The organism is Candidatus Sarcina troglodytae (genome assembly GCF_015708635.1).
In the GTDB taxonomy this organism is placed as follows: Bacteria; Bacillota; Clostridia; order Clostridiales; family Clostridiaceae; genus Sarcina; species Sarcina ventriculi.
In genome coordinates this window covers 1,557,131-1,614,801 of sequence record NZ_CP051754.1, presented here as the reverse complement: position 1 = coordinate 1,614,801, position 57,671 = coordinate 1,557,131, and the positions used below count along the sequence as shown (strand labels likewise).

Annotated in this window: 59 protein-coding genes and 1 other annotated feature (2 of these 60 running past the window's edge); of the genes, 57 read left to right on the top strand and 2 right to left on the bottom strand. The window is 28.2% G+C overall.

Annotation, left to right across the window (positions count from 1 at the left end; translation table 11 throughout):
• From recN to scpB, 8 genes are all read left to right on the top strand, one after another.
• Positions 1-144, top strand: the end of a protein-coding gene (recN, locus tag HH195_RS07280; protein WP_196370485.1) for a DNA repair protein RecN. It extends 1,560 nt beyond the left edge of the window; the window shows 144 of its 1,704 coding nt (coding positions 1,561-1,704); its start codon lies off the left edge, out of view; its stop codon occupies positions 142-144.
• A 189-nt stretch (positions 145-333) separates the two neighbouring features.
• The gene (gene spoIVB, locus HH195_RS07275) at positions 334-1,455 is read left to right on the top strand and encodes a SpoIVB peptidase (RefSeq protein ID WP_196370483.1); all 1,122 of its coding nucleotides are present in this window, start codon (positions 334-336) and stop codon (positions 1,453-1,455) included.
• A gap of 153 nt (positions 1,456-1,608) precedes the next feature.
• Positions 1,609-2,427, top strand: a complete 819-nt coding sequence (gene spo0A / locus HH195_RS07270) for a sporulation transcription factor Spo0A (protein WP_058992036.1) — start codon at positions 1,609-1,611, stop codon at positions 2,425-2,427.
• A 196-nt stretch (positions 2,428-2,623) separates the two neighbouring features.
• Positions 2,624-3,247 carry a stage II sporulation protein M gene (spoIIM, locus tag HH195_RS07265; protein ID WP_196370481.1) on the top strand — a complete coding sequence of 208 codons (624 nt, stop codon included), beginning with the start codon at positions 2,624-2,626 and terminating at the stop codon, positions 3,245-3,247.
• A gap of 49 nt (positions 3,248-3,296) precedes the next feature.
• Positions 3,297-4,169: a tyrosine-type recombinase/integrase gene (locus HH195_RS07260; RefSeq protein ID WP_055257255.1), complete on the top strand. Its 873-nt coding sequence runs from the start codon at positions 3,297-3,299 to the stop codon at positions 4,167-4,169.
• Between the two features lie 185 nt (positions 4,170-4,354).
• Positions 4,355-5,503, top strand: coding sequence for a D-alanyl-D-alanine carboxypeptidase family protein (locus HH195_RS07255; RefSeq protein ID WP_055257254.1), 1,149 nt, complete (start codon positions 4,355-4,357; stop codon positions 5,501-5,503).
• 99 nt (positions 5,504-5,602) lie between these two features.
• Positions 5,603-6,340, top strand: coding sequence for a segregation/condensation protein A (locus HH195_RS07250; protein WP_055257253.1), 738 nt, complete (start codon positions 5,603-5,605; stop codon positions 6,338-6,340).
• 9 nt (positions 6,341-6,349) lie between these two features.
• Positions 6,350-6,919, top strand: a complete 570-nt coding sequence (gene scpB, locus HH195_RS07245) for an SMC-Scp complex subunit ScpB (protein WP_196370479.1) — start codon at positions 6,350-6,352, stop codon at positions 6,917-6,919.
• On the opposite strand, the gene ytfJ is transcribed toward scpB, so the two are convergent.
• Together ytfJ and HH195_RS07235 are read right to left on the bottom strand one after the other, a co-directional pair.
• A complete protein-coding gene (ytfJ, locus tag HH195_RS07240) occupies positions 6,916-7,308 on the bottom strand; it encodes a GerW family sporulation protein (RefSeq protein WP_055257251.1) in 393 nt (130 codons plus the stop codon). The genes scpB and ytfJ overlap by 4 nt on opposite strands.
• A gap of 28 nt (positions 7,309-7,336) precedes the next feature.
• Positions 7,337-7,834 carry a DUF2953 domain-containing protein gene (locus tag HH195_RS07235; protein ID WP_195925281.1) on the bottom strand — a complete coding sequence of 166 codons (498 nt, stop codon included), beginning with the start codon at positions 7,832-7,834 and terminating at the stop codon, positions 7,337-7,339.
• A 185-nt stretch (positions 7,835-8,019) separates the two neighbouring features.
• Between HH195_RS07235 and HH195_RS07230 the strand changes: the two genes are divergently transcribed.
• The 49 genes from HH195_RS07230 to rlmN form a co-directional block, all read left to right on the top strand.
• Entirely contained in the window at positions 8,020-8,790 is a 771-nt protein-coding gene (locus HH195_RS07230; protein WP_371811689.1) for a D-alanyl-D-alanine carboxypeptidase family protein, read from the top strand.
• Positions 8,791-8,903: 113 nt separating this feature from the next.
• The gene (locus HH195_RS07225) at positions 8,904-9,893 is read left to right on the top strand and encodes a sulfide/dihydroorotate dehydrogenase-like FAD/NAD-binding protein (protein ID WP_196370474.1); all 990 of its coding nucleotides are present in this window, start codon (positions 8,904-8,906) and stop codon (positions 9,891-9,893) included.
• The gene (locus tag HH195_RS07220; RefSeq protein ID WP_055257247.1) at positions 9,890-11,167 is read left to right on the top strand and encodes an FAD-dependent oxidoreductase; all 1,278 of its coding nucleotides are present in this window, start codon (positions 9,890-9,892) and stop codon (positions 11,165-11,167) included. Before HH195_RS07225 ends, HH195_RS07220 begins: the two co-directional genes overlap by 4 nt.
• A gap of 155 nt (positions 11,168-11,322) precedes the next feature.
• Positions 11,323-11,742: an RrF2 family transcriptional regulator gene (locus HH195_RS07215; RefSeq protein ID WP_055257246.1), complete on the top strand. Its 420-nt coding sequence runs from the start codon at positions 11,323-11,325 to the stop codon at positions 11,740-11,742.
• Positions 11,743-11,766: 24 nt separating this feature from the next.
• Positions 11,767-12,951: a cysteine desulfurase NifS gene (nifS, locus tag HH195_RS07210; RefSeq protein ID WP_196370472.1), complete on the top strand. Its 1,185-nt coding sequence runs from the start codon at positions 11,767-11,769 to the stop codon at positions 12,949-12,951.
• A gap of 2 nt (positions 12,952-12,953) precedes the next feature.
• Positions 12,954-13,385 carry a Fe-S cluster assembly scaffold protein NifU gene (gene nifU, locus HH195_RS07205; RefSeq protein ID WP_055257244.1) on the top strand — a complete coding sequence of 144 codons (432 nt, stop codon included), beginning with the start codon at positions 12,954-12,956 and terminating at the stop codon, positions 13,383-13,385.
• A gap of 22 nt (positions 13,386-13,407) precedes the next feature.
• The gene (mnmA, locus tag HH195_RS07200; RefSeq protein ID WP_055257243.1) at positions 13,408-14,484 is read left to right on the top strand and encodes a tRNA 2-thiouridine(34) synthase MnmA; all 1,077 of its coding nucleotides are present in this window, start codon (positions 13,408-13,410) and stop codon (positions 14,482-14,484) included.
• Positions 14,485-14,592: 108 nt separating this feature from the next.
• Positions 14,593-15,081, top strand: a complete 489-nt coding sequence (locus tag HH195_RS07195; protein ID WP_196370470.1) for a PRC-barrel domain-containing protein — start codon at positions 14,593-14,595, stop codon at positions 15,079-15,081.
• Entirely contained in the window at positions 15,081-16,091 is a 1,011-nt protein-coding gene (locus tag HH195_RS07190; protein WP_196370468.1) for an AI-2E family transporter, read from the top strand. Before HH195_RS07195 ends, HH195_RS07190 begins: the two co-directional genes overlap by 1 nt.
• Positions 16,092-16,144: 53 nt before the next feature.
• Positions 16,145-16,322: a binding site (T-box leader), on the top strand.
• Between the two features lie 61 nt (positions 16,323-16,383).
• A complete protein-coding gene (alaS, locus tag HH195_RS07185; protein ID WP_196370466.1) occupies positions 16,384-19,023 on the top strand; it encodes an alanine--tRNA ligase in 2,640 nt (879 codons plus the stop codon).
• 132 nt (positions 19,024-19,155) lie between these two features.
• On the top strand, positions 19,156-19,413 hold the full coding sequence (locus HH195_RS07180) for an IreB family regulatory phosphoprotein (protein WP_055257239.1): 258 nt from the start codon (positions 19,156-19,158) through the stop codon (positions 19,411-19,413).
• A 44-nt stretch (positions 19,414-19,457) separates the two neighbouring features.
• Complete coding sequence (ruvX, locus tag HH195_RS07175) at positions 19,458-19,871, top strand: Holliday junction resolvase RuvX (RefSeq protein ID WP_055257238.1); 414 nt, start codon at positions 19,458-19,460, stop codon at positions 19,869-19,871.
• A gap of 26 nt (positions 19,872-19,897) precedes the next feature.
• Positions 19,898-20,158: a DUF1292 domain-containing protein gene (locus HH195_RS07170; RefSeq protein ID WP_055257237.1), complete on the top strand. Its 261-nt coding sequence runs from the start codon at positions 19,898-19,900 to the stop codon at positions 20,156-20,158.
• A gap of 17 nt (positions 20,159-20,175) precedes the next feature.
• On the top strand, positions 20,176-20,631 hold the full coding sequence (locus HH195_RS07165; protein ID WP_371811639.1) for a Fur family transcriptional regulator: 456 nt from the start codon (positions 20,176-20,178) through the stop codon (positions 20,629-20,631).
• A gap of 59 nt (positions 20,632-20,690) precedes the next feature.
• Entirely contained in the window at positions 20,691-22,358 is a 1,668-nt protein-coding gene (locus tag HH195_RS07160) for a ribonuclease J (protein ID WP_055257236.1), read from the top strand.
• A gap of 152 nt (positions 22,359-22,510) precedes the next feature.
• Complete coding sequence (typA, locus tag HH195_RS07155; RefSeq protein ID WP_055257235.1) at positions 22,511-24,331, top strand: translational GTPase TypA; 1,821 nt, start codon at positions 22,511-22,513, stop codon at positions 24,329-24,331.
• 65 nt (positions 24,332-24,396) lie between these two features.
• Entirely contained in the window at positions 24,397-25,434 is a 1,038-nt protein-coding gene (mltG, locus tag HH195_RS07150; protein WP_196370464.1) for an endolytic transglycosylase MltG, read from the top strand.
• 13 nt (positions 25,435-25,447) lie between these two features.
• Positions 25,448-26,092 (top strand): O-methyltransferase, encoded by a 645-nt coding sequence (locus tag HH195_RS07145; RefSeq protein ID WP_196370462.1) that lies wholly within the window; start codon positions 25,448-25,450, stop codon positions 26,090-26,092.
• A 6-nt stretch (positions 26,093-26,098) separates the two neighbouring features.
• Positions 26,099-27,325, top strand: a complete 1,227-nt coding sequence (locus tag HH195_RS07140; protein ID WP_196370460.1) for a peptidase U32 family protein — start codon at positions 26,099-26,101, stop codon at positions 27,323-27,325.
• Between the two features lie 2 nt (positions 27,326-27,327).
• The gene (gene udk, locus HH195_RS07135; RefSeq protein ID WP_196370458.1) at positions 27,328-27,969 is read left to right on the top strand and encodes a uridine kinase; all 642 of its coding nucleotides are present in this window, start codon (positions 27,328-27,330) and stop codon (positions 27,967-27,969) included.
• A 55-nt stretch (positions 27,970-28,024) separates the two neighbouring features.
• Complete coding sequence (locus HH195_RS07130) at positions 28,025-29,638, top strand: penicillin-binding transpeptidase domain-containing protein (RefSeq protein ID WP_196370456.1); 1,614 nt, start codon at positions 28,025-28,027, stop codon at positions 29,636-29,638.
• A 69-nt stretch (positions 29,639-29,707) separates the two neighbouring features.
• On the top strand, positions 29,708-30,415 hold the full coding sequence (gene sigK, locus HH195_RS07125) for an RNA polymerase sporulation sigma factor SigK (protein WP_196370454.1): 708 nt from the start codon (positions 29,708-29,710) through the stop codon (positions 30,413-30,415).
• 168 nt (positions 30,416-30,583) lie between these two features.
• Entirely contained in the window at positions 30,584-31,636 is a 1,053-nt protein-coding gene (locus tag HH195_RS07120) for a type IV pilus twitching motility protein PilT (protein WP_112365634.1), read from the top strand.
• A gap of 58 nt (positions 31,637-31,694) precedes the next feature.
• Positions 31,695-32,957 (top strand): cell division protein FtsA, encoded by a 1,263-nt coding sequence (gene ftsA / locus HH195_RS07115; protein WP_196370452.1) that lies wholly within the window; start codon positions 31,695-31,697, stop codon positions 32,955-32,957.
• Between the two features lie 13 nt (positions 32,958-32,970).
• Positions 32,971-34,110 (top strand): cell division protein FtsZ, encoded by a 1,140-nt coding sequence (gene ftsZ / locus HH195_RS07110; RefSeq protein ID WP_058992018.1) that lies wholly within the window; start codon positions 32,971-32,973, stop codon positions 34,108-34,110.
• Between the two features lie 170 nt (positions 34,111-34,280).
• Complete coding sequence (gene spoIIGA, locus HH195_RS07105) at positions 34,281-35,087, top strand: sigma-E processing peptidase SpoIIGA (protein WP_196370450.1); 807 nt, start codon at positions 34,281-34,283, stop codon at positions 35,085-35,087.
• A gap of 26 nt (positions 35,088-35,113) precedes the next feature.
• Positions 35,114-35,821: an RNA polymerase sporulation sigma factor SigE gene (sigE, locus tag HH195_RS07100; RefSeq protein WP_055257224.1), complete on the top strand. Its 708-nt coding sequence runs from the start codon at positions 35,114-35,116 to the stop codon at positions 35,819-35,821.
• A gap of 72 nt (positions 35,822-35,893) precedes the next feature.
• A complete protein-coding gene (sigG, locus tag HH195_RS07095) occupies positions 35,894-36,667 on the top strand; it encodes an RNA polymerase sporulation sigma factor SigG (RefSeq protein WP_055257223.1) in 774 nt (257 codons plus the stop codon).
• 118 nt (positions 36,668-36,785) lie between these two features.
• Complete coding sequence (locus tag HH195_RS07090) at positions 36,786-37,058, top strand: YlmC/YmxH family sporulation protein (protein WP_055257222.1); 273 nt, start codon at positions 36,786-36,788, stop codon at positions 37,056-37,058.
• Positions 37,059-37,118: 60 nt separating this feature from the next.
• Positions 37,119-37,568 (top strand): transcriptional regulator NrdR, encoded by a 450-nt coding sequence (gene nrdR / locus HH195_RS07085; protein ID WP_055257221.1) that lies wholly within the window; start codon positions 37,119-37,121, stop codon positions 37,566-37,568.
• 91 nt (positions 37,569-37,659) lie between these two features.
• Positions 37,660-38,370, top strand: coding sequence for a peptidoglycan editing factor PgeF (gene pgeF / locus HH195_RS07080; RefSeq protein WP_196370448.1), 711 nt, complete (start codon positions 37,660-37,662; stop codon positions 38,368-38,370).
• Positions 38,371-38,392: 22 nt separating this feature from the next.
• Entirely contained in the window at positions 38,393-40,090 is a 1,698-nt protein-coding gene (locus tag HH195_RS07075; protein WP_196370446.1) for a HAMP domain-containing sensor histidine kinase, read from the top strand.
• A 102-nt stretch (positions 40,091-40,192) separates the two neighbouring features.
• Positions 40,193-41,524: a DUF512 domain-containing protein gene (locus tag HH195_RS07070; RefSeq protein ID WP_055257218.1), complete on the top strand. Its 1,332-nt coding sequence runs from the start codon at positions 40,193-40,195 to the stop codon at positions 41,522-41,524.
• Positions 41,525-41,527: 3 nt separating this feature from the next.
• Positions 41,528-42,844 carry a ribosome biogenesis GTPase Der gene (gene der, locus HH195_RS07065; RefSeq protein WP_058992013.1) on the top strand — a complete coding sequence of 439 codons (1,317 nt, stop codon included), beginning with the start codon at positions 41,528-41,530 and terminating at the stop codon, positions 42,842-42,844.
• A 6-nt stretch (positions 42,845-42,850) separates the two neighbouring features.
• Positions 42,851-43,846 carry an NAD(P)H-dependent glycerol-3-phosphate dehydrogenase gene (locus tag HH195_RS07060; protein ID WP_196370444.1) on the top strand — a complete coding sequence of 332 codons (996 nt, stop codon included), beginning with the start codon at positions 42,851-42,853 and terminating at the stop codon, positions 43,844-43,846.
• Positions 43,847-44,025: 179 nt separating this feature from the next.
• A complete protein-coding gene (spoIVA, locus tag HH195_RS07055) occupies positions 44,026-45,504 on the top strand; it encodes a stage IV sporulation protein A (protein ID WP_055257215.1) in 1,479 nt (492 codons plus the stop codon).
• Between the two features lie 121 nt (positions 45,505-45,625).
• Positions 45,626-46,621 (top strand): asparaginase, encoded by a 996-nt coding sequence (locus HH195_RS07050; protein ID WP_196370442.1) that lies wholly within the window; start codon positions 45,626-45,628, stop codon positions 46,619-46,621.
• Positions 46,622-46,794: 173 nt separating this feature from the next.
• Positions 46,795-48,156 carry an NCS2 family permease gene (locus tag HH195_RS07045; RefSeq protein ID WP_243278492.1) on the top strand — a complete coding sequence of 454 codons (1,362 nt, stop codon included), beginning with the start codon at positions 46,795-46,797 and terminating at the stop codon, positions 48,154-48,156.
• 226 nt (positions 48,157-48,382) lie between these two features.
• A complete protein-coding gene (locus HH195_RS07040; protein ID WP_055257212.1) occupies positions 48,383-49,267 on the top strand; it encodes a YicC/YloC family endoribonuclease in 885 nt (294 codons plus the stop codon).
• A 13-nt stretch (positions 49,268-49,280) separates the two neighbouring features.
• Positions 49,281-49,550 (top strand): extracellular matrix/biofilm regulator RemA, encoded by a 270-nt coding sequence (remA, locus tag HH195_RS07035; RefSeq protein WP_055257211.1) that lies wholly within the window; start codon positions 49,281-49,283, stop codon positions 49,548-49,550.
• Positions 49,543-50,190 carry a guanylate kinase gene (gene gmk / locus HH195_RS07030; protein WP_371811688.1) on the top strand — a complete coding sequence of 216 codons (648 nt, stop codon included), beginning with the start codon at positions 49,543-49,545 and terminating at the stop codon, positions 50,188-50,190. Before remA ends, gmk begins: the two co-directional genes overlap by 8 nt.
• Entirely contained in the window at positions 50,171-50,389 is a 219-nt protein-coding gene (rpoZ, locus tag HH195_RS07025; RefSeq protein WP_055257210.1) for a DNA-directed RNA polymerase subunit omega, read from the top strand. The genes gmk and rpoZ overlap by 20 nt, the downstream gene beginning before the upstream one ends.
• On the top strand, positions 50,382-51,569 hold the full coding sequence (coaBC, locus tag HH195_RS07020; protein WP_196371917.1) for a bifunctional phosphopantothenoylcysteine decarboxylase/phosphopantothenate--cysteine ligase CoaBC: 1,188 nt from the start codon (positions 50,382-50,384) through the stop codon (positions 51,567-51,569). Before rpoZ ends, coaBC begins: the two co-directional genes overlap by 8 nt.
• A 41-nt stretch (positions 51,570-51,610) precedes the next feature.
• A complete protein-coding gene (gene priA / locus HH195_RS07015; RefSeq protein WP_196370440.1) occupies positions 51,611-53,812 on the top strand; it encodes a primosomal protein N' in 2,202 nt (733 codons plus the stop codon).
• A gap of 12 nt (positions 53,813-53,824) precedes the next feature.
• Complete coding sequence (gene def / locus HH195_RS07010; protein WP_058992005.1) at positions 53,825-54,262, top strand: peptide deformylase; 438 nt, start codon at positions 53,825-53,827, stop codon at positions 54,260-54,262.
• An 18-nt stretch (positions 54,263-54,280) separates the two neighbouring features.
• Positions 54,281-55,210 (top strand): methionyl-tRNA formyltransferase, encoded by a 930-nt coding sequence (fmt, locus tag HH195_RS07005; RefSeq protein ID WP_196370438.1) that lies wholly within the window; start codon positions 54,281-54,283, stop codon positions 55,208-55,210.
• A 43-nt stretch (positions 55,211-55,253) separates the two neighbouring features.
• Positions 55,254-55,955: a zinc metallopeptidase gene (locus HH195_RS07000; protein ID WP_055257206.1), complete on the top strand. Its 702-nt coding sequence runs from the start codon at positions 55,254-55,256 to the stop codon at positions 55,953-55,955.
• A gap of 11 nt (positions 55,956-55,966) precedes the next feature.
• Complete coding sequence (rsmB, locus tag HH195_RS06995; protein WP_196370436.1) at positions 55,967-57,286, top strand: 16S rRNA (cytosine(967)-C(5))-methyltransferase RsmB; 1,320 nt, start codon at positions 55,967-55,969, stop codon at positions 57,284-57,286.
• Between the two features lie 11 nt (positions 57,287-57,297).
• Positions 57,298-57,671 carry the start of a dual-specificity RNA methyltransferase RlmN gene (rlmN, locus tag HH195_RS06990; protein WP_196370434.1) on the top strand. 664 nt of this gene lie beyond the right edge of the window, so only the first 374 of its 1,038 coding nucleotides appear in the window; its start codon is at positions 57,298-57,300; its stop codon lies beyond the right edge, outside the window.

The window sequence follows — 57,671 nt, the reverse complement described above, 5'->3', positions numbered from 1 at the left end:
AAAATAAATGAAGAGAAAAAGATAGAAGAAATAGCAATAATGTTAGGAGGGGTAAAACTTACAGAAAATACTTTAACAAATGCTAGAGAAATTATAGAGCTTGCTAATAAAAAAAAGAATATTATTATGAAAAATAATACATAATATATATTAAATCTATACAAAATAGAACTGGTAGCAGTTCTTTTTTTATTTTCAATAATTAAATTACAAAAAGTTGAATTTAAAATATATTTATATATTTTTTAAATAAATTTACCTTTAGTAGAAATCTTATTATAGAATAAGTTAAAAAATAGTGGGGAAAGTTAATGTCAGAAAGGGAGGGTGTAAATGAAAAATGAGTTTAGTAAAAAAAGATTAAAAATAGTATCTTTAGTTATTATTACTTTAATTTTAGTTTTATCATCCTTTTGTACATTACAAACAGAAATTTCTAACTTATTTTATAGTAATGTCAATAAGGAAGTTGGGCTTAAAATTTCTCAAAGTAATGAATCTAATAATGTAATAGAGCTTTATGCTGGAGGAACACCCGTGGGGGTTAAAATATCTACAAATGGTGTTTTAGTGGTTGGATATTCTGATATAGCAGATAATAATAAAAACGTTGAGAGCCCAGGAAAAGAATCGGGTATACAGCTTGGAGATATTCTTTTAGAAGTTGACTCTCAAAAGATAGAGAATTCTAAGGATTTATCTAAAAAAATAAATAGTCTTAAAAAGGATAAAATTGAAATTCTAATTAATAGAAATGGAACTGAAATAAAAAAAGTAGTTAACTTATTTAAATCAGAAAATAATATATATAAATTAGGATTATGGGTCAGAGATTCTACAGCAGGAGTTGGAACTTTAACATTTTATCATAAAGATACTAATACATATGGTGCATTAGGTCATCCAATAACAGATAATGAAACAGAAAAAATATTAAGTGTGAAAAATGGAGAACTTATAGAATCATCTATAATAAGTGTAAAAAAAGGGCAACGAGGAACTCCAGGAGAATTAAAAGGAGTTTTTGTAAATACTGATAGCCCATTTGGAAATGTTGTAGCTAATACTCAATGTGGAATATTTGGGAATATTATAGATAATAATAGTGTAATTAATTCTAATAATTTGTATAAGGTTGGTTATAAAGATGAAGTGAAATTAGGAAAAGCTCAAATAATAAGTACAATTGATGAAAATGGTCCTAAATTTTATGATATAGAAATAGTAAAAATAATAAATCAAACATCTTCATCATCTAAGAGTATGGTGATTAAAGTAACAGATCAAAATCTTTTAGAAAAAACAGGTGGTATAGTTCAAGGAATGAGTGGAAGCCCTATTATACAGAATAATAAAATTATAGGTGCTATAACGCATGTTTTAGTCAATAAACCTGATACTGGATATGGTATATATATAGAATGGATGTTACAAGATGCTAATATAATAAAATAAGTGTGAATAAGAAAATTTTATGTTATAATAAGTATTAAGAGATTATAAATTTCTTAATATTTTTTATGAAATTTATAAAATAAGAAGGAATCTTAATTGTTTTGTCGAATAAATAATTAATGGAAATATATGGTAAAATAAGGAGAGAAATTTATGAAGGATTCAAAAATATCAGTATTAATAGCAGATGATAATAAAGAATTTTGTAACATATTAAATGATTATCTTTTAAATCAAAGGGATATAGTAGTTACAGGAATAGCTAAAGATGGATTAGAAGCTCTTCAATTAATTGAGGAAAAAAAACCAGATTTAGTAGTTTTGGATATAATAATGCCACATTTAGATGGATTAGGAGTTTTAGAGAGATTACATGCTAAAAATGGTGATAATACTCCAAGAATAATAGTGTTATCAGCGGTAGGGCAAGATAAAATAACACAAAGAGCCATAACACTTGGAGCAGATTATTATGTAGTTAAGCCTTTTGATATGGATGTGTTTACAAAGAGAATAAGACAAATGTTTAATAATACAATATCTGAAGAAACTTCTACAAATAAGACTATATCTTTAGTTGAAGTTCCAGAAATTAGGGTGGAATCTAAAAAGGAACCTATGGATTTAGAAACAGAGATAACGAGTATAATACATGAAATAGGTGTACCGGCTCACATCAAAGGATATATGTATTTAAGAGAAGCAATAACCATGGTCGTTAATGATATGGAACTTTTATCTGCTATAACAAAAGAATTATATCCATCAATAGCTAAAAAATATAATACTACTGCAAGTAGAGTTGAAAGGGCAATAAGACATGCAATAGAGGTTGCGTGGGGCAGAGGTCAAGTTGAAGCTATAAATAAGCTTTTTGGGTATACTATTCAAAACAGCAAAGGAAAACCAACAAATTCAGAATTTATTGCTATGGTTGCAGATAAATTAAGATTGAAGAATAAAGTAAGCTAGTATTTATTTTTTATTTTTAAATGAAGAGGGAATATTATTTGAGATTGTAAATTATTATATATTTTTAAATGAAAAACACTTTATAGTTTTAATATAAGCTATGAGTGTTTTTTATTTTTATATAAAATGTGGTCATAAATTTATTATGTAAAGCATAAATTATACTAGAGTTATAAATATTAAGGAGGAGGAATTTTTGAAAAAACTTATAAATTCGGTTTATGAAGTAATTGATGATAGTAAAATAATTTTTTTATGGGTATTATTATTTCTTCTTATAGGAATAGTATTAGGTTCTTGTACAGTTTATTATATGAGTGATTTTAATAAAGTTGAAATTGGAACTTATTTTAGTGAGTTTTTATCTTTTTTAGGGACTAACAAGATAAGTTATTTACAGGTATTACTTAGAAGTATTTTCAATATTGCTCCTATAGTTTTGATAATAGTTTTATTAGGTTTTACTTTAATAGGATGTCCTGTAATACTCTTTATAGATCTTGTAAAAGGATATATATTAGGATTTACATTTGCATTATTAGCTAGTATTTTGGGTGGGAAAGGAATAATTCTGTTGGCTTTAGGAATTGTGATTCAACAGATAATATTTATACCGTGCATCATAATATTAAGTACAGTAGCCGTTAAAAATTCTATAATAAAAATTAAGGAAGGAATAGGAAAAGAAAGATTAAAAAATAGCAGAATAAATAAAAATTACATGAAAGTTCAAAGTATATTGAGTGTGATTTTAATTATAGGAATATTTATAGAAACATATATATCTCCAAACTTAATAAAATTAGTAATTACTAAGTAATTTTTGTAATATAAATAATTATGTAATAACATTTTGGTTAGGAGTTAATATGAGGGACCGAGTAAAGAAATATGAGACATATTTAGAATCAATAGGAAAGAGAAAAAACACTGTAAGTGCGTATATAACAGATGTTTCTATGTATTTAGATTTTGTTGAAGATAACGGATTTCAAGTTAGCGAAGATGGATATCCACTATTAAATTATATAGATGTTTTAAAGGAAAAAGGTAAATCACCGTCTTCAATACAAAGAACAGTAATATCTCTTAGGAATTTTTATAATTTTTTAGTAGCTGAAGAAGTAATAAAGAGAGTCCCAGAAATATCTATAAGAAAAGAGAAGATTGAAAAAAAGAAACCCTTAGTTTTAACTATTGAAGAAGTAAATAAAATAATGAGCAGTACTAATATGGGGACAGAAAAAGGAATAAGAGATAAAGCATTATTGGAGCTTATGTATGCAACTGGTATGAAAGTTTCTGAGCTTATCTCATTAAATTTAGATGATGCCAATTTGGATTTATCTTTTGTAAGATGTAGGGATAATAGAGGGTATGAAAGACTTATTCCTATAGGTAAAGAAGCTAGGGAAGCTATAAAAAGATATATTGTGGTTAGAGAAGAAAATTCTAAGGGTAGTGATAAGTTATTTTTAAATATGAGTGGGGAGCCTATAACAAGACAGGGGGTTTGGAGAATAGTAAAGGAATATTCATCCATTGCGAATATAGATAAGGATATAAATTTAAATACATTTAGACATTCTTTTGCTGTGCATTTACTTCAAAATGGAGCAAACGCGAAAGTTGTACAAGAACTTTTGGGTAATCAAGTTATGACTTATATAGATATGTACTATGAAATAATAAATAATGAAAAAATAAATAATATCTATAAAAAAGCTCATCCGAGGGCTTAATTTCTGAGGATTATCTTAATTTAAAAGGCTTTTTGTCTTTTAATAAAGATAGTCCTTTATGTTTTTATTTGTAAATATAGTTTTAAATATACATTAATATGTTTTATTACTAATTAATATAGGCCTTTTTTTTAAATAAATTATAATTCTTTAGGAAAAAATAATTTAAAAAGGAGGTAAAATATATGAAAAAAATTATAATTAAATTTTCAGCTATTTTAGCACTAATAATATTTTTAACTGGTGGAGTTAATGTTTTTGCAGATACTAACGAAAATATAGAAGTGGAAGCAAGATCTGCTATATTAATGGAGGTAAGTACTGGGAAAATAATATATGAAAAGAATTCTAATGAAAAATTTGCTCCAGCTTCTGTGACAAAAGTAATGACAATGCTTTTAACCATGGAACATATCGATTCAGGAAAGATAAAATTTGATGATAAGGTTACAGTAAGTGAAAATGCAAAAAAAATGGGTGGAAGTAGTATGCTTTTGGATACTGGTGAGGTAAGAACTGTAGAAGACCTTATAAAAGGAATTGGTATAGCGTCAGGTAATGATGCGGCAGTTGCTATGGCAGAATATTTAGGCGGTAGTGAAAGTAATTTTGTTGATATGATGAATGATAGAGCGAAAGAACTTGGAATGGTAAATACAACATTTAAAAACTGTACTGGTCTTCCAGTTGATGGACATATATCAACAGCATATGATATATCAATAATGTCTAGAGAGCTTTTAAAACATCCTGATATCTTAAAGTATACAAGTACATATATGGAAACAATATCAGAAGGAAGAAAAACACCTATAGAACTTGTAAATCATAATAAGTTAGTAAGGTTTTTCCAAGGATGTGATGGGCTTAAAACTGGATTTACTAATGAAGCAAAATATTGTATATCAGCTACTGCTGTGAAAGATGGTGTTAGAGTATTATCAGTTATAATGGGTGCTCCTACATATAAAATAAGAAATAGAGATGCAAGTATGCTTATGAATTATGGCTTTTCTAAATTTGAAAGCAAGAAACTTTGTGAGAAAGATTCAGATATAAAGCAAATCCCTATGAATAAAAAAGGAGATAAATTTATAATAGCAAAAGCTAAAGAAAATCTTGTTGTAACTTGTCCTAAAGGTGATGGAGATAAGATAGAGAGTAAAATAGTTTTAGATGAGAGTAAAACGAAATTTAAAGAAGGCGAAAATGTTGGATTTTGTGAGTATTACCTAGATGGTGAACTTATCGGAGTTGTTGAGCTTTATTCAGATAGAGATATGAAAAAAGGAAATATTATAGACAATATAAAAGGAATATTTACAAAAGAATAAAAATTAAAATAAAAAGGCAATGAGAAGTTTAATTCATTGCTTTTTTATTTTATAATTAAGTTATAATTTTTGATAGAATTACAGGAGACAAATAATTTTATGGATATGCCAATTATAAAAATACAAAATTTTGATGGTCCTTTTGATCTCTTGCTTCATTTAATAAAAAAGAATAAAATGAGCATTAATGATATAAAAATTTATGATATAACTAAACAATATTTAGATTATATAAAACTTATGAAAGAATTAGATTTAGAAGTTACATCTGAATTTGTGGTAATAGCAGCAACACTTATAGAGATAAAATCTAAGTCTCTTTTACCTAAACTAAAGGTGGAAGATGATGAGAAAAGTGAAGAAGATTTAATGGCAGAACTTAAAGACAAGCTTATGGAATATAAAATTTTTAAGAAGATTTCATTATTTTTAAAAGAAAAGGAAGGACAGCAAGGAGAGATATTCACTAAAAAGCCTGAAATAATAGATGATACAAGTATAGAATTTAATGAAAATTATTTAGCTAATATATCAATGATTAATCTTTATGATATTTATAATAATCTCATTAAAAAATTTAATGAAAAGCAAAATTTAGATATGATAGAAAGACAGGTTAGTGTAGATAAATATAAAATAGAAGATAAGATAGAAGAATTGAAATTAGTAATTGAAGAAAAGAAAGTAATAAAATTTTCAAGCATAAGTGATAAATGTACATGTAAATTAGAGATAGTAGTAACTTTTTTAGCACTTTTAGAACTTATAAAGGATAGCTTTGTTAAGGTATTACAGTATGATAATTTAGGTGAAATAATTATAGAAAAAGATTGGTAAGGAGTAAGAATGGATATAAATCAAGTTGAATTTGAAGAAGTTTCAAGAAAAAATGCAGTTATATCTGCAATAGAATCATTGTTATTTGCAGCAGGAGAACCTCTATCTGCTAAAGATATTTCCAAAATTCTTTACGATGATTTAGATTTTATAAAAGATGTTTTAGGGGAAATGATAGATAGATATGATAAAACAGCTTCAAGAGGAATAAAACTAATAATGTTAAATGATATGTATCAACTAGTTACAAAGCCTTGTAATGGGGAATATGTTCAAAAGTTATTAAAAAAAAATGTTAGACAATCATTATCTCAAGCTTCTTTAGAAAGTTTAGCTATAGTTGCATATAAACAACCTATAACACGAGTTGAAATAGATGAGATACGAGGTGTTAAAAGTGAAAGTGCTCTTCAAAGATTAATAGAACGAGGACTTATAGAAGAAGTTGGGAGAATGGATGTAATAGGAAGACCAATATTGTATGGAACAACTAATGAATTTTTAAGATATTTTGCATTAAATGATTTAGATGATTTACCATCTGTGGGGTTATTTAACGAAGAAGAGGGAGAGAGTTAATCTTCTTTCTCTTCTTTATTTTTTTTTCCTAAAGATTTAATCATTTCTAAAACTTGAGGAATAGCTTCTACTATTTTGTCAGAAGAATTTACTTGATCAACTGGGATAAGTTTTATTGAGTTCCCATTTACAACTAAAAAAGCTACTGGTTTAACAGTTACTCCAGCTCCTGAACCTCCTCCAAAGGGATAATTTTCTTTTGATATATTTTTATTATTTATATCAGCTCCACCAGTTGCAAAACCAAAGGAAACTTTTGATATGGGTATAATAGACTTACCGTCAGCAGTTTCCATAGCATCTCCTACGACTGTACTAACATCTATCATATTTCTTATATTTTCCATTGTGGTTTTCATAAGATTTTCTATAGGGTGATTATTTTCCATTAAAAACCTCCTAAATTAAATAAAGTTGTTATATATTTTTTTTGAAAAAATATAAAAATATTATATATATAATGTTTGCAATACTTAAGTAAATTATACCTTTTATACTAAATAATATAGAAGTATGTTCATTAAATAAAGGCGATATATTATAATTTTTCTTTTTAACATTAAATATAGTAATTAATTCAAGATAAATACTTTCTAAAATACCATAAATAACACCATATGATACAGCTGTAAGAGCAGCATCGCTTAAAGAATATTGCATATTTATTGATAAATTTAGCAATGGTTTAAATTTGTTTGCCTGTAAAGAACTTAATATAGATTTAAAGTCAATCTTTATCTTATTATTAGATTTTTTTTTAATCTTAGTCTTCTTTAGTGAATTATTTTTAAGTGGAATTTTAAATTTTTTATATAAATAAACTTTAAATTGCTTATCGTAACTCGCTTCAAAAACTATGGGCAACGGTAAAAATAAAATAATTAATACCATAATAAATAAAAAAATAATATTCATAAAAAATTCTCCTAACTCTTATACAACTAATTATCCCCAATATATCAAAAAAATAATCAAAAAATTGATGATAAATTTAAAATTTTAGGAAAAAACTATATAAGTGGGATATTTAAAGTTGTATTAAGGAGAAGTTTATGAGAAAAATATGTGAAAAAATTGCAATTATATTATCTTTATTATTAATGCTATATAGTCCTATACAGGTTTTTGGATTATCTAAAGATAAAGACATAGCTAGAGAAGCACATTATGCAATAGCTTTTGATACAGAATCTAGAGAAATTTTATATGAAAAAAAAGCATTTGATAATGTTCCTATGGCAAGTACTACTAAAATTCTTACAGCGATTTTAGCTATAAATTATGGTAACTTAGATGATACTGTTATTATATCTAAAAATGCAGCATCTATTAGAGGTTCTAAAGTTGGTTATAAAGCTGGAGAAGAAATAAAACTTAAAGAACTACTTTTTGGTCTTATGTATAAGTCAGGAAATGATGCAGCTATTGCTATAGCAGAACATATAGGGGGATCAATTTCAGAGTTTTGCGTAATGATGAATGATTTAGCTAGAACTATGGGACTTATAGATTCAAATTTTGAATCACCTCATGGATTAGATAGTCAAAATCATTATTCATCAGCATATGATTTAGCCTTATTAATGGCAAAAGCTATGGAAAACGATACATTTAAAGAAATAGCTGGAACTAAAACTACCTTAAAAGAAAAATATGGATTTACAAGAGATTATAACAATATAAATAAAATTCTTTGGATGATTCCAGAGGCTAATGGTGGAAAGACAGGAACTACAGGGCAAGCAGGAAAATGTTTAGTAACATCTGTTAATCATAATGGAAGAAATATAATAATAGTTGTTTTAAATTGTCCTGAAAGATGGAAAGTAACAGAAAATATATACAATTATATAAAAGAAAATTATAAATAAATTTTTCAGACTACTTTAAAATTAAAGTATTTTAAAGTAGTCTTTATTTTTGTAACAAATTTAAAAAAAATAAATATTTTAATAGTAAGATGTTTTTTAGGGGGAAAAATTACATGAAATATGAAATGATTGATTGTATTGATGCAGGAAGTGAATTTTGCCCTTGCCATTTAGCAGAGGAAGGGGAATGTATACTCTGTTCACAATTAAATGGAAGATGTTTTTGTGATTGTAGAAATTGGAAGGGTGTATGTATATATCAAGAGTTTAAAAACAATGGCAATAAAGCAAAAGAAGGGAGAAAAACATTTGATTGTGAAATCGTAGAACTTAATTTTTTAGAAGATGAACTTGTATGTTTAAAAGTGAAAGCAAATCATAAGTTATGTTTGGACTTATCAGTTCCAGGAAGCTTTATATTTATAAAAACAAAAGATAATCCATATTTTGATATTCCTATTTCGATAATGGAATCGAATTGTGATGAAAATACATTAATGATGATGGTAGAAATAAGAGGAATAAAAACGAAAAGACTTTTAAATTTATCATTAGGTGAACATATAGGAATTAGAGGACCATATTTTAATGGGGTTTTTGGAATAAAAACAATAAATAGTATATTTGATAAAAATATTTTGGTTCTTGTAAGGGGAATAGGTGAGGCACCAGCTCTTCCAGTTATAAAAAAGCTTTTACTTCAAAATAATAAAATAAATTTAGTTTTAGATAAATCTCCATTTAAAAATAGTTATATAAAGAATTATTTAGATACTAATCAAATAAATATTGAAGAGGCTAATATAATTGATAAAGGAAATCTTTCTGAGGAAGTAAAGAAAATAATAAATTTAGCTATAGATAATCATATTAGTTTAATTCATTGTGCTGGAGCTGATATATTAACTTATAATGTTATAAATTATTTAGATGATTTAAATCGAGAAGATATTAATATATCTTGTTGTAATAATTCTAAAATGTGTTGTGGGGAAGGTGTTTGTGGAAGTTGTACAGCTAGATTTGCAGGACATAAAGTAAAGAGGCTTTGCAAAGTTCAAACAGATCCTAGAAATATTTTTAAGGAGAGGAGATTTATATGAAGGTTTTGGTAATTGGTGGTGGATGGTCTGGTATAGCAGCTGCAATACAAGCTAAAAAAAGTGGTGCAGAAGTAGAATTGTTTGAAAAAACTGATATGCTTTTAGGACTTGGAAATGTTGGTGGCATTATGAGAAATAACGGAAGATATACTGCATCAGAAGAACTTATAGCTATGGGTGCTGGTGATTTAATAAATATAACAGATAAATTAAGCAGGCATAAAAATATAAATTTTCCAGGTCATGAGCATGCTTGGCTTTATGATGTCAATAAAATAGAGGGGGAAGTAACAAGGTATGTTGAAAATTTAGGGATTCGAGTGCATTTTATATCTAGAGTTATAGATGTAAAAAAAGAAGATAATAAAATACTTGGTATATATACAGCAGATGGTACATTTTATTCTGGAGATGTATTTGTAGAAACAACAGGATCTACAGGCCCTATGGGAAACTGTCTAAGGTATGGAAATGGTTGTTCAATGTGTGTTTTAAGATGTCCATCTTTTGGTCCTAGAATAAGTATCAGTGCAAGGTGTGGAGTTTCAGACATACAAGGAGAAAGAAAAGATAATGAACTTGGAGCGTTTAGTGGTTCTTGTAAGTTAGCTAAAGAGAGTTTATCTGATGAAATAGTAAATGAATTGAATGAAAAAGGAGTTGTTGTTGTTAAAATACCAGAGCAGGATGTTAACTATGGAAAGTTATCTACTAAAGTATGTCAGCAGTATGCTTTAAAAGAATTTGCGGAAAATATAATTCTTTTAGATACAGGTCATGCAAAACTTATGACAACTTATTATCCGTTAAAAAAACTTAGAAAAATAAAAGGATTTGAAAATGCTAAATATGTAGATCCATATGCTGGTGGTAAAGGAAATTCAATAAGATATTTATCTGTTGCGCCTAGGGATAATGATATGCGAGTTTGTGGAATAACTAACCTTTTTTGTGCAGGAGAGAAATCAGGGCTTTTTGTAGGACATACAGAGGCGATAGTAACTGGTACTTTAGCTGGATATAATGCTGTTAGATATGGATTAGGTATGCCAGGATTGGTATTACCTAGAAGTATAGCTATTGGTGATATGATATCTTTTGCAAATGAAAAGACAGAATCAAGAGAAGGGCGTATGACAAGATATACCTTTGCAGGGTCAGTTTACTTTAATAGAATGAAAGAACAAGGGTTATATAGTATTAAAAAAGATGAAATAGAAAAAAGAGTCAAACAGCTTAATTTAGATAATATATTTCAAAAAAAATTGGTATAATATAAGGGATTGCCTAAAAAGTGGGCAGTCCCTTAATTAATATTGATATAAAAAATATAAAAATTATATAAAAGCATTGTTGACAAAGTTAGTCGGATTTGATATTATTATTGCATAAAGTATATTAATTTAGTCAACTTTAAGGGGTGATTTTTATGAAGCTATCTACTAAAGGAAGATATGGTGTAAAAGCCATGGTAGATTTAGCAATACATTACGGAGAGTCACCAATTTCAATAAAATCAATTTCTCAAAGACAGGGGATATCAGAATATTATTTAGAACAGTTATTTAGTGCACTTAGAAAAGCAAAATTAATAAAAAGTATTAGAGGTGCACAAGGTGGATATGTATTAAATAAATTGCCTGAGGAAATAACAGTTGCTGATATCATGGAAGTTTTAGAAGGTCCTATCGAGATTTCCGATTGTGTTGAAGGGACTACATGTAATAATGGCAATTGTTGTGCAACAAGGCTTGTATGGCAAAAGATAAAAACTAGTATAGAAGATGTTACAACATCAGTAACACTTAAAGATATAGTAAATGATTATAATGAAATAAATAATAAGTAATAATGAAAATATAGGAGTAGAAAAATGGAAAATACAGTATATTTAGATTATGCGGCAACAACTTATGTAAGACCAGAAGTGTTGGAAGAAATGTTACCATACTTTACACAAAAGTTTGGAAATCCATCATCATTCTATTCAATATCAAGAGAAAATAGAATGGCTATAGATAAAGCTAGAGCGCAAGTGGCTAAAGCATTAAATTGTGATGTTAATGAGGTTTATTTTACAGGTGGTGGCTCAGAAGCAGATAACTGGGCAATAAAGGGAATAGCATCAGCTCATAAAAATAAAGGAAACCATATAATAACAACTAAAATAGAGCATCATGCTGTCTTACACACATGCCAATATTTAGAAAAACATGGTTTTGAAGTTACATATCTTGATGTTGATGATAAAGGGCTTGTAAATTTAGAAGAATTAAAAAATGCAATAACTGATAAGACTATATTAGTTTCAATAATGTTTGCAAATAATGAAATAGGAACAATAGAGCCTATAAAACAAATAGGTGAAATATGTAGAGAAAGAAAGATATTTTTCCATACTGATGCAGTGCAAGCAGTGGGAAATGTAGCTATTGATGTTAAAGATATGAATATAGATTTACTTTCTTTAGCTGGTCATAAAATATATGGACCTAAAGGAGTAGGTGTTTTATATATAAGAAAAGGAATAAAAATAGACAATTTAATTCATGGTGGTAGTCAAGAAAGAAATAGAAGAGCAGGAACAGAAAATATACCAGGTGTAGTTGGGCTTGGTAAAGCTATAGAACTTGCGACTGATAATCTTGAAGAACATAGAAATAAAATGATAGCTTTAAGAGATAGACTTATAGAGGGGCTATTAAAGGTTCCATACACTAGATTAAATGGTGCTGAAGGAGATAAGAGATTACCAGGTAATGTTAATGTATGTTTCGAATTTGTAGAAGGAGAATCAATTCTCTTATCACTTGATTTTAAGGGAATATGTGCATCTAGTGGAAGTGCCTGCACATCTGGTTCATTAGACCCATCACATGTACTTTTAGCTATAGGGTTACCTCATGAAATAGCTCATGGATCATTAAGATTAACACTTGGTGAAGGATCAAAAGAAGAGGATGTAGATTATATTTTAGAGGTTATACCTCCTATTATAGAAAGATTAAGAAATATGTCCCCATTATGGGAAGATCATTTAAAGAAGGGAGAAAAATAATTATGATATACAGTGAAAAAGTTATGGAACATTTCCAAAATCCAAGAAATGTAGGTGAAATAGAAAACCCAAGCGGGGTTGGTGAAGTTGGTAATGCTAAATGTGGAGATATAATGAAAATATATTTAGACATAGAAGACAACATAATAAAAGATGTTAAATTTAAAACTTATGGATGTGGTTCAGCTATAGCATCATCAAGCATGGCTACAGAATTAATAAAAGGAAAGACTATAGAAGAGGCTTGGGTTTTAACAAATAAAGCAGTTGCAGAAGCATTAGATGGTCTTCCTCCAGTTAAGATGCACTGTTCAGTTTTAGCTGAAGAAGCAATTCATAAAGCAATAAATGATTATAGAGAAAAACAAGGATTAGAACTTTGGGAAGTAAAAGAACATTCACATGATATTCATGAACAAGTACATGGCGAATAATATATAAAGTGGTGAATAAAATTTGAAGAAAAAAGTAGTTGTAGGTATGAGTGGCGGAGTTGATAGCTCCGTTGCTGCTTATCTTTTAAAAGAACAAGGTTATGATGTAATAGGCGTGACTATGCAGATTTGGCAAGAAGATAAAGAGTATGAGGAAAGAGAAGGTGGATGCTGTTCTCTATCTGCGGTAGATGACGCAAGAAGAGTAGCAGATAAAATAGGTATACCTTTTTATGTTTTAAACTTTAGAGATAGTTTTAAAAAAAATGTTATAGACTATTTTATAGATGAATATATGGAAGGTAAAACACCAAATCCTTGTATTGCTTGCAATAAGTATTTAAAGTTTGATGAGTTATTAAAAAAGGCTCAAGGAATAGGAGCTGATTATATAGCAACAGGTCACTATGCTAAAATAGAAGAGCATAATGGTAGATATATTTTAGTAAAGTCAGATGATGATAAAAAAGATCAAACCTATGCTTTATACAATATGACTCAAGAACAATTAGCACATACTCTAATGCCTTGTGGAGAATATACAAAGGATAGGATAAGAGAAATTGCAAAAGAAATAGGCCTTGATGTTCATAATAAAAAGGATAGCGAAGAGATTTGCTTTATTTCAGATAATAATCATGGTAAGTATATATCTGAGGCTATGCCTGGAAAAGTTAAGCAAGGTAATTTTGTAGATAAGGATGGAAATATCCTTGGAAAGCACAAAGGGATAGTTTACTATACTATAGGACAGAGAAAAGGTCTTGGATTAGCTATGGGAAGACCTGTATTTGTAACTGATATAAACCCTTTAACTAATGAAGTTGTTGTAGGGGCAGAAGAAGACATATTCAAAACTGATTTAATTTGCAAGGATATTAATTTTATAGCCTTTGATAATTTGGATAAATCATTAGAATTAAAAGCTAAAATAAGATATTCTGCAAAACCAGCAACAGCTACTATAACGCCTTTAGAAAATGGTAAAGTTAGAGTATCTTTTAAAGAGAAACAAAGAGCCATAACAAAAGGACAATCAGTTGTGTTTTATTTAGATGATTTAGTTGTAGGTGGCGGAATTATAGAAAGTTTAGTATAGAAAATATTTAAAGAGCATTAAATTTAATTTAATGCTCTTTATGCATTTATTTATAAAAACTGATAATACTAACCTTAAAAATAAAAATTAAGGTTAGAGGTGATTTTTTTGTATAAGCTAAAAGATTTTAAATATTTAGATACATATAATTGCAATGGTAAAAAATTGGGAACAATAAATGATATAGCTATTAATTATTTTGATAAGAGTATAGAAGGCTTTATTATATCATGTAAAATTTTTTCAAAAAAAAATTATGTGCCAAAAGAAGAGATAGTAGCTATAGGAAGCTCTATTATTACAAAAGCTGTGTCAACTTATAATGGACTGAAATTTAGTGACATAAAAGGTATGGATATAATTAATAAAAAAGGAGAAGTCATAGGAGTTGTAGATGAACTTTTAATAGATGACAGAGATTTTTCTATAAAAGGATTAATAGCGTCTACTGGAATTTTTCATAAGTTTGTTTATGGAAAAAGAATTTTTCTTTTAAATGATACTATACTTGGAGATAATAATGTTTTATATTATGGTGAGCAAGAAGTGATATTCAAATCAATGCCGCATAAATTCTGGAAACAGGTGAATGAATAATGAAATTTAGCGCTAATAAATACAGTAGATATTTTATTATAGTCATGTTAGTAAGTATAATTATATTTTTGTATTGTAGATTTTTATTTATAAGAGAAGTAGTGACAATAATATTAGTAGCATTTATTTTAGCTTATGCTTTAAAACCAATATGCAATTATTTTTGCAAGAAATCTAATTTGAATAGAAATATTATTTCAATAATCCTGTTGTCTAGCATATTTTTAGCAGTTTTTTTAATAGCGATAAGTATAATTCCACAAATATTAAATGATGATATTTTGAATAATGTGGAGGGATTTATAAATAACTTAAATAACAATCAGTTTTTAGTCGATTCAAATTTTATTTCAGGATTTGGAAATAAAATTTATGATAAAATAAATGCAAGTATATTGGTTTATTCATCTAAATTGTCAGAAATTATGAAAATTTTATCTAGAAATTTAATAGCAATAATAATAGTTCCTATAGTTGCCTATTATTTTTTAGCACATGGTAAGTATTTAATTGATAAAATAATGCTTATATTTCCTGTGAGTCGAAGAGAAATTATTAAAAATTTCACGAATGATATAGATAAGGTTTTAAGTAGATATGTTTTGAGTCAAATAGAACTTAGCGTGATTGTTATAATTATGACTTTTATACTCCTTACAGTTCTTGGAATAAGATTTGCTCTTATATTAGCTATAATAAATGGATTATTTAACATAATACCATATTTTGGACCAATATTAGGAATGATTCCTGCACTTGCCATAGCTTTAGTGAGTAATCCATTAAAATGTATATTAACTTTTATAGGTCTTGGAGCAATTCAACAGATAGAAGGAAATTTTATAGCTCCGCAAGTAACTGCAAGTAGTACTGATATACATCCCTTAATAATTATTATTTTATTAGTATTAGGAGAAAAATTGGGAGGGATAATTGGAATGATATTAATAATACCTCTATTTGTAATACTTAAAGTTGTATATGATGACTTAGATTACTATTTGTTTTAAAATAAATTATTGACATATTAAATTTTTTTTCATATAATTTGGCTATATTAATAATGCAAGCTATGACGAGAATGAGTAGGTAAGTAATTGCTATTAAGAGAGGAAGTGGAAGGTGTAAACTTCTTAGCAATACTACTGAAGCTATCTTAGAGCTATATTTTACTAAGTGATGTATTTTGATTTATACATAATTAGGGTGGTACCGCGGAATTCTAAGCTTTCGTCCCTTATTTTTTAGGGATGATAGCTTTTTTTATTTTTAAATAATATATTTTTTAGGAGGAAAATTTTTATGAAATTCATGGGAGCAAATGAATTAAGAGAAGAATTTCTTAGTTTTTTTGAAAGCAAAGGACATTTAAAGCTACAATCATTTCCACTAGTACCTAGAAATGATAATAGTTTATTACTTATAAATGCAGGTATGGCACCTTTAAAGCCTTACTTTACAGGGCTTGAACAGCCACCAAAAACAAGAATAACTACATGTCAAAAGTGTATAAGGACTGGAGATATAGAAAATGTAGGTAAGACATCAAGACATGGTACTTTTTTCGAAATGCTTGGTAATTTTTCTTTTGGAGACTATTTTAAAAATGAAGTAATCCCATGGGCTTGGGAATTTATAACAGAAGTTTTACAAATACCAAAAGATAAACTTTATGTAACTATATATTTTGAAGATAATGAAGCATTTGAAATATGGAAAGAAAAAACAGATATTGACACTTCAAGAATTTTTAGATTAGGAAAAGATGATAATTTTTGGGAGATAGGAGTAGGACCTTGTGGACCTTGTACAGAAATTCACTTCGATAGAGGGGAAGGAAAGGTTGAGACTGTAGAAGAATTTTTAAAAGCAGCAGATGAAGATAGAATAGTTGAATTTTGGAATTTAGTATTTACACAATTTGATAGGGATGAAGAAGGAAATTACAATAGATTAGAACATCCAAATATAGATACTGGTATGGGACTTGAGAGAATTGCAACAATAATGCAAGGTGTTGATAATATATTTGAAATTGATACAGTAAATAATATATTAAAAAAAGTATGCTCTTTAACTGATACAAAATATGGAGAAGATAAAATTAAAGATATATCAATAAGAATAATAACAGATCATGTAAAAAGTGTTGCAATGCTTATATGTGATGGGGTTCAACCTTCTAATGAAGGACGTGGATATGTTTTAAGAAGACTTTTAAGACGTGCTGCAAGACATGGTAGACTTTTAGGAGTTAAGAGATTATTTTTAAGTGATATTGTAGAGTCTGTTATAGAAAATTATGGGGAAGCTTATAAAGAACTTAAAGAAAAAGAAAGTTATATAAAGAAAATTGTAAAACTTGAAGAAGAAAGATTTAATGAAACAATAGATTCTGGTATGGATATACTTAAGGCATATATAGATGATGCTATAAAAAATAATGATAAAATTTTATCAGGAGAAAAAGTATTTAAATTATATGATACTTATGGATTTCCGTTAGAACTTACAGAAGAAATTGTAGAAGAAAAATCATTAAAAGTAGATATTGATGGGTTCAATAAAGAAATGAAAGAACAAAGAGAAAGAGCGAGAAATGCTAGGGGAGAACATAGCTATATGGGTAGTGATGAAAATCCTGCAAATAAGATAAGCTCTGAAGTAATAACTGTTTTTGATGGTTATGAAAAAAATGAATTAGAGTCTAAAATTATAGTTTTAGGAAATGAAATAGAATTTAAAGATTGTTTAAATGTAGGAGATACAGGATTTATTGTGGTTTCTAAAACACCATTTTATGCAGAAATGGGAGGTCAAGTTGGAGATACTGGAATAATAGAATCACAAACAGGTAAAGCTAGAGTTATAGATTGTAAGAAAAATGTGGGTGGAAAATTTATTCACTATGTTGAAATAATAGAAGGAACAGTTAAAAATAATCAAGATGTAACACTAGTAGTGGATAAGGAAAGAAGAAATAGTATATCTAAAAACCATACGGCTACTCATATGCTTCATAAAGCTTTAAAAGAGGTTTTGGGAAATCATGTAAATCAATCTGGTTCTTATGTAGATGAACAAAGATTAAGATTTGATTTTACACATTTTTCAGCATTAACTGAAGAAGAACTTAAAAAAGTTCAAAATATAGTAAATGAAAATATTATGAATGTTGAAAAAGTTGATACTAAAGAAATGACAATAGATGAAGCTAAAAATAGTGGTGCTACTTGTCTTTTTGATGAAAAATACGGAGAAGTGGTAAGAGTTGTTTCAGTTGGAGATTTCTCTAAAGAACTTTGTGGAGGAACTCATGTTAAAAACTCAGGAGAAATAGGCTTAATATCTATAATTTCTGAATCAGGAGTGGCATCTGGCATTAGAAGAATTGAAGCTGTAACAGGAAAGAATGCCATGGAAGTTATGGAAAATAAAAATTCTATATTAAAAGAAATAGAAAAAATGTTTAAATGTTCAGAAAAAGATGTTATTAAGAAAATATTAGCTCAAGGGCAACAAATAAAAGAAAAAGAAAAAGAAATTTCAGACCTTAAAGCAAAATTAGTACAAGGTGCAGAAGATGACATAGTAAACAGTGCCATAGATGTAAAAGGAATAAAACTTGCAACAGCATCTCTTAAAGATTTAGATGCTAATTCGTTAAGAGATTTAGGAGATAAAGTTAGAAATAAATTAGGTCTTGGAGTTGTAGTTTTAGCCAGCCAAATAAATGGAAAAGTTAATTTGATAGTTATGGCAACTAAGAATTCTTTAGATAAAGGAGTTCATAGTGGTAAGATAATAAAAGAGGTTGCACAAGTTGTAAATGGCGGTGGTGGTGGAAGACCAGATATCGCACAAGCTGGTGGAAAAACTCCAGAAAAAATAGACAAAGCATTACAAAAAGCTAAAGAAGTATTAGAAAAGCTTGTAAAATAGTATACTTTTTTTACATTATAGTTTATAATATAATTAGAATTAAGTTTAGATTAAATGAATAATTAATTATATAATAGTAAATACTTATAGTATACTATGTAAGGGGGTGAAGCTGTTAATGCAGCAACGTCTATGAAAAATAATTTTGATTATACTTTACAATTTGATTTTAATAAAAACAAAGAGGATTTAACGAAATCTATTTTAACTGATGTATATAATTCTTTAAAAGAAAAAGGTTATAACCCTGTTAATCAGTTGGTTGGATATTTATTATCTGGAGACCCTACTTACATTACTAATTACAACGGGGCGAGAGCTTTAGTAAGAAAACTTGAAAGAGATGAAATTCTTGAAGAAGTTATAAAATCTTATCTAGAGATAAAATAAGAGTACCCCGAAAGGGTACTCTTTTTATATAAGGAGTTTTAAAAATGAGAATTTTAGGATTAGACATAGGAACTAAAACGATAGGAGTTGCTATAAGTGATCCTTTAGGCTGGACAGCTCAGGGAATTACAACAATAAGAAGAAAAAATTACACAAATGATATGGAAGCAATAAAAAAAATATGCAATGAATATAGTGTAGAAACAATAGTAGCTGGTATGCCTAAAAATATGAATGGTACCATTGGACCATCAGGTGAAATGGTTATAGAGTTTTGTGAAAGATTAAAAGAAGTTGTTAATATAGATATTGAATTTTGGGATGAAAGATTGACAACAGTAGCAGCACATAGGGCTATGCTCGAGGCTGATTTATCTAGAAGCAAAAGAAATAAAATAGTTGATAAGGTAGCAGCAACTTATATACTGCAAGGTTATTTAGATAGAATATCAAAATAAATATAATATTTTTTAGGAGGAAAGATATGAACGATAATTTAGAACCATTATTATTATTAGATGAAAACGGTGAAGAAACAGAATTTGAAGTAATAACAAAATTAGATATAGAAGAAAATGAATATTTCCTATTATCACCAATGAATGAAGATGAAGAAGTTGTTATAGCAATGAAAGTTATTAAAGATGAAAATGATGAAGAAATATTAGTCCCTGTTGAAAGTGATTTTGAAATTGAAATGATAGAAGAGGCATATGCAACGTTATTTGCCGATGAAGAAGAGTAAAAAGAGGAGTTTTTAATATGTCGATGGCTATTACTAATTTTGATTCTTTAAAAGAGGATTTAAAGAAAAAAGGGTATAAGTTGACTCCTCAAAGAAGATCAATTGTTGATGCTATAATAAAAAACGAAGGTGAACACTTAACAGCAGAGGAAATATATGATGAGGTAAAATTAACTTGTCCTGAAATTGGATTAGCTACAGTTTATAGGACTATATTATTATTGGAAGAAATTGGAGTTATATATAAATTGGATTTAAATGATGGATGTAGTAGATATGAATTAGCTCATGAGCATGAAACTCATAGACATCATCATTTAGTGTGTAACTCTTGTGGAAGAGTGTTAGAAGTACACGGAGATCTTTTAGAAGAATTAGAAAAAGATATAGAAAAGAAGTATGGATTCAAAATATCAGACCACATGGTGAAGTTTTTTGGTATTTGTAAAGAGTGTAGTGAAAAGGAAAAATAGAGGGGGTTCTTATTTGAATTACCTTTGTTATATATAAAAATAAAAAAAGGAGGGGAACTATGAAGCGTGAAAAACTAAAGGTTAAAATTATACCTTTAGGTGGGCTAAATGAAATTGGAAAGAACATTACGGTTGTTGAATTTAAAGATGATATAGTAATTATTGATTGTGGTCTTAAGTTTCCAGATGAAGATATGTTTGGTATAGATGTAGTTATACCAGATATATCTTATTTGGTAAAAAATTCTGAAAAAATTAGAGGAATATTTTTAACGCATGGACATGAAGACCATATTGGGTCATTACCATATTTTCTAAAGCAATTAAATGTTCCTATTTATGGTACAAAGCTTACCTTAGGAATAGTCGAAACTAAATTAAAGGAACATGGTTTATTAAGTACTACGGAACTTATTACAGTTAAGCCAAGAGATGTTATAAAGTTAAACTCAGTTTCAGTAGAATTTATAAAAACAAATCATAGTATAGCAGATTCAGTAGCTATAGCTATTCATACGCCTATAGGAGCGATACTTCACACAGGAGATTTTAAGGTTGATTACACTCCTATAGATGGTGAGGTTATGGATTTTGCTAGGTTTGCAGAACTTGGAAGAAAAGGAGTTTTAGCAATGTTAGCAGATTCTACAAATGTTGAAAGACCTGGATATACTATGTCTGAGAGAGTTGTTGGAGAAAGTTTTAAAAGAATATTTGCAAAAGCTAAAGGCAGGATAATAGTTGCAACATTTGCATCAAATATTCACAGAATTCAGCAAATAGTAGAAGCAGCACAGCTATATGATAGAAAAATAGCGGTATCTGGAAGAAGTATGGAAAATATAGTTCAAGTTGCAATTGAATTAGGTTATTTAAATATAGATCCAGATGTTTTACTTTCAGTAGATAATATAAATAAGTATCCAAATGAGAAGATTGTGGTTATAACAACAGGAAGTCAAGGAGAGCCAATGTCCGCTTTAGCTAGGATGGCAGCTTCAGAGCATAGAAAATTAAATATTTTAGAGGGCGATACTGTAATAATTTCAGCAACTCCAGTACCAGGAAATGAAAAATTAGTATCAAAAGTTATAAATCAATTGTTTAAAAAAGGTGCAGAAGTTATATATGGTTCGTTACAATCTATACATGTATCAGGTCATGCCTGTCAAGAAGAATTAAAACTTATGCAGGCTTTAGTAAAACCAAGATTTTTTATTCCAGTTCATGGAGAATATAGGCATCTTAAGCAACATGGAGAATTAGCTGTACGTGTAGGATTGCCAGAAAAAAATTTTGTGATTGCAGATAATGGGGATATTATAGAGATAACTAGAGATAGTATAAGAAAGAATGGAACAGTTTCTTCGGGGCAAGTTTTTGTAGATGGTTTAGGTGTTGGAGATGTAGGAAATATTGTGCTTAGAGATAGAAAACATTTATCTCAAGATGGTATTTTAACTGTAGTTGTTACAATAGATAAAAATACATCAAGAATTATTGCAGGACCAGATATAATATCTAGAGGCTTTGTTTATGTAAGAGAGTCAGAAGACTTAATGGATGAGGCAAAGTCTATAGTCAGAGAGGTTTTGAAAGATTGCGAAGATAAAAATATAACAGATTGGGCAACAATGAAATCTAGTATAAGAGATGGCTTAAGATTATACCTTTATGAAAAGACAAAAAGGAAACCTATGATATTACCTATAATAATGGAAATATAGTAATAGATTTAAAAAGTTAGTGTTAATTATCTTCTTCTAACTTCAAACATTGACTTTTTAATAATTAAATATTACAATTTCTATATGAAGAGAAAAGATTGGATACTAGTAAGTATCCAATTTTTTCTGTATAAAAAATTGGAGGAAAAAGAATGAGTAATTTATTTACAAGAGAAGATATTAGAAATATAGCTATTATAGCTCACGTTGACCATGGTAAAACTACATTAGTTGACGCATTATTAAAACAAAGTAATATCTTTAGAACAAATGAAAAAGTGCAAGAAAGAGTTATGGACTCTAATGATTTAGAAAAAGAAAGAGGAATAACTATTCTTTCTAAAAATACATCAGTTCATTACAATGACATAAAAATAAATATTATAGATACTCCAGGACATGCTGATTTTGGAGGAGAAGTTGAACGTGTACTAAAAATGGTAGATAGTGTTCTTTTAGTTGTAGATTCTTATGAGGGAGCTATGCCTCAAACAAAGTTCGTTTTAAGAAAAGCTCTAGAACTTGGATTAAGACCAATTGTTGTAATTAACAAAATAGATAAACCAAATGCAAGACCAGAGGAAGTTATTGATGAGGTGTTTGATTTATTCTCAGAACTTGGAGCAGATGATGAACAATTAGATTTTCCAATAGTTTATGCTTCAGCTAGAGATGGAGTTGCTACAGTGGATTTAGACAATCCTAAAGATAATATGAAAGATTTATTTGATACTATAATAAATCACGTAGAGCCACCAAAGGGATATTTAGATGAATCATTACAAATGCTAGTAACTACATTAGACACATCTGAGTATGTTGGTAAAATATCTATAGGAAAAATATCAAGAGGAAAAGTTAGAAAAAATCAACAAGCAGCAATAGTAAGACAAGATGGAAAAATAGATAATTTTAAAGTGTCAGGTGTTTATACATATGACGGATTAAAAAGACAAGAAGTTGAAGAGGCAAGTCTTGGTGATATAGTAGCTATAAGTGGTATTGCAGATGCTGGTATAGGTGAAACTATAACAGATGCTCAAAATCCAGAAGCTTTACCATTTGTAAAAATAGATGAGCCTACTCTTAATATGAATTTTATGGTTAATGATTCACCTTTTGCAGGAAGAGAAGGAGAATTTGTAACATCAAGACATTTAAGAGATAGATTGATGAAAGAACTTGAAACAAATGTAAGTTTAAAAGTTACAGAACTTAGCCCAGATTGTTTTGAAGTAAGTGGTAGGGGAGAACTTCATTTATCAATTCTTATAGAAACTATGAGAAGAGAAGGTTATGAGTTTCAAGTTTCTAAACCAAATGTTATTTTTAAGGAAGAAAATGGACGTAAAGTAGAACCTATGGAATATTTAACAATAGATGTGCCAGAAGAATTTATGGGACCGGTTATGGAAAAACTTGGACCTAGAAAAGCTGAAATGGTTAATATGACATCAGCAGTTAATGGATATACTAGATTAGAGTTTAGAGTTCCAGCTAGAGGACTTATAGGATTTAGAAACGAATTTATGACGGACACTAAGGGAAATGGAATTATGAATCATGTGTTTGACGGATATGAGCCATATAAAGGTGAAATACCAGGAAGAAGTAGAGGTTCTTTAGTTGTATTTGAAACTGGTGAATCAATAACATATGGATTATTTAATGCTCAAGAAAGAGGAACTTTATTTATAGAACCTGGAGTTGAAGTTTATGCAGGAATGGTTTGTGGAGTTTGTTCAAGAGCAGATGATATAGAAGTTAATATTTGTAAAAGAAAACAATTGACAAATACAAGATCAGCTGGTGCTGATGATGCTTTAAAATTATCACCTGTAACAGCAATGTCACTAGAGCAATGTTTAGAATTCATTAATAATGATGAATTAGTAGAGGTTACTCCAGTAAATGTTAGAATGAGAAAAAGAATATTAGATAGTGCAGCAAGAAAAAGAGCAAGTAGAAAATAGTCTTATCTTGTATAGAGTAAATGTTACGCATTTACTCTATATTATAAATTAAGGAGGTTTCTTGTTTGTTAAAGTTAAATAGGTCAAAAAAAACTGTTATTTCAAGCATTATTATTATATTTTTAATAGTAGTGTCAGTTATTTTAGGAATTGATTACATTTCGACTGAGAACAGACCCCTAACAAAAGAAAAAGATGAATCTACTATAAGTATAACGGTTAACAATGGAGATACGTTATATGGAGTATTTGAAAAACTAAAAGAAGAAAATATAATGCCTAACGTATTTTTTGCTAAGGTTTATTTAAAATTAAATCATATAAGTGATAAAATTATGGTAGGAGATTATACTATAAATACAAATGTAACATTAAAGGAACTTGTTAATATTTTACAAAGTGGTATAGGAACAACCAAAAAGATTACATTTCCTGAAGGATATACCGTAGAAGAAATAGCTCAAACTCTTCAAGAAAATGGAATAATTAAGGCGGATAGTTTTTTAAAAGCTGTTAAAAATTACAATATTCCAAGTTATATAACATTAAATAATGAAAAAAAGTATAATTTAGAAGGATTTTTGTTTCCAGATACCTATAATTTTAGAAATGGTATGACTGGAGATGAAATAATAGAAACTATGTTAGAAAAATTTAATATAGTTATGAACGAGATTCAAAATGAAATAGGTATTACAATACCTAAAGATGATTATGAAAAATATGCTACTATAGGTTCTATTATTGAGAAAGAAGCTAGTACTGACGAAGATAGAAGTTTGGTATCTTCTGTTATATATAACCGTTTAAAAAGTGATATGCTTCTTCAAATAGATGCTACTGTGGTTTACGCTTTAGGGAATCCTAAGATAAATATTGTAACATACAAAGATCTTCAAGTTGATTCACCATATAACACTTATTTAAATAAAGGACTTACGATAGGTCCAATATGCAATCCAGGGAAAGAATCTTTGTTAGCCGCAATAAAGCCAGATAATACAGATTACCTATATTACGTATTAACTGAAAATGGTTCACATTTTTTCACAAACAACTATCAAGATTTTCTTAAGAAAAAAGAAGAATTAAATGTAAATTGATTTGGAGGAAGCAATGAGCGGAGTAACTTTTGATTATATGGAAGAATACTTAAGAGGCCTTATTCCAAATAGGGATAAAGATTTATTAGAATTAGAGAAATTTGCTATAGAAAATAGAGTTCCAATAATACAAAAAGAGACTGCTAAATTTTTAGAATTTATGATTTCTATGAAAGAACCTAATAATATATTGGAATTAGGAACTGCTATAGGGTATTCATCAATACTTATGAGCAAAACATTAAACAATAAATGTAAGATAACTACGATAGAGAGAGATGAAAAGATGATAAATCTTGCTAAAGAAAATATAAAGTCTTTTGGTCTTGAAGATAATATTGAAATTAAAGAGGGAGAATGTTTAGAAATACTAGAAGAGCTAGATGATAAATATGATTTAATATTTATGGATGCTGGAAAAGGACATTATAATCATTTTTTACCTCATTGTTTAAGACTTTTAAGTGATAAAGGTGTAATAATAGCAGATAATGTATTATTTCGTGGAATGGTTGCATCGGATGATTTAGTAAAGAGAAGAAAAATAACAATTGTTAAAAGAATGAGAACATATTTGGATATAGTTTCAAATGATAAAAATTTAATAACAACAGTTATACCTATGGGTGATGGTATTGCCCTTACTAAGAGGAGGTAGAATAAGATGAAAAAACCTGAGTTATTAGCTCCAGCTGGAAATTTAGAAAAACTTAAAACTGCTATAGATTATGGTGCTGATGCTGTTTATCTTGGAGGAAGTAAACTAAATTTAAGAGCTTTTGCAGATAATTTTACGAATGAACAAATCGCAGAAGGTGTTAAGTATGCGCATGATAGAGGAAGAAAAGTTTATGTAACAATGAATGTTTTCCCTCATAATGAGAATTTAAATGGATTAGAAGAGTATATAGAAACATTAGCAAGCCTTAATATAGATGCTATTTTAGCTTCTGATCCTTCAATAATAATGACTATTAAGGAAGTTGCACCTAATTTGGAAATTCATCTAAGTACACAGGCTAATAATGTGAATTGGAAAACTGCTAAATTTTGGTATGACTATGGAGTGAAAAGAATAGTATTAGCGAGAGAACTTGGATTTAAGGAAATAAAAGAATTTAGAGAACATTTGCCAGAAGAATGTGAACTTGAAGCATTTGTACATGGTTCAATGTGTATATCATATTCAGGAAGATGTTTATTATCTAACTACATGACAGGAAGAGATGCCAACAGAGGGGCATGTTCACAGGCTTGTAGATATAAATATTATCTAGTTGAAGAAAAGAGACCAGGAGAGTATTTTCCAGTAGTAGAAGATGAAAATGGAACTTACATTATGAATTCAAAAGATTTATGTATGATAGAACATATTCCAGAACTTGTACAAAGTGGGATAAACTCTTTAAAAATAGAAGGTAGAATGAAAAGTGCATACTATGTAGCTGCGATAGTAAAATCTTATAGAGAAGCTATTGACTCATATATGTCAGATCCGGAAAATTATGAACTTAAGCAAGAGTGGATGGATAATTTATTTAAAGTGAGCCATAGAAGATATCATACAGGATTTTATTTTGGAAAAAATGGGGAACAATTCTATGATTCATCTTCTTACATAAGAGAATATGATATTGTAGGTATTGTAAAATCTTATGATTCAAAAACTAAAATAGCTATAATAGAACAAAAAAATAGATTATTTGATGGTGATAAAGTAGATGTTTTAAGAGCTAAGGGAAGTAGTTTTGAGGTGGCTTTAAATGATATGACAGATGAAAATGGAAATAAAATAGAAACTGCGAATAAAGCTCAAATGATATTTAAAGCAAAAGTTGATACACCTCTTTGTGAAAAAGATATGCTTATAAAAAGCAAGGAGGGAAAATAATAATGCAAAAACCAATTCTTGTAGGAATAACAGGTGGGTCAGGGTCAGGAAAAAGTAGCATAGCAAATGCTATTTGTGAAGCTTTTGGAAGTAATGATATAGCAAAAATTGAGCAGGATTTTTATTATAAAGACCAAAGCCACCTTTCAATGGAAGATAGAACTAAGACTAATTATGATCATCCTAATGCTTTTGATAATGATCTTCTAGTTAAACATCTAAATGCATTATTAAATGGTGAGGTTATAGAGAAGCCAATATATGATTTTGCAATTCATAATAGGATTAAAGATACTATAAGAGTTGAACCAAGAGAGATTATATTAGTTGAAGGAATACTTATCTTAGAAGATGAAAGAATAAGAAACCTTTTAGACATAAAGATATATGTAGACACAGATGATGATGTAAGAATTATAAGAAGAATGTTAAGAGATATAGAAGAAAGAGGCAGAACGATTGAATCTGTAGTAGAGCAATATTTATTAGTAGTTAAACCAATGCATAATCAATTTACTGAGCCTACTAAAAAATATGCAGATATTATAATACCAGAAGGTGGTCATAATAAGGTTGCAATAGATATATTAATTGCAAAAATGCAACAGATATTAAGTGAAAAAAATAAGAATGTAAAATTATAAAAATGAATAAAACACTTCTTTACAGGCTAAAATCCAGTTAAAGAGGTGTTTTTTTATGGTTAATAAAAATTCAAAAAAAAGAATAAAACAAGTTAATATAATATTAATAACATTATTAACATTATTAATTGTAAGATTAGTAGTTATAATAAATGATACCAAAATAATATCAGCATCTGCATCTAATTATAATGAAAGTGAAATTATTCGTAATGAAAATTATAAATTATTAGATGCAAATTACGAGGAAATAGTAGATTGTGAAACTAAATTTGTATTAGTAATAGATAAGGATACTTTTTTATTGAATAATGCAGTTCAAAATGCTGATAAAATTTTGACTTTTTATTATATTATGGAAGATGATAAATTTGGTTTTTCTTTTTATGATATAAATAAAGCTAGTGGGAAAATTAAATATGAAATTAGTAAAAGTGCTTATGAACAAATGTTAGGTATAGTAGAAAATTTAAAGGGAGTGTATATGTATAAATATAATGAGGTAGGGAAAATAGCTACCTGGAGTATAGAAAATATCTTAAAGAGCACACAATCTTTTTCTGATAATAAGGATAAAAGCAAAAATTCATTAGAGGTTTTTATAGGAGAAAGTACAAAGAACAACACAACTGATATGGTTATATTCGAAAAAAGTGAAGATGGTACTTATAATGAAAAAGAATTAAAAAATAAAAATATAAATATACAGTTAACTTTAGATAAAAAACTACAAAAAATTACCCGAGAAATTTTGAGCAAAGAAGAATTTGTAAACTTTCCTAATGCAGGTGCAGTTATAATTGAATCCGATACTGGTAAAATATTATCTATAGCTCAAAAAGATGAAACCCAACCTAATTTAATTACTGGTGGTGGACAGATATCTGGATATGAACCAGGATCAATATTTAAAATACTGACGTTAGAAGCAGCGATGGATTATTTAAATATAGATTTAAATGATAAACAAGTTTGCGAAGGAAACAAATGTAATAAATCTCATGGAGAACTTACAATTTTAGAGGCTTTTAAGGTATCTTGCAATGAGGTTTTTGCTAAATTAGGAGCTGAAATCGGAGAGGAAAAATTAATAAATTTTGCAAAAAATCAAGGGTTGTTTCAAAATTTATTAGGATTAGATGTAGAGAGTGGAATGGAGATTATAGGCACATATAATGAAAATGGTAATGTAGAGGATTTATCTATAGGTCAATCTATGCAGGTAAATTTATTACAAATGACATCTATAATAAGTACTATAATAAATGATGGACAATATGTAAAACCATATATACTAGATAAGTTTGTTGATGATGATAATAATACTTTAGAAAACTTTGGAGAAGAAAAAATTAAAGTAATATCAAAAGATATATCAGATAATGTAAAATATGCTATGAATCAAACAGTATTAAGTGGAACTGCTAATATTTCAAATATTGAAGGTATTGAAGTTGGAGCTAAAACAGGTACAGCTGAGGGCAGTGATGGAGAGAGCATATATGGGTGGTTTGTTGGGTATTGCAATATAAATAATAAATATTATTCTATTGGTGTATTTGTACCTAATATAGAAAAGATAGGTGGAGAAAATACTGGAGGAAGTACAGCAGGGGTGATTTTTAGAGATATAGTTATGGAGTTAAAAGAATATTATAATAAAAATTAATATAAATTGAGTAAATTTTTAATCTAGCAATCATAGTATATATAGTAAGTATTAATAGGAGGAGCATCATTGTTTATTTTTAAATACTTATTAGATGTGATTGCTAGTAATATACTGCTGTTAGGATATGTAAACGGTAATGCAACTTTTCCACAACCTTTAAGTGAAGAGGAGGAAGAATATTATTTAAGGCTTTTTAATGAACAAGGAGATTTAAATGCCAAAAGTATACTTATTGAAAGAAATTTAAGGTTAGTCGCACATATAGTAAAAAAATATTCCTTCCCTAATAAAGATATTGATGATTTAATATCTGTTGGAACTGTAGGTCTTATAAAAGCAATTAATTCTTTTGACTCATCTAAAGGAACACGTCTTGCAACTTATGCTGCAAGATGTATAGAAAATGAGATACTTATGCTCTTTAGAAGTAGTAAAAAAACTAAAGGAGAGGTTTTTCTTCAAGACCCCATAGGAACAGATAAAGAGGGAAATGAAATATGTTTAATAGATATTTTAAGTAGTGAAGGAGATTCAGTTTTAGAAATAGTAGAAAATAATATACAAATTGGGGTATTATATGAGAAAATAGATAGCATTTTAAGTAAGAGAGAAAAGCAAATAATACAAATGAGATATGGGCTTTTAGATGGAAATATAAAAACTCAAAGGGAAATAGCTGCTATTTTAAATATTTCTAGGTCTTACGTGTCTAGGATAGAAAAAAAAGCATTAAAAAAATTGCTTAAAGAGTTTAGTGTTAAATATAATGGATAAAATTATAAAAAAATAAAATTTAATCAATAAAATGATGGATTATAGTAATATTATGAGTTATAATATTATAATGTATGAATTTAAAATATATAGGGAATTAGCTTATATTGTCTTAATGGAATATTAAAATTCCATTAAGAATTTTAATTGAATATTTTTGGAGGGGTTTTGTGTAGTTTAAGAGAGTTATTAAAAATTGCAATAAAGAATAGAGCTTCCGATTTGCATTTAAGTGTTGGAATATCTCCAACCATTAGAGTGGATGGAATTTTAAAAAAGCTAAATTACAAAGATTTAAGTTCTGATGATACTGAAAAATATGCTAAAATAATATTACAAGACCAATATGATATATATGAAAATCAAGGGGAATTTGATACAGTTTATTCGATAAATGATGTTGGAAGATTTAGAGTTAATGTATTTAAACAAAGAGGTAATACATCTTTAGCTATAAGAGTTATACCTTTTGAAGTAATGAGTTTAGAAGAATTAAACTGCCCTAGTATTGTAAAAGAATTATGTTATAAAAAAAGTGGACTAGTTATTGTAACTGGACCAACAGGTAGTGGTAAAAGTACAACTTTATCGGCTATGATAAATGAGATAAATAAAAATAGTGCAAGTCATATTATAACTTTAGAGGATCCAATAGAGTTTTTACATAAACATAATAAATCTATTGTAAACCAAAGAGAAATAGGTAAGGATTCTCTAAGTTACAGTAAAGCCTTAAAATCTATCTTAAGAGAGGATCCAGATGTTATATTGATTGGAGAGATGAGAGATTTAGAAACCATATCACTAGCAATAACAGCAGCAGAAACAGGACATCTAGTTTTTTCTACTCTTCATACTATAGGTGCAGTTAAAACTATAGATAGAATTGTAGATGTATTTCCTAGTAATCAACAGGATCAAATAAGAATTCAGTTAGCTAATATAATAGAGGGAGTAATTTCACAACAGTTAATTTTAAATAAAAGCGGAAAAAGAGTTGCTGCATTAGAAATAATGACTTCTACTTTAGCTATTAGAAATCTAATAAGAGAGAAAAAGACTCATCAAATACAATCATTAATTCAGTCTGGAAGTAAATATGGGATGATAACTATGGATGATTATTTAATGAAATTATATAGGCAAGGGACAATAGGAAAAGATGTGTTAATAGATTTTTCAGTTGATAAAGATATGATAAGTAAAAGCATGCTATATTAAAATTAAATCTTAGATATTTAATTTTAATATAGTATTTAAGGAGGGTTACACAAGAAAAATGTCTGATTATATAGTAGGTTTAGATATTGGAAGTAAAAATATTTGTGCTACTATGTCTATAGAAAACGAAGAATATGGGTTTGAAGTTTTAGATTTTGTGTGCAAGCAATCATATGGAATAAAAAAAGGTTTAGTAACTGATTTTGATTTAGCAGTGGATTGCATAAAAAAATGTTTAGAAGAATTAGCAGAAAAAACACAAACTAATATAAATGGTGTTTATTTGGGCTTTAGTTGCAAAGAATGTAAAATAATACCTTCCAAGGGGTATACTTATGTAGGGGAAGATTCTTATGTAAATGAAACTAATATACAAAATGCGTATAGAGATGCTAAAAACATATTGCTTAAGAATGATGATTGTATAGCCGATAGTGTAATAAATTGTTTTTATACAACAAATGAAGAGTGTGTTAAAAATCCTATTGGTATAACATCAGATAAGCTGGAGATAGATTTAGATTTAATATTATCAGATGTTAAATATATAGATAATTTAAAGCAAGCAGTTTTGGAAGCTGGATATCAAGTATTAGGAACAGTTTTATCCATAAATGCACTTAAAAATATATTTTTAAGTGAGGATACAATCTCAAAAAATGTTGGAATAATAGATATAGGAACAGAAAAAACTGAAATAGCTTTATATAATGCCAATCAGTTAATTGGTACAGGTCAAGTTCCGTTTGGAGGAGATGCAATAACTAAAGATTTAGCTATTTGCCTTGAAATTGATGAAAATATGGCAGAACAACTAAAAAAAGAATGTGCTAAAGATTATATTTATATGGCAGAAGAGTCTATTATTGATTTAGGTACACGAGAAGTTGATGCTAGATTTGTTCATGATGTAATAGAAGCTAGACTAGATGAAATTTTAGAGCATATATATAAAGAAATTTCTAATAATGAATTTTATGAAAAAATTGACTTTTTTATAATAACAGGAGAGGGATTAGTATATTTTGAAGAAATAGACAAAAAAATACAAGAAATATTAGGAAAAAAAGTTAAGTTATTTAAAAAACATGACTTTTATTTAAATAATTCTGCTATTATTGTCTCTATTGGTATTGTTAAAGAGGTATATGATAGGTTAAAATTAATATGTGATGAAAAAGTATTCTCTAGTATTAATATAAATAATAATGTAGATACTAATATAAACACTTCTGTAGATGATGAAAGTGAATATAATAACAAAAAAAATAAAAAAAGAGGGCTTTCAAGATTTAAAGCCTTTTTAGACGATATTTTCTAAAGGGGGAGTTATTTTGTTAGATTTTGATGTAGATATCCAATCATTTACTAATATTAAAGTAGTAGGCTGTGGAGGTGGTGGTGGAAACGCCATAAATAGAATGATTCAAGAAGGCTTAAGAGATGTTGAATTTATAGCTATAAACACTGATAAACAAGCGCTTATGCTTTCACATGCACCAAACAAAATACAAATAGGTGATAAACTTACAAAAGGTTTGGGTGCAGGAGCTAATCCAGAGATAGGTCAAAAAGCTGCAGAAGAGAGTAAAGAAGAGATAACAGAAGCTGTAAAAGGTGCTGATATGGTATTTATAACAGCAGGAATGGGTGGTGGAACTGGTACTGGTGCTGCGCCAGTTGTTGCAGAGATTGCAAAGTCTATGGGTATACTAACAGTAGGTATAGTAACTAAACCTTTTCCATTTGAAGGTAGAAGAAGAATGACTCATGCTGAAATGGGTATACAAAACCTAAAAGAAAAGGTAGATACACTAGTAATAATACCAAATGAGAGATTGTTATCTATGGTAGACAAGAAAACCACCCTTTTAGATTCTTTTAAAAAAGCAGATGATGTTTTAAGACAGGGTGTTCAAGGTATATCAGATCTTATAACAAATCCCGGACTTATAAACTTGGATTTTGCAGATGTAAGAGCGGTCATGGTTGATAAAGGATTAGCACATATGGGTGTAGGAAGTGGAAAAGGTGAGACAAGAGCACAAGATGCAGCTAGAGAAGCAATATCATCTCCATTATTAGAAACATCTATAGTAGGAGCGACAGGAGTGCTATTAAATGTAACAGGAGATGGAGAACTTGGACTTTTAGAAATTAACGAAGCTGCTGAAATAGTTCAAGAAGCGGCAGATCCTGATGCAACAATAATATTTGGAACAGTTATAGACGAAACTTTAAAGGATGAAATAAGAATAACTGTTATAGCTACTGGTTTTGAAAAGGACAGAAATACTAGCTTTAAAAAAGAATCAATTTCTGAGAGAAGAATGGAAAGTTTAGCGAGAGAGACTGAAAGAGAAGAGGTTGCAGCAACTGCAACGACAATAGAAAAACCTAGGGAAAGAGAAAGAGAACAAGAGCAAGATTTAAATATTCCAACTTTCTTAAGAAATCCTAGAAAAAGATTATAATAAAAGTGGTAAAAACCCTTAGAGATATTTCTCTAAGGGTTTTATTATATATTTGGGGAAGTTAAATGAATTTATTGTAAAATGTAGGGGAAAAAAATTTTTGTATTAATATTACAATATGACAAAATTTTATATAGCAAAGTTTTATAATATTTATAAGAGGTGGTGATATGACAGTATATATAGATATAGTTATAATTGAAAATTTAATTATAAACTATTTTCTTATATTAATAACCACACAAATTATAGGAATAAAAACTAAAGAAATAAACATGTTTTTAGCTAGTCTTTTAGGAAGTGTGTATACATTGTTTATATTTTTACCTAAATTAAATTTTTTAACCAATATAATAGGAAAATGTATTGTTGTGATTATTATGATGATAATAAGTATTAGCAGAAAAAAAGTGGCAGTTATTTTAAAAGCATCTATTACATTTTTTATGATTTCATTTATGTTTGTTGGAATATGTTTTTTCTTTTCATTAATCCAAAATAATTATGATATAACAAAAGCTTTTGTTATAGAAAAGTATTCATCAAAATATTTAATATTTGCAGCAATTATCATATATATTATTTTTAACAGGGTTATATTTTATATAAAGGATAGAATTAGTATATCAAGTTTAATATATGATTTAGAAATGAATATAGATGGAGAGCTAATAAAATTAAAAGGATTTTTAGATACAGGTAACGAACTTGTAGAACCAGTAACTTCTTTGCCTGTGTTAATAGCAGAAAAACATTATTTTGGCAATATTACTTTAGAAGATAAAGAATTATTTAGTATACCTTATAAAGTAGTTAATGGATACAATAATATGATATCTGGATTTAGAGTAAAAAATATAAAAATATATAATAAAAGCAGTAACCTTTTAATTAAAGACGCTATAGTATGTTTTTGTGACCAAAGACTAAGTGGAGATGGAGATTATGAGGCATTATTATCTAGAGGAATGATATAATAAATAGGTAAAAAGGGGGGCAAGCTTTGTTTAAAATTCAACTATTATTAAATAGAGTTATTTCAAAATTAAATGTATTTTGCAAATCAATATATTATGTTGGGGGAACTGATGTATTACCTCCACCTTTAAGTAAAGAAGAAGAGGAGAAATTAGTTTCTGAACTTGCGGCAGGAGATGATAAAACAAAGAGTATATTGATAGAAAGAAATTTAAGACTTGTTGTTTACATTGCAAGAAAATTTGAAAATACTGGGGTTGGTGTTGAGGATTTAGTTTCAGTTGGAACTATTGGTCTTATAAAAGCTGTAAACACGTTTAATCCAGATAAAAAAATAAAGCTTGCAACCTATGCTTCAAGATGTATAGAAAATGAAATACTTATGTATTTAAGAAGAAATAGTAAGGTTAAAGCTGAAATATCTTTTTATGAGCCGCTTAACATAGATTGGGATGGAAATGAACTTTTGTTATCAGATATTTTAGGTACTGAAAATGATACTGTATATAATTTAATAGAAGATGAGGTAGATAGAGAACTTTTGTTTACAGCAATGAAAAATCTATCAAAGAGAGAAAAAGAAATTGTTCAGTTAAGGTTTGGGCTTCAAGGTTACAAAGAAAAAACACAAAAAGAAGTAGCTGATATGCTAGGAATATCGCAATCATATATTTCAAGGCTTGAAAAAAAGATAATAAAAAGATTAAAGAAAGAAATTAATAAAATGATTTAAAGTATAAAATCAACTCTCTTAGGTAATAATTAAAATGCAGAAGTAATTACTTCAAAGGAGTTGATTTTTATTATGATGATAAATAAGGTAGAGATATGTGGTGTAAACACAGCTAAATTGCCATTATTAAAAGAAAAAGAAATGAGGGAACTCCTTTTAAAGATGAAAGATGGAGATAACTTAGCAAGAGAAAAGTTTATTAATGGTAATTTAAGACTAGTTTTAAGTGTTATTCAAAGATTTAATAATAGAGGTGAAAATGTAGATGACCTTTTTCAAGTTGGATGTATAGGTCTTATGAAATCCATAGATAATTTTGATTTAAGTCAAAATGTGAAATTTTCTACTTATGCTGTTCCAATGATAATAGGAGAAATAAGAAGATATTTAAGAGATAATAATTCTATAAGAGTAAGTAGGTCTTTAAGAGATATTGCTTATAGAGCATTGCTTGTTAGAGATAAATTGATAAATGATAATAATAAAGAACCTACCATATCACAAATTGCTAAAGAATTAGATATTCCAAGGGAAGAAGTTGTATTTGCATTAGATGCAATTCAAGATCCAGTATCGTTATTTGAACCTATTTATCACGATGGAGGAGATGCTATATATGTAATGGATCAAATTAGTGATTCAAAAAATCAAGATGAAAATTGGCTTCAAAATATTTCAGTAAAAGAGGCTATGAAAAAATTAAATGATAGGGAAAAATTAATTTTGACCCTTAGGTTTTTTAATGGTAGAACTCAAATGGAAGTAGCTGATGAAATTGGAATTTCTCAAGCACAAGTATCTAGATTAGAGAAAATAGCATTAAAACATATGAAAAAATATGTATAGAGCCTAATTTTAGGCTCTATTTTTATATGATGAAACATATTAATAATATGATAAATTAGATAACTTAATAATAAATAAGTATACAATAGCATATAAATACTTATGGGGGAGGTTTATTATGGAGGAAATGTTATTTTCATTAAATAACTTAAGGAGTATGGAGGTTATAGATTTTAATAAAGGAAAAAAGCTTGGTCATATAATTGATGTAAAGATAGATTCTGATTTAAATAAAATATTATCTATAATAATACCAGAGGAAAAGACATCATGGTTTGGAAAATCAGAAGATATAGAAATACTATGGGAAAACGTGATTAAAGTTGGAATTGATGTTATACTAGTTAAAGTGGAAAATGATAATAGATATGATGTGGATAAATATATGTAGAAATTACATGAAAAAAAATGTATAATAAAAATACAGTTTTATAGAAGGATGTGAAAGTAGATGAGATGTCCTTATTGCTCCTATGAGGAAAGTAAAGTAGTAGATTCAAGAGCTACTGATGATTATACAGCTATAAGAAGAAGAAGAGAGTGTTTAAGATGCTCAAAAAGGTATACAACATATGAAAAAGTTGAGGATATACCTATATTAGTAATAAAAAAAGATTCTATAAGAGAAACTTTTAATAAAGATAAAATAATGAGCGGCATAGTAAAAGCATGCCAAAAGAGACCTGTTTCCAGAAGTCAAATGCAAAACATAGTTGATGATATAGAAAAAAACATAAGTAACAAAATGATAGTGGAAATAAAATCAGAAGATATAGGCGAAATGGTTATGGAGAGATTAAAAAATGTTGATGAGGTATCTTATGTAAGATTTGCATCTGTTTATAGGCAATTTAAAGATATAAATACCTTTATGGAAGAAATAAAGAATTTAATGAAGTAAAGAAGGTAGGCTGTAGAGTCACTACAGTTTACCTTTTTTGCTTCATTTGTGATAAAATAAAACAATACAATAAATTAAGAAAGGAAAAAATATGAAAGAATTAATTAAAGATGATATGAAATTTTTAAGTTTCAACGATGATAATGTATCTATCAACTTTTCAACGGCTTTTAATAAAATTGATTTTAAAAAGAGTACTATAGAAGGAAAGAAAAATATTGAAAGATTAGAGAATATTTTTGCTTTAGATAATATATTATATTTAAATCAAATTCATAGCGATAAGATAATAGATTGTAAGGATAATTTGATAGCTCCAAAAGGAGAGATTGATGGAGATGCTATAATTACAAATAAAAAGAATGTAGGTATTGGAGTATTTGCTGCAGATTGCACTCCTGTTATAGTTTATGATAAAGAAAAACAAGTTATAGCAGCTGTTCATAGTGGATGGAGAGGAACTTTTGATGAGATAGCTAAAAAGACTTGTAAATATATGATTGATAATTATGGATGCAATAATTTAGATGTTATAATAGGACCTCACATAAGACAATGTTGTTATGAAGTTAGTAGAGAATTAGCAGAAAAATTTCAAAGAAAATTTGGTAATGAAGTTGTAGATAACAGAAACCTAAGTTTAGAAAAGTGTATAATAAGTCAATTAAGTGGGATTGTAAATATGACAAATATAAAATCTTTAGGTAAATGTACTTTTTGTGATACATCAGAAGAATTTCATAGTTTTAGAAAAACAGGAGAAAATTCTGGAAGGTTATTTGCTTTTATATTCCTAAAATAAATGATTTTAAGAGGTACGACACATGAGAAAGAAAATAGTTATATCTATTAGTGCTATCATAATATTATCTCTTATTATTATGACTGGATTATATTTTGGAATATCTAACTATAGATATATACAAAATTCTAAAAGTGTTTTATTAGAATATGATAAAATATTAGAGGTATTAATAGATAATAATATAAGTTTAAATGATGAACTTAGTTTTCTTAAAAATAGTGATGTTAGAGTGACGTATATAAGTGCTAACGATACAGTTTTATTTGATAGTTACAAAGACTCAAATAAGGATACACATGTAGATGCTATAGAAGTTGAAGAGGCCATGAAAAATGGTTATGGAAGTAGTATAAGGTATAGTAATGAAGTTAATAAGGAAATGGTGTATTATGCTTTAAAATTAAGCAATGGAAGTGTAATAAGAACATCAATGCCGTTAGATAGTGCTATAATATTTAAAGATATAAATATTGGGTATTACTTGATTGCCTTATTAATATCTATTTTAATAGCAGTACTTTTATCTATTAGAATTACTAAAGTTATACTAAATCCGTTGAAAGAATTAGAAAATACAACCTCTAAGATTGCAAATGGAGAATTAAGTAAAAGAGTAAGTATAAAAACAATAGATGAATTTGGAATGCTTGGAAAAAGTTTCAATAATATGGCTGATAGGTTAGAGGAGAGTATTTCTGAATCATTAGACAAACAAAACAAATTAGAAGCAATACTTAAAAGCATGGATAGTGGAGTAGTTGCAGTAGATAGTGAATTAAAAGTCATAATGATTAATCCATACGCTAAAAAAATATTTGGTGTAAGAGGAGATATAATAGGTAAAAAATTTAGTAGATATATAATGGAAGATAATATATTAAATGTTCTTAAAAATAGTGAAGATAGAGTTGAGGTATTAATAAGATATCCTGAAATTAGAAATTTAAGAATAAGAACAGCAAATGTAATAAATGGTGAAGATAAGATTGGAACAGTTGCAGTAGTTCAAGATATAACTGATATAAAAAGGCTTGAAAATATGCGAAGTCAATTTGTTGCAAATATATCTCATGAATTAAAAACACCATTAACTTCAATTAAAGGATTTGCTGAAACCTTAAGATATGTAGACGATGATGAAACGAGAAATAAATTTTTGGATATTATAGATGAAGAATCGGATAGATTAGCAAGGCTAATTGGTGATATATTAATTTTATATGATATTGAGCAAAATAGAGATCCTGTTTATGAACCATTTTCCACAAAAGATATAATACAAAATGTAGAACTTCTTGTTATGAGAGAAGCAAAGAATAAGAATATATCAATAAGTGTAGATGCAGAAGATGACGTAGAACTTATAGGAGATAGAGATAAGTTTAAGCAAATGCTTATTAACTTAGTTTATAATGCAGTAAAATATACAGAAACTAATGGAAGTGTTATGGTTTCTAGCTTTAAAGATAAATATGATTTTGTACTAACTGTAAAAGATACTGGTATTGGTATAAGCAAAGAGGATTTACCAAGAATATTTGAAAGGTTTTATAGAGTTGATAAGGCGAGAAGTAGAAATAGTGGTGGAACAGGTTTAGGACTTGCAATAGTAAAACATATTGCTATAAGCTTTAATGGTGTTATTGATGTTAAAAGTACACTTGGAAAAGGAACAACATTTATAATTAAAATTCCTATATCAAGAGATTTTACTTAAAACATAATTTAAAATAAAAGGTGATTAAAATTTCTATAAGTTGACTATAATATTTAATTAAGGTAATATATCATAGATAGTATTAAAGCAGGGGTGAATCATATGAAAAATAAGATATCCAAGGTAATTGAAGGCGGTATTGCAGAAGAACTTGGTATTGAAGTTGGAGATGTACTATTATCTATAAATGGAGTAGAAATTGTTGATATTATAGATTATAAATTTTTATTGGCAGATGATTATTTAGAGGTAGAAGTTTTAAAACCTAATAATGAAATTTGGGAATTTGAAATAGAAAAAGATTATGAAGAAGATTTAGGGGTAGAGTTTGAGCAAGTAATTTTAGATAAAGCCAAAAGTTGCAGTAATAAATGCATGTTTTGCTTTATAGATCAACTCCCAAAAGGAATGAGAGAAACTTTATATTTTAAAGATGATGATTCTAGACTATCATTTTTACAAGGAAATTTTGTAACTCTTACAAATATGAAAGATGAAGATATAGATAGAATAATAAGGTATAGAATAAGTCCTATAAATGTGTCTGTGCATACAACTAATCCTGAACTTAGAGTTAAAATGTTAAGTAATAAATTTGCAGGAAATGTATACGAGAGGTTAAAAAAGTTAGCAGATGCTAATATAGAAATAAATGCACAAATAGTTACTGTTCCAGGGGTTAATAATGGAGAGGAACTTATAAAAACTGTGGAAGATTTATACAAACTTTATCCATCAATACAAAATATAGCTGCAGTTCCTATTGGAATAACAAAGTTTAGACAAGGATTAAAAGAAGTTACTATATTTGATGAAGAAAGTTCAAGAAGAGAAATTAAAAATATTGAAAAGCTTCAGAAAAAGTATATAAAGGAAATAGGTTCACCGTTTGTTAGACTTGCTGATGAATTTTATGTCATGGCAAAAGAAGAAATTCCAAGTGATGATTTTTATGGGGAGTATGAACAGTTACAAGATGGAATTGGAATGATTAGATATTTAAGAAGTTCCATAAAAAATACCATTGATTCATTAAATATGGGAAAAGGATCATTTACAATGATAACTGGAACATCTGCTTATGACGAAATAAAAAGTGTTGCAGATATTATACAAAATAAAAATTCTAGAATAAAGATAGATTGCTATAAAATCATTAATAATTTCTTTGGAGAAACTATAACAGTTGCAGGTCTCTTAACAGGAGTAGACATAATTGAGCAATTAAAAGAAAAGATAAATACAAAATATCTTATAATGTCTGATAATATGTTTAGACAAGGTTATGAAGAAGGTAGCATAGAAGAAAAAATAATGTTAGATGATTATAAAATAAAAGATATAGAAAATGCTTTAGATGTTAAAGTTATAGTTTGTAAATATACAGGGGAAGATTTAATAGAGTTAATAAATAAACATTTGGAGGAGGAATAAATTATGGCAAAACCTATAGTGGCAATAGTTGGTAGACCTAATGTTGGAAAGTCAACTTTATTTAATAAACTAGCTGGAAAGAGAATATCAATAGTTCAAGATACACCAGGAGTTACAAGGGATAGAATATATGCAGAGGCAGAATGGTTAAATTATAAATTTACAATGATAGATACTGGTGGAATAGAGCCAGAGAGTAGCGATATTATAATAAAACAAATGAGAAGACAGGCTCAAATTGCAATAGAAATGGCAGATGTTATTTTATTTATTGTTGATGGTAAGGAAGGTCTTACGGCATCAGATATTGAGGTTGCTCAAATGCTTAGAAAAAGCAAGAAGAGAATAGTTTTAGCAGTAAACAAAATAGATAATCTAAAAGATGAAGATAACTCTTATGAGTTTTATAATTTAGGGATTGGAGATCCAGTTACAATATCAGCAGCACAAGGTAAAGGACTTGGAGATTTATTAGATGAAGTAGTAAAAGATTTTGATGCTTTAATGGAAGAGGAACAGGATGATGAATATATAAGGATTGCCATGATAGGAAAACCTAACGTTGGAAAGTCATCTCTTATAAATAGACTTTTAGGAGAAGATAGAAATATAGTTAGTAATGTTCCTGGAACAACAAGAGATGCAATAGATAGTTATCTTGAAACAGAAGAGGGAAAATTCATTTTAATAGATACAGCTGGTCTTAGAAGAAAGAGCAAGGTTAAAGAAGAAATTGAAAGATATAGTGTAGTTAGGACTTATGCAGCTATTGAAAGAGCTGATGTTTGTATTCTTATGATAGATGCTAATGAAGGAATTACAGAACAGGATGAAAAAATAGTAGGTTATGCACATGAGCTTAACAAAGCTATTATGGTTGTAGTTAATAAATGGGATTTGATAGAAAAAGATGATAAAACTTTATCAAATTATCAAAAAGATTTGCAACAAAATCTTAAATTTATGCCTTATGCTCAATATATGTTTATTTCAGCTCTTACAGGACAAAGAGTTAATAAAATATTAAAAGTTGCTAAAGGGTGTTATGATAATTATTGTAAGAGAGTTTCTACTGGAATATTAAATGAGGTAATAAATAAAGCAATACTTATGAAGGAACCACCAGTAGTTGGGCTTAAAAGAATAAAAATATATTATGCAACACAAGTTGCAACAAAACCTCCAAAATTTGTCTTCTTTGTTAATGATGTAAATGCATCACATTTTTCTTATGAAAGATATCTAGAAAATCAATTAAGAGATAGTTTTGACTTTAAAGGAACAGGTATTGAAATAGAATATAGACAAAGAAAGGAATAGATGTTTATGAGTAAAGTGACTTTTTTAGGAGGAGGCAGTTTTGGAACTGCCTTAGCAATATTGTTAGGAAATAAAGGAAATGATATCTCCATATGGGATAGAGATTTAAAAGTTGTTAATGATATAAATAGAAACAGAAAAAATGATAAATATATTAAGGGGTTAAATATTCCTTTAAATGTCACAGCTTATACAAATATTGATGATTCTTTGAAAGATAGCGAATATGTAGTTTTAGCAGTTCCATCTCATGTTATTAGAAAGCTTTGTAAAACAATAAAAAATAAAGTCAAAAAAGATGTAATAATAGTAAATATAGCAAAAGGAATTGAAGAAGGAAGTAATTTAAGGTTATCTCAGGTTATAGAGGAAGAACTTCCTAAAAATCCAGTAGTTATTTTATCAGGACCTAGTCATGCTGAAGAAGTAGCTTTTGAAATGCCAACGACAATGGTTGTAACATCTAATAAGATGGAGTACGCAGATAAAGTTCAAGATCTTTTTATGAATAAACATTTGAGAATATATACAAATGATGACATAATAGGAGTTGAGGTAGGCGGTGCTGTTAAAAATATAATAGCATTAGCTGCTGGTGTTTTAGATGGTATAGGATATGGAGATAATGCAAAAGCAGCTCTTATGACAAGAAGCATGGCTGAAATTGCTAGAGTTGGAGTTATACTTGGAGGAAAAATGGAAACATTTTTTGGATTAACCGGAATGGGGGATTTGATAGTTACTTGTACTAGTATCCATTCAAGAAATAGGAGAGCTGGAATATTAATTGGAAAGGGAAAAACCATGGATGAGGCAGTTGAAGAAGTTGGAATGGTTGTTGAAGGAATAAAAGCTTGTAGAGCTTTCTATTCGATAAAAGAGAACAAGCATGTTAATATGCCGATAACTGATATGGCCTATAAGGTTTTATTTAATAATAAATGTCCTAGAGAAGCTGTTAGGGAACTTATGGAAAGAGATAAAAAAAGTGAAGTTATATAATATTTAAAATAAAGATACCTTAAAGTTAATTTTTAAGGTATCTTTATTTTTTTTAAGCATATATATTTAAATGTAAAGTTGTATACAAAAAAATAAGAAGATTAATTATTTTAGTATACTTTTACGGGAATTTTAATATATATATTATTGGATTAATAAAAATAGGAGGGTATAGTATTTTGGATGGCTTTAACATATATAAAGATATAGCAGAGAGAACTCAAGGTGATATTTATGTTGGTGTTGTTGGTCCTGTAAGAACAGGAAAGTCTACTTTTATAAAAAGATTTATGGATCTTATGGTTATACCAAAAATTGAGAATACTTATAAGAAGGAAAGAGCAAAGGATGAACTTCCACAAAGTGGGTCTGGAAAAATGATTCATACAACTGAGCCAAAGTTTGTTCCAAATGAGGCTATTGAAATAAGTTTAGATGATGGAATAAAATTCAATGTAAGAATGGTGGATTGTGTTGGGTATATAGTAAAAGGAGCGCTTGGTATTTTTGATGGAGAAGATACTAAAATGGTGCACACTCCTTGGTTTGATTATGAAATACCTTTTGAAGATGCAGCAGAAATTGGTACAAGAAAAGTAATAACAGATCATTCGACAATAGGTTTTTTAATAACTACAGATGGGAGTATAACTGGAATAAATAGGGATGATTATTTAGATGCGGAAGAAAGAGTTGTAAATGAATTAAAGTCTATAAATAAACCATTTATAATAGTACTTAATACATCAAAACCAAATGCAACAGAAACAATAAAGCTTAAAGATGAGCTTGAAGAAAAATATAATGTTCCAGTTCAAATAATGAATATATCAGTTATGACTGAATCAGACATAAATTTATTATTTACAAAAGTACTTAAGGAATTTCCTATTAAAGAAATAAATATAAATATGCCAGAGTGGATAGAAAAGTTAGAAGCAACTCATTGGTTAAAAGTTAATTTTTTGAACATAGTAAAAGATATGTGTAAAAACATAACTAAAGTAAGAGATATAAAGGCTTGTTTAGACTCTTATAGCGAAGAAGATTTTTTAGGTTTAACAGATATTTATGAGATGGATTTAGGTAGTGGTATTGCCAATATTAAAATGTCTCCTAAACAGGATATTTTTTATAAAATGATAAGCGAAATTTGCGATATAGACTTAAAAGATGAAAGTGAACTTTTAAGTCTTATAAAGGAATTAAATCATGCAAAGATTGAATATGATAAAGTTTCAGAAGCCCTAAATGATGTGATGGAAACAGGTTATGGTCTTGTGGCACCACAGCTTTCAGAAATGAAATTTGAGAAACCAGATATAGATAAACAAGGTTCTAAATATGTTGTAAAGCTTAAAGCAAGTGCTCCAAGTCTTCATCTTATAAAAGCTGATGTTCAGACAGAAATATGCCCTATAATGGGAACAGAAAAAGAGACACAGGAAGTATTTAAGACGTTATTAGAACAGTTTGAAAGTGATCCTGAGAAGCTTTGGCAAAGTAATATGTTTGGAAAATCTTTAGAGGTTTTAGTTAAAGAAGGTCTTCAAAATAAGCTTTATAGAATGCCAGAAGATATTCAAGCTAAAATTCAAAAAACTCTTCAAAAGATAGTTAATGAAGGGGACGGAAATTTAATTTGCATTATATTTTAAAATAAAAGGTTAAAGAGGTGTAAAAAATATATACTTCTTTAACCTTTTTACTTTGAAATAAATATAAGAGGTAGTATAATTTCACATATAACAAAAGATTTTATATTTAGGAGGATTATAAATGAAGAAAAAAATAGCAGTAATATTTAATGGTGGGACTATATCTATGAAAGTTGATGAAAAAATAAAGGCAGCAGTTCCAAGTCTTACAGGAGAAGAAATAATGAAGATGGTAACAGGGATTGAAAGTCATGTAAATATAGAAACGCATAATTTTTCGTCTCTTCCAAGTCCGCATGTTACACCACAGATAATGTTAAAACTTTCTAAATTCATAACGTCTTTAAGTGAAAGAAATGATATAGACGGAATTGTGGTAACCCATGGTACTGATACATTAGAAGAAACATCATATATGGTTAATTTAACAACTAATACACAAAAACCAATAGTATTTACAGGAGCAATGAGGAGTGGATCGGAATTAGGTTATGATGGGCCTTCCAATTTAGCTGATGCTATCTTTACTGCTGCCAATGATGAATCTAAAGGAAGAGGAGTATTGATATGTTTTAACGGAGAATTAAATAGTGCATCAGAAGTTACAAAAGCTAATTCTATGGCTTTAAATGCTTTTAAGACTCCAAATTTTGGACCCATAGGAATAGTAGATAATGATAATGCAATATTTTATAGAAGGTCTGTCAAAGAGGAATATATACCAGTTAACTCTATAGAAAAGAAAGTTGCTATTATAAAATGTGCAGCAGGAATGGATTCTGAATTCTTAAAATATTGTGTAGATAGTGGATATGATGGAATAATATTAGAAGCTTTAGGTAGAGGAAATGTTCCTCCAAAAATGGTAGAGGGAATTAAAGAGTGTTTAGATAAGAAAATAGTTGTTGTTTTAACGTCTAGATGTTTTGAAGGAAGAGTTTTTGCATCATATGGATATTTAGGAGGAGGTAAACAATTGAGAGATTTAGGGGTAATTTTTGGAGATAATCTTCCAAGTCAAAAAGCAAGGATAAAATTATTAGCACTTTTAAGTTTTAGTAATGATTTAATGTATATAAAACACAGCTTTGAACAAGAGAAGTATTTAAAATTATAAACATTATATTAAATTTATATTAATAATATTCGGATAATATTGACTTTAGGCAATGTATATAATATTATAAATTCGTAAAAATAATACAAAAATATTAATTTAAAGAATTGAATATATTTTTTTATATTTATTATACTTGTTTATTTTTCAAACAAACATTGGGAGGAATTATTTTGGGAAAAGAGTTACGAATATTGCCTGAAGATAAAAAAGATTACAAAAGAGAAATAATAGCGGGTACAACAAGTTTTTTAGCAATGGCTTACATAATAGCTGTAAATCCATCTATCTTAAGTGCAACAGGAATGCCACAAGGAGCGTTGGTTACAGCTACATGTTTGTCAGCTGCATTTTCATGTATACTTATGGGGTTATATGCAAAGCTTCCAATTGGATTGGCATCTGGTATGGGGCTTAATGCTTTTTTTGCATTTTCCGTAGTAATTGGCAAGGGAATTTCATGGGATATAGCATTAACAGCAGTTTTTGTTGAAGGAATAATTTTCATATTATTATCATTGTTTAAAGTACGGGAGGCGGTAGTTGATGCAATACCGCTTAATTTAAAATATGCAGTAACAGGTGGAATAGGTTTATTTATAGCTTTTGTAGGTTTTAATGGGGCAGGGCTTGTTGTTTCTGATGAATCCACAAAGGTTACTATGGGGAATTTTTTCTCTCCAACAGTACTGATTGCTGTGATAGGTCTTATAGTTATAGTAATACTTGAAAAAAATAAAGTTAAAGGGTCTATGCTTATAGGTATTGTAATATCAACAGTTATGGCATGGGGATATGCAATTTTAAGACCAGAGTCAGCAAATTTGCTAGGAATAAGTGTTCCAAGTGGGATTTTTAAATTTGAATCTTTAGCTCCAATAGCTGGAAAGATAGATTTTTCTTATTTAACAACTCCAGAAAATATATTTAATTTTGCTGTTATTGTACTTACTTTTTTATTTGTAGATTTCTTTGATACTGTTGGAACTTTAGTTGGAGTAGCATCAAGGGCTAATATGCTAGATAAAGATGGAAGAGTACCTAATGCAGGGAAAGCACTTTTAGTTGATGCTTTAGGAACAACGGCTGGAGCTCTTATGGGAACATCTGCTGTGACTACTTATGTAGAAAGTGCAACAGGTGTTGAAGAAGGGGGAAGAACAGGATTAACAGCTATAACAATAGGTGTATTATTTTTTATAGCAACATTTTTTTCGCCAGTATTTATAGCAGTACCAACCTGTGCGACAGCACCAGCTCTAATATATGTTGGATATTTAATGCTTGGAAGTATAGTTAAAATAGATTTTTCAGACATAACAGAAGCTGTACCAGCTTTTTTAACAATAGCTTTGATGCCACTTACTTATAGTATAGGTGATGGGTTAACAGTTGGGGTTTTAGTTTATGTAGTTTTAAATATATTAAACAATATATTTACTAAAGAAAAGTCTAAGAAAAAACCATTATCAAAAGTGATGATAATTTTAGGTTTTGTATTTATATTAAAACTGATATTACCTTTGATATCCTAAAAAATATTGCCATAATAGTTATCTTAATAAATATTAATTTTAAGATAACTGTTATGGTCTTTTTTATGTAAATGTTAATAATTTGTTAATAAAATATTGACTAAATATTATTTATAAATTAAAGTATTTTATATCTATTAAATATGATACATATGTAATTTGAAAATTAAAATGTATTTTACCTTGTATTTATTAAATAACTAATTCAAAAGAGAGGAGTTCTTTTATGGTTAAGAGTATGACTGGCTTTGGAAGGGCATCTAGTGGCGAGGATAGTGATAAAAACTTTTCTATAGAAATTAAAAGCGTAAATCACAGATATTTAGATATAAATATTAAAATGCCTAAAACATTTGTGTCTTTAGAAGAAAAAATTAGAAGGTTAATATCAGAAAGACTAAGCCGAGGAAAAGTAGATGTATTTATAAATCTTAAAGATTATAGTAAAGCACAAGGAAGAGCTAAAGTTAATTTAGAGTTTGCTAAAAGTTATGTTAAGTGTTTGAATTCTCTTAAAAATGAATTTAAAGATTTAGAAGATGATATTAAATTATCTATGATTGTAAAACACCCAGAGGTTATAGTTATAGAAGAAAAAGAAGAAGATTTAGAAAAAATTTGGAATGATATAGAGGGTGTGTTAAGTGAAGCCATAGATGGAATTGTAGCTATGAGAGTAAATGAAGGTGAAAAATTAGCAAAAGATATTTTAGAAAAATCCTTTAAAATAGAAAAGTTAGTTAATTTTATCGAATTAAAATCATCTGTGGTTGTTGAAAATTATAGAGAAAAACTTAAAGAAAGACTTAAAGACTTTTTAGGAAATGTAGATATAGATGAGACTAGGCTTGCGACAGAAGTTGTAATATTTGCAGATAAAGCTACTATAGATGAAGAAATAATAAGGTTAAAAAGCCATATAAGTCAATTAAGAGAAAGCCTATCTTTTAAAGAATCAATTGGTAGAAAATTAGATTTTTTAGTGCAAGAGATGAACAGAGAAGCAAATACAATAGCTTCAAAATCTAATGATTTAGAAATAACTAATAGTGTTATAGATATTAAAAATATTATAGAAAAAATTAGAGAGCAAGTACAAAATATTGAATAACGGGAGGAATAAAATGGGTATAAAGCTAATAAATATTGGTTTTGGAAATATAGTTTCTGCAAATAGATTAATTGCAATAGTTAGTCCAGAGTCTGCTCCAATAAAAAGGATAATTCAAGAGGCCAGAGATAGAGGTATGCTTATTGATGCAACATATGGAAGAAGAACTAGGGCTGTTATAATAACTGATTCAGATCATGTTATATTATCAGCAGTTCAACCAGAAACTGTTGCACATAGACTTTCAACAAAAGATGAAGTAATAGAAGAGGATGATGAATAACATGAGGCACTGTAATAAAGGATTATTAATAGTTATATCAGGGCCATCAGGTGCAGGAAAAGGAACTATATGTAAAGCACTATTAGAAAAAAGACAGGATATAGAAGTTTCAGTATCAGCCACTACAAGAAATCCGAGAGATGGCGAAATAGATGGTGTAAATTACCATTTCCTAAAAAAAGAAGATTTTTTAAAAAAGCTAGAACAAGGTGATTTCTTAGAATATGCTCAAGTTTATGGGAATTTTTATGGTACTCCTAAATCTAATGTTGAAGAAGTTTTAGAATCAGGAAAAAATGTGATTTTAGAAATAGATATACAAGGTGCACTAAAGGTAAAAGAAAAGGCTACGGAAGGAGTATTTATATTTATATTACCTCCTTCTATGGAAGAACTTAAACAAAGAATAATAAAAAGAGGTAGCGAAACTCCAGAGAGTTTAATGACTAGATTTAAGTCAGCTTACCAAGAAATAAATTATGTATCAAAATATAATTATGCTGTAGTAAATGATAATGTAGAGGATGCAGTTCACAAAATAGAATGCATATTAACTGCAGAGATGTGTAGAGTAGATAGATTAAAAGAGACTGTAATAGAGTCAAAGGAGGATATTATTCATGAACAACTCTATGATTAATCCATCAATAGTGGATTTATTAGAAAAAGTAGACAATAGATATTCATTAGTTATAATAACATCAAAAAGAGCAAGACAAATAATAGATGGGTCTGAGGCTTATGTAACTGTACCATCAAACAAGCCACTTACAGTTGCTATAAACGAAGTTAATGATGGCTTCGTTAAATATGAGAATGTTAAAAATGATAATGAATAATAAAAAAGTATTATTAGGTGTAAGTGGTGGAATAGCTGTTTATAAGGCTTTAGATGTTATAAGTAGATTAAAGAAAAAGGGAATAGAAGTAAAAGTTATAATGACTAAATCAGCTACAGAATTTGTAACTCCTTTATCTTTTCAATCCCTAAGTGAAAATCCTGTGGTAATTAATATGTTTGATGAACCAAAGGCATGGGAAATACAACATATATCTTTAGCTAAATGGGCAGATTTAGTTGTGGTAGTTCCAGCTACTGCTAATATAATAGGGAAAGTTGCAAATGGTATAGCAGATGATATGTTATCTACAACTATTATGGCAACAAAAGCTGAAGTTATTTTTTGCCCAGCTATGAATACGAATATGTATGAAAATAAAATAGTTCAAAAAAATATGGCTACTTTAAAAGATTTGGGTTATGGTTTTATAAATCCAGCAAGTGGAAGACTAGCTTGTGGTGATATAGGACGTGGAAAACTTGAAAATACTGAGATAATTGCAGAGAAAATTATAAAGAAATTAAGTTCTAAAAGTAGAGATTTTGAAGGAAAAAATGTTTTAGTAACAGCAGGCCCTACCATAGTTCCAATAGATCCAGTAAGATATTTAACTAATAGATCAACTGGTAAAATGGGATATGAAATAGCCAAAGAAGCTAGAGATAGAGGAGCAAATGTTACTTTAATATCAGGACCTACTAGTTTAGATATCCCAACAGGTATTAACTTTATTAAAGTTAATACAAATGAAGAAATGCTTAATGCTGTACTTGATAACTTTAATGATAGCAACATAGTAGTAAAATCTGCTGCTGTGGCTGATTTTAATGTTAAAGAGTATAGTAAAGAAAAAATAAAAAAAACAGATTCTAATTTAGTTATAGAATTAGAAAGAGATAAAGATATTTTAGAAACTTTAGGTAAGCAGAAAACAAATCAAATAATAGTTGGTTTTGCAGCAGAAAGTAGCAATGTTATAGAAAATGCTAAAGCCAAACTAAAGAGGAAAAATATAGATTATATAGTAGCTAATGATATTACATCAAATGATACAGGCTTTGCATCAGATGATAATAAAGTTACTATAATAAGTAGTTTAGGGGATGTTATTTCTTTAGATAAAATGTCTAAAAGAGAAGTAGCAAAAAACATATTTGATATGATAAAAGGGCGCTAAGAGCGCCTTTTTATTCTATATACATATAGAGGATGATTTTTATGTATAATTTTGCGCAGGTTATAATAAATAGTGATGCTTTGCAAGTTGATAAGCCTTTTACATATAAGATAAGACCAGAGATGAGAGAAAAAATAAAAATCGGTTATAGGGTTTTGGTTTGCTTTGGAGCAGGTAATAAAAAAGTAGAAGGATTTGTTATAGGACTTTTAAATGATGTTTATGAAAAAAAATCTAATATAAAATATAAATATATAACGAAACTTTGTGATGAGGAAGCACTTTTAACAGAAGATGATTTTAAGATTGTAAATTTTTTAAGAGAAAAATATATGTGTAAATATATAGATGCTATAAGGATTTTGATTCCATACAGAATAATGGGAGGAAATACAACAAAAACCAAATCTGCGGTATTTTTCTCAAAAGAAATTGATAATATGACTTTACAACAAAAGGAAGCTTTAAATCATATAAAAAAATATAGTGGAAAATTTAATAAAATAGAATTAACTACTAAGACGAATATATCAGCGTATATGATAAACAAACTTATAAAGCTTGGTGCTTTAGAAATAAAGGAAATAGATATTAGTAGGATAGTAAATAGAGAATTCCCTGTTTATCCACCTAAAAAGTTAAATGAAGAGCAAATAAATGCTTATGATAAAATATTAGATACTAAAAAATCTATCTCTTTATTAAATGGTGTAACAGGTAGTGGAAAAACAGAGGTTTATATGAACCTTGTAAGTTATATGCTTTTATTAGATAAAACTTGTTTAATATTAGTTCCTGAGATTTCTTTAACACCTCAAATGATAGAACGTTTTAAAGGGAGATTTGGAAATGATGTAGCAGTTTTTCATAGTAAGCTTTCTACTGGTGAGAGATATGATCAGTGGTATAGGGTTAAAAATAGGGAAGTAAGTCTTGTAGTTGGAACAAGGTCAGCTTTATTTTTACCATTTAAAGATTTAGGGCTTATTATTGTTGATGAGGAACATGATAGAAGCTATAAATCAGATATGAATCCTAAATATAATACTATAGAAGTATGCGAATTTTTTGCGAAAATTAAAGGGTGTAAGGTTGTGTTAGGGTCTGCAACACCTAGTATAGAGAGTTTTTATAAAGCCTTAAATGGTGAATATGAACTTGTGATGATTAACAAGAGAGCAAATAATAAAAAACTTCCTAGCGTAGAATTAGTGGATATGAGGGAAGAACTTAAAAATAATAATAAATCTATATTTAGTAGAAAATTATTTGAAAAAATAAATGATAGATTAAATAAAAATGAACAAATTATATTATTTTTAAATAGAAGAGGTTTTTCAACGTTCGTTTCTTGTAGAAGTTGTGGTTATGTATTTAAATGTGAGAATTGTGATATATCAATGACATATCATAATAATGGATATTTAGTTTGCCATTATTGTGGAAGACGAGAAAAAATAAAAACAACATGCCCTAAATGTGGAAGTAGTTATGTGAAATACTTTGGGGCGGGAACGGAAAAGGTTCAAGAGATTGTGAAAAAATACTTTCCAAACGCTAGGGTGCTGAGATTAGATGTAGATACTACAAGAAGAAAGAATTCTTATGAAGCTATATATAATTCTTTTAAAAACAAAGAGGCTGATATATTAATAGGAACGCAAATGGTAACAAAGGGGTTTGATTTTGAAAATGTTACTTTAGTTGGGGTAATAACAGCGGATATGGCACTTAATCTTCCAGATTATAGGTCAAGTGAAAGAACATTTCAGATGTTAACGCAAGTAAGCGGAAGGGCAGGGAGAGGAGAAAAAGCTGGAGAAGTTATAATACAGACTTATTCTCCACAAAATTATGCTGTTTATCTAGCTAAGGATAGTAATTATAATGAATTTTTTAAAAGAGAAATAGTTATAAGAAAAAGTTTAGATTATCCACCTTTTAGTAAAATATTAATAATAAATATGGCGGGAGAGTCAGAAAAGAAAATTGAAATATTTAGTAAAAAATTAAAAAAAAGTTTACAAATGGTTTTAAAAGGGCATGATGAAGTACATATATATAATCCAAGTGCGTGTCCTATAAGCAAAATAAATAATATTTATAGATGGCAAATGATGATAAAAGGCAATTTTAGTGATATAATAACTGATAAAATAAAGAAAAATGTTTATGAAAATACAAAAAATATTTATAATGAAATAAGGGTTTCTTTAGATATAAACCCCAATAGTTTAATGTAAGGAGGAATATTTATGGCTATTAGAAATCTTAGGATTAATGAAGATGAAGTGCTTAGAAAGAAGTGTAGGGAAGTAGATAATATAACAGATAGAATAAAAATAACTATAAAAGATATGATAGAGACTATGTATGACAAAAATGGTGTGGGTCTTGCAGCTCCTCAAGTTGGAATACTTAGAAGAATATTTGTTATAGATGCTCAAGACGGCGAAGGGATAAGAGTATTTATAAATCCTCAAATACTAGAGACTAAAGGTTCACAAAAAGATATAGAAGGATGTTTAAGTCTTCCAGGACGCGAAAATGAAGTTGAAAGAGCAAATTATGTGAAAATAAAAGCATTAGATGAAAATGGTGAAGAATTTGTATTAGAAGGAGAAGGACTTCTAGCAAGAGCTATTCAACATGAAAATGATCATTTAGATGGAATATTATTTATAGATAGATAAAATAAGGAGAGAAATTTTATGAATATAGCGTTTATGGGTACGCCGGATTTTGCTGTACCTTCTTTAGAATTATTAATAAAAGAGTTTGGTGTTAAAGCAGTTTTTACGCAACCTGATAGACCAAAGGGAAGAGGTAAAAAGTTAGCTATGTCGCCTGTAAAAGAGGTTGCTATGCAAAATAATATACCAGTTTATCAACCTTTAAAAATAAGAAATGATGAAGAATCTATGACAGTTTTAAAAAATTTAGATTTGGATTTTATAATAGTAGTAGCTTTTGGTCAAATATTACCAAAAGAAATTTTGGATATACCTAAATATGGTTGTATAAATTTACATGGTTCTCTTTTACCTAAATATAGAGGTGCAGCTCCTATTCAGTGGAGTGTTATAAATGGGGAAACTTTAGCTGGAAACACAACTATGCTTATGGATATTGGATTGGATACAGGGGATATGCTACTTACAAATAAAGTTGAGGTGACTCCTGATATGACCTCTGGTGAACTTTATGAAATTTTAAAAGTTACAGGAGCAGATCTTTTAATTAATACTATAAATGAACTTGCACAGGGGAATATAAAACCTAAAAAACAAGATGATAGTAAGAGCTCATATGCTTCAATGTTAAATAAAGATATTGCTAAAATAAATTGGAATTTAAGTGCACAGAAAATTCATAACTTAATAAGAGGATTAAATCCTTGGCCAATAGCTACTACAAGTTATGGAGATTTAACCATGAAAATTTATAAATCTCATGTGGAAAATGTAAATTCAGAAAAAGTTCCAGGGACTATAATATCAGTTGATAAAAATGGAATAAAAGTTGCTACAGAAGAAGGGGTTTTAGTGATAGAAAAGCTTCAATTTCCAAATGGTAAACCACTTTTTGTTCAGCAGTTTATAAATGGTAATAAAATAGATATAGGTACTATATTAAAATAATAGTATATTATAAATAAAATATTAGGGATAGGGAGTGAAGATTATGTTTGGCTATTATGGAATGTTTTTTGATCCAACATTTATTATACTTGTGCCAGCTTTAATAGTATCTGCATGGGCGCAGTTTAAGGTATCTAGTACTTTTAATGAATATGAGAGAATAGAGAGCTTTAATAGATATAGTGGCTATAATGTGGCTAGAATGCTTTTAGATGATGCTGGTCTTTATGATGTTCAAATTGAAACAGTAAGGGGAAAATTAAGTGATCACTATGACCCAACCAAAAGAATTTTAAGATTATCTTCTGGTATATATAATGGAACATCTGTTGCGGCACTTGGAGTTGCAGCTCATGAGGTTGGTCATGCTATACAGCATAAAGAAAAATACAGCGCTCTTATATTTAGAAATTCAATAGCACCTGCTGTGAATTTTGCGTCTAGTATGTCATGGCTTTTATTTATAGCTGGGATAATTTTAAATTTTAGTGGATTAACAACAGTTGGAATTTTACTTTTTTCAGCAGTTGTAGTATTTCAACTTGTGACTCTTCCAGTAGAATTTAATGCTTCATCTAGAGCATTAAAGCTTTTAGAGCAAAGAGGTATTTTATATGGAAATGAAGTAAATGGTGCTAAAAAGGTTTTAAATGCAGCAGCTTTAACTTATGTAGCAGCTACTCTTATGGCAGTATCTCAACTTTTAAGATTAATAGTTTTAAGTGATAGAAATTCGAATAATTAGGAGTTTAAATAATGAATTCTAGAAAGATAATAGTAGAAATATTGGATAATGTAATAAAAAAGGGTGCATATTCTAATATTGAAATAAACAAAAGATTTAAAAATTCTAATATTAATGATAAGGATAGAGGCCTTATAACAGAGGTGGTTTATGGTACATTAAAAAATAAAAAAACCATAGACATAATTTTAGGAAGTTTTGTATCAGATGTTAAGGATATAGATGAAAAGGTAGTTAATATTTTAAGAAGTGCAATATATCAAATAAAATATTTAGATAGAATTCCTTCTTATGCGGTAGTTAATGAATCAGTTAATTTAGCGAAAATAAGAGCAAAAAGTTTATCGAGTTTTGTAAATGGAGTTCTTAGAAATTATTTAAGGAACTTAGATAAAGATTATAAAAAAGGACTAACTGATATGGAGAGTTTAGAATATTATTTTTCTTTCAATTCATGGATGATAAAATTATTCCTTAAACAGTATGGAAAAGAAAATGGAATAAAAATATTAAAAGGATTAAACGAAACTCCATATATAACAGTAAGAACTAATATATTAAAGACAACTAGGGAAGAACTTTTAAACTCTTTATTAGTTGAAGGTTATGATGTAGAAAAGGGATATATTTCAGATAGTGCAATAATGATTAAAAAAGGAAGTTCTATTGAAAAAAATTCCCTTTATACAAAGGGTATGTTTACAGTTCAGGATGAAAGTGCCATGCTAGTTTCAGAATGCTTAAATTTAAGATATAATGATATAGTTTTAGATATTTGTAGTGCACCAGGGACTAAGGGTACACATGTTGGTGAAATATTAAATAATACAGGAAAAGTTTTAGCATTTGATATACACACTCATAAATTAAAACTTATAGAAGATAATGCAAAAAGGCTTGGAATTTTTAATATAGAGGTAAAATTAGGTGATGCCTCTAAATTTAATAGGCAATATTTAAATTCCGCAGATAAGATACTTTTAGATGTTCCGTGCTCTGGTCTAGGAATAATAAGAAAGAAGCCTGAAATAAAATGGACTAAGACATTAAAAGATTTAAAAGATATAGAAAAAACTCAAAGGGTTATTTTAGAAAATGCATGGAGATATCTTAAAAGGGGTGGAGAGATGATATATTCAACTTGTACCCTTAATAAAGATGAAAATGAAGAAATTATAAATTGGTTTTTAAGAAAACATGAGGATTGTGAAGTTGAAAAAATAAATCTATGTAAAAAAGATAATATTTTATATAATACAAATGGAACAGTAACGATACTCCCTAATAAATATATGGATGGATTTTTTATTGCAAGACTTAGAAAAAAATAGTAGGTGAAAAAATGGTAAACATATTAGATTACACTTTAGATGAGTTGAAAATTTGGATGAAGGATAACGAAGAAAGTGCATTTAGAGCTAAACAAGTATTTGAATGGATATATAAAGGGCAATATGATTTTGATTTGATGAAAAACATATCATCTTCAACAAAAAATAAATTAAAAAAATTTTTCTATATAGGATTTCCAACGATTATAGAGACTTTAGAATCTAAAGAAGATAAAACTAGGAAGTTGTTATTGCGTCTTAATGATGATAATATAGTAGAGTGTGTTATTATGTCATATAAGCACGGAAATTCTGTATGTGTATCTACTCAAGTTGGGTGTAGGATGGGATGTAAATTTTGCGCTTCAACAATAGATGGTATGAT

Coding starts and splice junctions, on each gene's coding strand:
- rsmB (WP_196370436.1), top strand. CDS start 55,967: ATGAATTCTAGAAAGATAATAGTAGAAATATTGGATAATGTAATAAAA.
- HH195_RS07130 (WP_196370456.1), top strand. CDS start 28,025: ATGGTTAATAAAAATTCAAAAAAAAGAATAAAACAAGTTAATATAATA.
- HH195_RS07180 (WP_055257239.1), top strand. CDS start 19,156: ATGAAAAATAATTTTGATTATACTTTACAATTTGATTTTAATAAAAAC.
- spoIVB (WP_196370483.1), top strand. CDS start 334: ATGAAAAATGAGTTTAGTAAAAAAAGATTAAAAATAGTATCTTTAGTT.
- rpoZ (WP_055257210.1), top strand. CDS start 50,171: ATGAACAACTCTATGATTAATCCATCAATAGTGGATTTATTAGAAAAA.
- nifS (WP_196370472.1), top strand. CDS start 11,767: ATGGAAAATACAGTATATTTAGATTATGCGGCAACAACTTATGTAAGA.
- HH195_RS07220 (WP_055257247.1), top strand. CDS start 9,890: ATGAAGGTTTTGGTAATTGGTGGTGGATGGTCTGGTATAGCAGCTGCA.
- HH195_RS07165 (WP_371811639.1), top strand. CDS start 20,176: ATGTCGATGGCTATTACTAATTTTGATTCTTTAAAAGAGGATTTAAAG.
- priA (WP_196370440.1), top strand. CDS start 51,611: ATGTATAATTTTGCGCAGGTTATAATAAATAGTGATGCTTTGCAAGTT.
- udk (WP_196370458.1), top strand. CDS start 27,328: ATGCAAAAACCAATTCTTGTAGGAATAACAGGTGGGTCAGGGTCAGGA.
- alaS (WP_196370466.1), top strand. CDS start 16,384: ATGAAATTCATGGGAGCAAATGAATTAAGAGAAGAATTTCTTAGTTTT.
- HH195_RS07215 (WP_055257246.1), top strand. CDS start 11,323: ATGAAGCTATCTACTAAAGGAAGATATGGTGTAAAAGCCATGGTAGAT.
- nifU (WP_055257244.1), top strand. CDS start 12,954: ATGATATACAGTGAAAAAGTTATGGAACATTTCCAAAATCCAAGAAAT.
- ftsA (WP_196370452.1), top strand. CDS start 31,695: ATGTCTGATTATATAGTAGGTTTAGATATTGGAAGTAAAAATATTTGT.
- HH195_RS07235 (WP_195925281.1), bottom strand. CDS start 7,834: ATGAATATTATTTTTTTATTTATTATGGTATTAATTATTTTATTTTTA.
- HH195_RS07170 (WP_055257237.1), top strand. CDS start 19,898: ATGAACGATAATTTAGAACCATTATTATTATTAGATGAAAACGGTGAA.
- scpB (WP_196370479.1), top strand. CDS start 6,350: ATGGATATAAATCAAGTTGAATTTGAAGAAGTTTCAAGAAAAAATGCA.
- HH195_RS07225 (WP_196370474.1), top strand. CDS start 8,904: ATGAAATATGAAATGATTGATTGTATTGATGCAGGAAGTGAATTTTGC.
- gmk (WP_371811688.1), top strand. CDS start 49,543: ATGAATAACATGAGGCACTGTAATAAAGGATTATTAATAGTTATATCA.
- HH195_RS07160 (WP_055257236.1), top strand. CDS start 20,691: ATGAAGCGTGAAAAACTAAAGGTTAAAATTATACCTTTAGGTGGGCTA.
- der (WP_058992013.1), top strand. CDS start 41,528: ATGGCAAAACCTATAGTGGCAATAGTTGGTAGACCTAATGTTGGAAAG.
- pgeF (WP_196370448.1), top strand. CDS start 37,660: ATGAAAGAATTAATTAAAGATGATATGAAATTTTTAAGTTTCAACGAT.
- ruvX (WP_055257238.1), top strand. CDS start 19,458: ATGAGAATTTTAGGATTAGACATAGGAACTAAAACGATAGGAGTTGCT.
- HH195_RS07075 (WP_196370446.1), top strand. CDS start 38,393: ATGAGAAAGAAAATAGTTATATCTATTAGTGCTATCATAATATTATCT.
- spoIIGA (WP_196370450.1), top strand. CDS start 34,281: ATGACAGTATATATAGATATAGTTATAATTGAAAATTTAATTATAAAC.
- typA (WP_055257235.1), top strand. CDS start 22,511: ATGAGTAATTTATTTACAAGAGAAGATATTAGAAATATAGCTATTATA.
- HH195_RS07140 (WP_196370460.1), top strand. CDS start 26,099: ATGAAAAAACCTGAGTTATTAGCTCCAGCTGGAAATTTAGAAAAACTT.
- HH195_RS07255 (WP_055257254.1), top strand. CDS start 4,355: ATGAAAAAAATTATAATTAAATTTTCAGCTATTTTAGCACTAATAATA.
- HH195_RS07060 (WP_196370444.1), top strand. CDS start 42,851: ATGAGTAAAGTGACTTTTTTAGGAGGAGGCAGTTTTGGAACTGCCTTA.
- HH195_RS07145 (WP_196370462.1), top strand. CDS start 25,448: ATGAGCGGAGTAACTTTTGATTATATGGAAGAATACTTAAGAGGCCTT.
- spo0A (WP_058992036.1), top strand. CDS start 1,609: ATGAAGGATTCAAAAATATCAGTATTAATAGCAGATGATAATAAAGAA.
- HH195_RS07070 (WP_055257218.1), top strand. CDS start 40,193: ATGAAAAATAAGATATCCAAGGTAATTGAAGGCGGTATTGCAGAAGAA.
- HH195_RS07090 (WP_055257222.1), top strand. CDS start 36,786: ATGGAGGAAATGTTATTTTCATTAAATAACTTAAGGAGTATGGAGGTT.
- HH195_RS07050 (WP_196370442.1), top strand. CDS start 45,626: ATGAAGAAAAAAATAGCAGTAATATTTAATGGTGGGACTATATCTATG.
- nrdR (WP_055257221.1), top strand. CDS start 37,119: ATGAGATGTCCTTATTGCTCCTATGAGGAAAGTAAAGTAGTAGATTCA.
- coaBC (WP_196371917.1), top strand. CDS start 50,382: ATGAATAATAAAAAAGTATTATTAGGTGTAAGTGGTGGAATAGCTGTT.
- HH195_RS07260 (WP_055257255.1), top strand. CDS start 3,297: ATGAGGGACCGAGTAAAGAAATATGAGACATATTTAGAATCAATAGGA.
- HH195_RS07250 (WP_055257253.1), top strand. CDS start 5,603: ATGGATATGCCAATTATAAAAATACAAAATTTTGATGGTCCTTTTGAT.
- HH195_RS07190 (WP_196370468.1), top strand. CDS start 15,081: ATGAAATTTAGCGCTAATAAATACAGTAGATATTTTATTATAGTCATG.
- sigG (WP_055257223.1), top strand. CDS start 35,894: ATGATGATAAATAAGGTAGAGATATGTGGTGTAAACACAGCTAAATTG.
- def (WP_058992005.1), top strand. CDS start 53,825: ATGGCTATTAGAAATCTTAGGATTAATGAAGATGAAGTGCTTAGAAAG.
- HH195_RS07000 (WP_055257206.1), top strand. CDS start 55,254: ATGTTTGGCTATTATGGAATGTTTTTTGATCCAACATTTATTATACTT.
- HH195_RS07040 (WP_055257212.1), top strand. CDS start 48,383: ATGGTTAAGAGTATGACTGGCTTTGGAAGGGCATCTAGTGGCGAGGAT.
- fmt (WP_196370438.1), top strand. CDS start 54,281: ATGAATATAGCGTTTATGGGTACGCCGGATTTTGCTGTACCTTCTTTA.
- ytfJ (WP_055257251.1), bottom strand. CDS start 7,308: ATGGAAAATAATCACCCTATAGAAAATCTTATGAAAACCACAATGGAA.
- remA (WP_055257211.1), top strand. CDS start 49,281: ATGGGTATAAAGCTAATAAATATTGGTTTTGGAAATATAGTTTCTGCA.
- HH195_RS07230 (WP_371811689.1), top strand. CDS start 8,020: ATGCTATATAGTCCTATACAGGTTTTTGGATTATCTAAAGATAAAGAC.